Raw genomic sequence first — 56,547 nt, 5'->3', positions numbered from 1 at the left:
GGTGGCGCCCTGCCAGGTGGCCGTGACGGTGACCTTCGAGCGGCCCTCGCCGGCCGCCGCGACGGTCCAGGTGATCACCATGCTGGAGTTGGCGTCCTTCTCCACCAGCTGGTCCGGGCGCGGCGCCGAGACGGTGAACAGGCAGTCGCGGATCCGCTTCTCGGTGGCCTGCAGCTTCCAGTGCACCTGGGTGCCGGCGCCGGTGCCGCCGACCCGGACCTCGTACTCGCTGTACTGCGCGGGCAGCAGCTTGGGGCGGGTCACCTGGTAGTCGGCCAGGGCCTCGTACACCCGCTCGGGGGCCGCGTCGTAGACCCGCTCGGTGGTGGCCTGCACCTGTCCCATGGTCGTGCTCTCCTGTCACGGTCGTCCGGCGCCCGGTGGCCCGGCTCGCGGTCGCCCGGCGCCGGGTGGTCGTCGGGGTGGTACCGGCAAGCCAATCACAGCGGGCCGCCGGTGGCGGGCGGCGCCCTCCCCGGCGGAGCGGGCGTTAGGGTGGCGGGTGTGCTCGAACAGGTGACAGCAGTGCGATACGTCGACCCGCTGCGGGCCGGCGGTTCCGTTCCCGGCGTGGTGGAGACCGACGACCTGGGCACCTACGTGGTGAAGTTCACCGGGGCCGCCCAGGGGCGCAAGGCGCTGGTGGCGGAGGTGATCGTCGGCGAACTGGCGCGGCGGCTCGGCCTGCGGGTTCCCGAGCTGCGGCTGGTCGACTTCGACCCGGCGGTCGCCGACGGCGAGCCGGACCCCGAGGTCCAGGACATCCTGCGGGCCAGTCGCGGGATCAACCTCGGCATGGACCTGCTGCCCGGCTCCCGCGACTTCCGGCCCGGCATGATCGACGTCGACCCGGTCGAGGCCGGCCGGGTGATCTGGCTGGACGCGCTCACCGGGAACGTCGACCGGACGGTGCACAACCCCAACCTCATGGTCTGGCACGGCAGGCTCTGGCTGATCGACAACGGCGCCGCGCTGGTCTTCCACCACCGCTGGTCCGGCGCCGAGGCGTCCGTCGGCAAGCGCTACGACCTCAGCGCCCACGCCCTCGGCGGGTACCGGCCGGACGTCCGGCTGGCCGACGAGGAGCTCGGGCCGCTGGTCACGGTCGGGCTGCTGGAGGAGGTGGTGGCGCTGGTGCCGGACGCCTGGCTGGCCGACGAGCCGGGGTTCGGCTCGGTCGAGGAGCTGCGCCGGGCCTACGTGAACCAGCTGGCGGCGCGGGCGGTGCTCTCCGCCGAATGGCTGCCGGAGGGGTTCTCCACCCCCGAGCAGCTGCGCGAGGCGGAGCGGCGGCGGGCCGCGCGGAGCAGGGCGGGGCGGCCGGCCTGGCTGCAGGAGGTGCCGGACCTGCACGGCAAGCCGTCGGTGGAGACGGTCTGGGAGCACCACTTCGAGTGAGCCGGGCACCCCGGCCGGCTCGGGAACCGGCCCGTGGAACGACCTGCGGAACGGCCTGCGGGACGGCACGGGGAACGGCATGCGCGACGGGGGCGGGACTCGAAGTCCCGCCCCCGTCGCCGTGACTCAGGGTGTCAGCCGGTCAGCGATGGCTCACCGCCACCACTGGGCCGCCTTCTCGGCGTTGATGATGCCGGCGCCGTAGAAGCCGTTGTCGTCCGCGCCGCCCTCGCAGGTGGCGGTCCACTCGCCGGCGCCGCCCGGGTTGTACGGGGCCGACGGGCAGGCGTGCGACTCGGCCTGGTTGGTGAGCAGCTCGGTCAGCTCGTCCGCGCTGGCCCACGGGTGGGTGCTGGCGAGCAGGGCGAGCACGCCGGCGGCGTGCGGCGAGGCCATCGAGGTGCCCTGCATGTAGCCGTACTTGCCGCCCGGGATGGTGGACAGCACGCGGCCGTTCTTGTCCGGGGTGTTCGGGATCTGGTAGCGGCGGTCGCCACCGGGGGCGGCCACCGTGACCTTGCCCTTGCCGTAGCTGGAGTAGTACGCCTTGTCGCCGTTGACGCCCACCGAGGAGACCGCGACGACGCCGTCCAGCTCGGTCGGCAGGTTCAGGCAGTCCTGGGTGATCGGGCGCTCGACCGGGGTGGTGTCGTCCGGGCTGGCGACGTCCTTGGTCTTGTGGGCGAGGTCGATGTTCTCGTTGCCCGCCGCGGCGACGTTGAGGACGCCCTTGCGCTGCGAGAACTCGACGGCGCGGCGGACGGCGGTGGAGATCGCCGCCTGGTCGGCGTCGTTCTGGCAGTTGAACATCCACGGGTCGACGAAGTAGCTGTTGTTCGTGACCTTGAACTTGTGCTCACCGGCCCAGACGAAGCCGCAGATGGCGTACTCCGGGTAGATGAAGCCGCCGTCGTCGACGACCTTCACCGCGGCGAGCTTGACGTTCGGGGCGATGCCCTCGATGCCCTTGCCGTTCTTGGCGGCGGCGATGGTGCCGGCCACGTGGGTGCCGTGGTCGCCGTCGACGCCCGGCTGCCAGGCCTCCCAGGCGGTGTTCGGCTTGCCGCCGTCGATGCAGGAGACCGACTGCGAGGCGTCGACGTTGGCGGCGAGGTCCTCGTGGGTGCCGTCGATGCCGGAGTCCAGCACGCCGACGGTGACCTTGTTGCTGCCCAGGGACAGCTTGTGGGCCTTGTCCACGCCGATCTGGCGCATGTCCCACTGGTTGGCCCAGAGGGGCTCCTCGCCGGCGACGGCGGCGGCGGCCGGGGCGTCGACGACCTCGGCGACCCGGTCCTCGGAGGCGGTGATGCCCTTGGTGCGGCTGGCACCGACCGACTCGACGCCCTTGGCCTGCCGCAGCTTGGCGGCGAACCGGGTGTCGTCCGAGCGGGCGATCACCACGCCGATCTGCTCGTAGGAGTACACGACGGTGCCGCCGAGGGACGTGATCGCCTTCTCGACCTTCTGCACCTGGCCGTGGTTGGCCTTGGTGTTGACGACGTAGCTGAGCAGCGGACCGGTCGTCGACTGCGACCCGGAGGCGGCGACGGCGGTGCCGGCCGGCAGCGCGAGGGCGCCGGCGGTGGCGAGGACGAGGCCCACCGCCGCATACCGGGTCCGGCTGATCCGAGGAACACTCATAGGGGTTGGCCCTCCCGAGTCGTCATGCAGCAGCTGCGGTTGGCAGGTGCACTTGGAATGATCGGGACGTTAGTGAACAAGTGTTGCAATCCGCAAGAGGTAGTCATCCAATCGTCACAACCCCGCCACCGACGGAAGGTATGACTCCGCCTCTGCTGGGCAGGCCGGGCGATCCGACGACCACGAAGGCACACCGGCGTCGGGAGCCTCACCCTATTCAGCCGGGCCGACGGCGGAACAGGCGTGCGGGGCGGCCGGAAACGGCCAGTGGCGGATCATCGCCAAGCCGGAGCGGCGGACGGTCAGAGCGCGTACAGTCGGCGGGCGTTGTCGGCCGCCACCTGACGGGCCAGCCGGTCGGAGTCGGCTGCGGAGCACGCGCCGTCGGCGCGCCAGCCGTCCAGCAGGGCGCCCAGGCCGTGCCGGAACTGGGCCGCGCCGACCAGGTACAGCTCGGGCAGGCCGTAGGCGTCGGTGGAGAACAGCAGCTTGCCGAACGGCACCAGCTCCAGCATCTCCCCGAGCACCGCCGCCGCCCGGGGACCGACGTAGGAGGTGGTCAGGCCGAGGTCGGTGTACACCAGCGGGAAGGCCTGCGCCAGCCAGGCGGCCTGCCGGTGGTACGGGTAGCCGTGCAGCAGCACCAGCGGGACGCCGCTCGGCTCGGCGGCGCGCACGAAGCCGGCCAGCAGCGAGGGGTCGGCGAGGTGCAGGGTGACGTCGGGGTCGCCGAAGCCGGTGTGCAGTTGGAGCGGCAGCCGCAGCACGGCGCAGACCTCCAGGGCGGTCCACAGCAGTTCACGCAGCAGCACCGGGTCGGTGAGCCGGCCGCCCCCGGCGCGCTGCCGCTCGGCGGCGGCGGCCGTGACCTCGGCCGGGGAGGGGCGTTCGGCGGGCACCGCCAGGCCGCCGCGGTAGGCCAGCACCGACTTCACCGCGACGGCGCCGACGGCCGCCCCGGCCAGCGCCTCGCGGACGGCCCCGGCCCAGGCGCCGGGCGGGGCGGCGACGGTCTCGGCGATCGTCTCCAGCCGGACCACCTCGCGCACCCGGACGCCGGCCGCCTCGGCGAACTCGCCGAGCGGCAGCAGCGGACGGCCGGCGGCGGCGGTCAGCCCGGTGTCGACCAGACAGGTGTCCAGACCGGCGGCGGCCAGCAGCCGGCGGGTGGCCCGCACGGCGCCGAGCTCGCGCCGCCGGGCGAGGTACTCCTCGGCCGACGCGTGCGCCGGCAGCCCGAGCGCGGGCGGGCACCAGCGGCGGACGGCGAGGCCGAGTGCGCTGTCGAACGGCGAGGTGCCCGGGGCCGGCGGGCGGTCGGACTCGGTGAGCAGCCCCGCCAGCGCGTCGCCGGCGAGTTCGGCCGTCACCACGCTGTGGCAGTGGTGGTCGACCAGCGCGGGGACGTCCAGCACGCGTACAGGGCCTCTCTTTCGGATCACGCCGGACCAGCGGGCGTCGTTGATGGGCCCCTCCTGCCCGTGGGCGGGCGAGGAGGGAGCGTGCATCGGCGGCACGGAGGTGGGGGCACCTCCCGGCCGGAGGCTGGGGGCGGAGTCCATGCGGTGGGGGTACCTCCCGGCCGGAGGCTGGGGGCGTGCGTGCTCCGGTGGCGACCGCCCGGCGTGGTCCGAAACAGAGGCCCTAGTACCGCCAGCGGGTGGCGGCGGCCAGCTCCTCGGGGGGCGCGTCGGCGTACTGGTCGGCCTCGGCCTCCCGGACGGCGAGCACGGCCCCGTACAGGGCCTCGCCGAGCGCCTCGCGCAGCAGCGCGGACCGGCGGTAGGCGGCGATCGCCTCGCCCGGCCCCGAGGGCAGCCGGGGGACCGCGCCGGCCTCGGCCTGCGCCGGGTCGCCGGTGAACTCCGGCGGCAGCGCGAGCCGTTGGTCGAGGCCGGCGAGGCCGGCGGTGATCACCCCGCCGACCGCCAGATAGGGGTTGGCGGTGGCGTCGAAGCACTTGACCTCGGCGTTGGCGGCCGAGGCTCGCTCGCCGGCGGAGCCGGTGACCAGCCGCAGCGCGGCCTCCCGGTTCTCCAGGCCCCAGCACTGGTAGGCGCCGGCCCAGTGCGAGGGGACCAGCCGCAGGTAGCCGGCCGGGCTGGAGCAGCCGAGCACCAGCAGTTCGGGCAGCGCGCCGAGCACCCCGGCGAGGAAGCCCTCGGCCTCGGCGGTGAGGCCGTGCGGGCCGGGGCCGCCGTGGGCGAGGTTGCGGCCGTCCCGCCAGAGGCTGAGGTGGAGATGGCCGCCGTTGCCGACACCACCGGCCTCGACCGCCGGGGCGAAGGAGACCCGCAGGCCGTGCCGGGCGGAGACGGCGCGGATCGTCTGCCGCACCAGCACCGAGGTGTCGGCGGCCTCGACCGGGCCCTCGGGGGCGAGCGAGACCTCGAACTGGCCCGCCGCGTACTCGGGGTGGATCTGGAGCACGGTCAGGCCCTGCTCGCCGAGGGCGCGCAGCACGTCGCGCAGGTAGTCGGAGAGCTCGGTCAGCCGCTGCATGCCGTAGGCCGGGCCGGCCGTCGGGTAGCGGGGCTCCTCCTCGGGCGGGCCGGCCAGCGCGACCACCCACTCGATCTCGACACCGGCCTTCAGCGTCAGCCCCTGCGCGGCGGCGGCCGCGACCGCCCGGCGGGCGAAGAGCCGCTGGCAGCCCGGGTGCGGGGCACCGCCCTGGGTGTAGCGGTCCCCCGGCGCCCAGGCCCAGCCCGGCTGGGCGGCGAGCGGCACGATCCGTTCGACGTCGGGGTAGAGCCGCAGGTCCCCGGTGGGGCCGCCGATCAGCGGGCTGGTGACGATGGTGTCGTCGGCGAGGAAGACGTCGAAGCAGGGGGCCGTGCCGACGCCCCACTGGGCCGCGTGCACCAGGCCGCCGAGCGGCACCGCCTTGACCCGGGTGATCCCGGCGTTGTCCACCCAGGTGACGGCGACCGCCTCGACCCCGGCGGTCCGCAGCCGGTCGACCGCCAGCTGGGCGCGCTGCCCGCGCTCGGCCCGGTCGACCCGGGGCGGCACGGCGCCGCCCTCGGGCCCGGCGGCGGGCGCCTCGGCGGACGCCCGGTCGGCCCCCCTGCTGGATCCGGCCCCCCTGCTGGACTCGGCGGACGGATCGGGACGGCCCGCGGCGACGGTTCCGGTGCTCATGCCCTCATGCTCCCCCGGCCCGCGGGGGCGCGTAACTCCCCTATCGGGTGGTCCGAACGGACGTCCGTCCACCCCCGTCCCCCGTGCGGGTGATCGCCCGGCCGTGAGCGGCGGAGAATCAGCGCCCGACCCCCTTCCTACCGGCTGGTAGCTTCGCTACAGTGTCGGCACGCACCACCGTCGGGCTTCGGGAGCCGCACCGACGGGGGCGCCGTCCGCCGCGCGGGACTCGCGCGGAGCGGGCGGCGCGCGACGGTGCTCTCGTTCACCGGTGGGCGCCGCGGACCGCGGCCGCAGCCGGGACTTCCCTCCTCCGTGTTCAGAGCCGCTGCCCCACGTCGAGCGCCTGAGTACCACGGCACACCCGCTGCACCGCCGGAGCGGACCGGCGACGGCACGGTGGCCGCAACCGTCATCCCCCCGCACCCGCGCGCGGACCCTCCTCCGGGGGCGCGCCCTCCGGAGCGCGCGCGGGCCTTCCATGACAAGGAGTCAGGACAGATGGAGCGTCCCTTCCCCACGGTCGCCGTGGTCGGGCTCGGCACGATGGGCTCCGGCGTCGCGGTCGCGGTCGCCAGGAGCGGCCGGCGGGTGATCGGCATCGAGGCCGACGAGGCCTCGGCCGCCCGGGCGCTGGCCCGGATCGAGGAGGCCACCGCGCACGCGGTGGCCCGCGAGCGGCTCACCGCCGAGGAGCGGACCGGGCTGCTGGCCCGGATCACCGTCGGCCACGCGCTGGAGGCCGCCGCCGGGGCCGCCCTGGTGATCGAGGAGGTCCCCGAGCGGCTGGAGCTCAAGCGGGAGCTCTTCGCCGAGCTGGACCGGATCTGCCCGGCCGACACCGTGCTGGCCACCGGCACCACCGCGCTGTCGGTGACCCGGATCGCCGCCGCCACCGCCCGCCCGGACCGGGTGCTCGGCCTGCACTTCTTCAACCCCGTGCACACCATGAGGCTGGTCGAGGTGGTGCGCACCGTGCTCACCTCCCCCCAGGTGGCCGAGCAGGCCGCGGCCCTCGCCCGGGACCTCGGCAAGGAACCGGTGGCGGCCGGCGACCGGCCCGGCTTCGTGGTCAACGGCCTGCTCTTCGCCTACCTCAACCAGGCCGCCGCGATGTACGAGTCCCGGTACGCCACCCGGGAGGACATCGACGCCGCGATGCGGCTGGGCTGCGGCCTGCCGATGGGCCCGCTGGCGCTGCTCGACCTGATCGGCGTGGACACCGCCCGGACCGTCCTGGAGGCGATGTACGAGCAGTCGAAGGACCGGCTGCACGCGCCCGCGCCGATCCTCGGCCAGCTGGTCTCCGCCGGGCTGCTGGGCCGCAAGTCCGGCCGCGGCTTCTACGCCTACGAGGCGCCCGGCTCCTCGAAGGCCGTCGACGCCGCCGCCGGCCCGGCCCGGCCGAAGGTCCCCGGGCGGGAGGTGCGCAGCGTCGGCGTCTGCGGCTCGGGCACCATGGCCACCGGCATCGTCGAGGTGTTCGCCAAGGCCGGGTTCCCGGTGCTGCTGGCCGCCCGCAGCCAGGAGAAGGCGGAGCGGGCCAAGGCTCAGCTGGCGAAGTCGCTGGAGCGCTCGGTCGCCAAGGGCCGGCTGGCCGCCGAGCAGCGGGACGCCGCGCTGGCGCTGGTCACTCCGGTCGGACGGTACGAGGAGCTGGCCGGGGTGGACCTGGTGGTGGAGGCGGTCGCCGAGGACCTGGCGGTCAAGCGCGAACTGTTCGCCACCCTGGACGCGATCGTCGAGCCGGGCGCGGTGCTGGCCACCACCACCTCCTCGCTGCCGGTGATCAGCTGCGCCTCGGCGACCTCCCGGCCGCAGGACGTGATCGGCATGCACTTCTTCAACCCGGCGCCGGCGATGCGGCTGGTGGAGGTGGTCTCCACGGTGCTGACCGCCCCGGACGTCACCGCGACCGTGCTGGAGCTGTGCGCGAAGGTCCGCAAACACCCGGTGGAGTGCGGGGACCGCGCCGGGTTCATCGTCAACGCGCTGCTCTTCCCCTACCTGAACGACGCGGTGCGGATGCTCCAGGAGCACTACGCGACGGTGGACGACATCGACACCGCGATGAAGCTCGGCTGCGGGTACCCGATGGGCCCGTTCGAGCTGCTGGACGTGGTCGGCCTGGACGTCTCGCTGACCATCGAGCAGGTGCTGCACCAGGAGTTCCGGGAGCCAGGCCTGGCCGCGGCGCCGCTGCTGGAGCACCTGGTGGCGGCCGGCTGCCTGGGCCGCAAGACCGGCCGCGGCTTCCGCGACCACGCGCGCCGATGACCGCCCCGCCACCCTCCGGGCGGCAGCCCGGCCGGCCTCCGGTGCGCCCGGAGCGGGCCGGCTGGTGGCCGGGCGCGGCCCCGGCGCGCCGGCCCGGACCCGCGGCGGGCGCACCGGTCCCGCCGGTCCGCCGGGAAAGGCCCCCGGGCGCGGCGCCGGGGGCGTGTAGCGTTCCGGGCATGGATCGGGTTCAGTCAGTCTCCCCGCAGCAATCCGCCCCGGCGCGCGACGGCCGGCCGGCCGGGACCGGCCAGGACGGGGGCCCGGGCGGCCGCCGGGCGGCGGCGCAGCGCCAGCAGATGCGTCAGGATCTGGCCACCGCCGCCATGGAGCTGTTCGCCTCGCAGGGCTACGAGGAGACCACGGTCGACCAGATCGCGGCGGCGGCCGGGGTGGCCCGGCGGACCTTCTTCCGGTACTTCCGGTCCAAGGAGGAGGCGATCTTCCCGGACCACGACGACACCCTGGTCCGGGTGGCCGACCTGCTGGCCAGTGCCGAGCCGGAGGAGCACCCGCTGGACGTGGTCTGCCGGGGCATCAAGGAGGTGCTGCGGATGTACGCCTCCACGCCCGGGGTGTCGGTCGCGCGGTACCAGTTGATCCGTCAGGTGCCGGCGCTGCGCGAGCGGGAGATCGCCGTGGTGGCCCGCTACGAGCGGCTGTTCACCCGGTACCTGCTGGGCCGCTTCGACACCGCCGGGGAGATCCCCTCGGGCTGGCAGCGCGCCGGCGAGGACGACTCGATGCTGGCCGAGGTGTCGGCGGCGGCCGTGGTCGCGGCCCACAACCACGTGCTGCGGCGCTGGCTGCGGGCGGGCGGGCGGGGCGACGTCGAGGCGCAGCTGGACCACTCCTTCGAGGTGATCCGGCGGACCTTCTGGGCGTCCAGCTCGCCGGGCGCGCGGCGCCGCGGTGCCGTTGTGGCACCCGGTGCCAGTGCGACCGAGGCGGAGGCCGCGACGGCAAGCGCACTGAGTGCCAGCCCCGGAGGTGAGGTGCTCATCACAGTCGCCCGCACGGACGCCCCGCTGGAGGTCGTGGTGGACGCCGTGCGGGCCGCCCTGGAGGGCGCCAAGCAGGCCTGATAGCCGAAGTTTTCGCAGCTCACAGCAGTTTCCAGGGCCCGCGCCGGACCATCGGCGCGGGCCCTTCCGATGCCCTTCGAGGGACCCGCCGAGGGGGCCGCGGCCCGCCGGAATTGCTGGCACGCCGTGTCTTTACGAGTGGCACAGGGTGCCACTACCTTGTTACCCACCAGTCGCGGCGCCGCGGCTCCCCACCTCGGCGCGCCGTCGTACCGGCGCTCCCCCAACCCCGGGAGCGACCCACCGCAGTGCCAGGCCCACCAGCCACCCACCCACCACCCCGTTCAGCGAAGCCGGTGTCCGCTCCCGGCTCCCCCAGACGCCCTGTGCCCTCACACAGGTACGCCTTCGGAGGCAGCCATGAAGGAAATCCTCGACGCGATCCTCAGCCCCGACAGCACCTCGGCGGACTTCGCCGACGTGAAGCTGCCGGAGTCCTACCGGGCGGTGACGCTCCACAAGGACGAGGAGCAGATGTTCGCCGGCCTCGACAGCCGCGACAAGGACCCCCGCAAGTCCCTCCACCTCGACGAGGTCGCACTGCCCGAGCTGGGCCCGGGTGAGGCCCTGGTCGCCGTGATGGCGAGCGCCGTGAACTACAACACCGTGTGGAGCTCGATCTTCGAGCCGGTCTCCACCTTCGGCTCCCTGGAGCGCTACGGCCGGCTCTCCCCGCTCGCCAAGCGCCACGACCTGCCGTACCACGTCGTCGGCTCGGACCTCGCCGGCGTGGTGCTGCGCACCGGCGCCGGGGTCAACGCCTGGAAGCCGGGCGACGAGGTGGTCGCGCACTGCCTCTCCGTCGAGCTGGAGTCCTCCGACGGCCACAACGACACGATGATGGACCCGGAGCAGCGGATCTGGGGCTTCGAGACCAACTTCGGCGGCCTCGCCCAGCTGGCCCTGGTGAAGACCAATCAGCTGATGCCCAAGCCCGCCCACCTGACCTGGGAGGAGGCCGCCTCCCCCGGCCTGGTCAACTCCACCGCCTACCGCCAGCTGGTCTCGCAGAACGGCGCCGGCATGAAGCAGGGCGACAACGTGCTGATCTGGGGCGCCAGCGGCGGCCTCGGCTCCTACGCCACCCAGTACGCGCTGGCCGGCGGCGCCACCCCGATCTGCGTCGTCTCCAGCCCGCAGAAGGCCGACATCTGCCGGGCGATGGGCGCCGAGGCGATCATCGACCGCTCCGCCGAGGGCTACCGGTTCTGGAAGGACGAGCAGACCCAGGACCCGCGCGAGTGGAAGCGGCTCGGCGGGCGGATCCGCGAGCTGACCGGCGGCGAGGACGTCGACATCGTCTTCGAGCACCCCGGCCGGGAGACCTTCGGCGCGAGCGTCTACGTCACCCGCAAGGGCGGCACCATCGTCACCTGCGCCTCCACCTCCGGCTTCATGCACCAGTACGACAACCGGTACCTGTGGATGTCGCTCAAGCGGATCGTCGGCTCGCACTTCGCCAACTACCGCGAGGCCTGGGAGGCCAACCGGCTGGTCGCCAAGGGGAAGATCCACCCGACCGTCTCCAAGGTCTACCCGCTGGAGCAGACCGGCCAGGCCGCGCTGGACGTGCACCACAACAAGCACCAGGGCAAGGTCGGCGTGCTCTGCCTGGCCCCCGAGGAGGGCCTGGGCGTGCGCGACACCGAGCTGCGCGCCCGGCACGTCGACGCGATCAACCGCTTCCGGAACATCTGAGGGTGACCTGATGATCGATCAGAAGCGCGACCGCCCCTGGCTGATGCGCACCTACGCCGGGCACTCCACGGCGGCGGACTCCAACGCGCTGTACCGGCGGAACCTCGCCAAGGGCCAGACCGGCCTCTCGGTGGCGTTCGACCTGCCGACCCAGACCGGCTACGACTCCGACCACGTCCTCGCCCGCGGCGAGGTCGGCCGGGTCGGCGTCCCGGTCGGCCACGTCGGCGACATGCGGGCCCTGTTCGACGGCATCCCGCTCGAACGCACCAACACCTCGATGACCATCAACGCCACCGCGATGTGGCTGCTGGCGCTCTACCAGGTGGTCGCCGAGGAGCAGGGCGCCGACATCGCCGCGCTCACCGGCACCACCCAGAACGACATCGTCAAGGAGTACCTGTCGCGCGGGACGCACGTCTTCCCGCCCGGCCCCTCGGTGCGGCTGATCACCGACATGATCGCCTACACGGTCGGGAACATCCCCAAGTGGAACCCGATCAACATCTGCAGCTACCACCTCCAGGAGGCCGGGGCCACCCCGGTCCAGGAGATCGCCTACGCGATGTGCACGGCGATCGAGGTGCTGGACGCCGTCCGCGACTCCGGCCAGGTGCCGGCCGGGCGGATGGGCGAGGTGGTCGCCCGGATCTCCTTCTTCGTCAACGCCGGCGTGCGGTTCGTCGAGGAGATGTGCAAGATGCGGGCCTTCGGCCGGCTCTGGGAGAAGGTCACCCGTGAGCGGTACGGCATCGAGGACCCCAAGCAGCGCCGGTTCCGCTACGGCGTCCAGGTGAACTCGCTCGGCCTGACCGAGGCGCAGCCGGAGAACAACGTCCAGCGGATCGTGCTGGAGATGCTCGCCGTCACCCTCTCCAAGGACGCCCGCGCCCGCGCCGTCCAGCTGCCCGCCTGGAACGAGGCGCTCGGCCTGCCCCGTCCGTGGGACCAGCAGTGGTCGCTGCGGATCCAGCAGGTGCTCGCCTACGAGTCCGACCTGCTGGAGTACGGGGACCTCTTCAACGGCTCCGACGTCGTCGAGGCCAAGACCGCCGAGCTGCTGGCCGGCGCCGAGGCGGAGATCGCCAAGGTGCTGGGGATGGGCGGGGTGATCCCGGCCGTCGAGTCCGGCTACCTGAAGTCCAACCTGGTCGCCTCGCACGCGGCCCGCCGGGCCCGGATCGAGTCCGGCGAGGACCGGATCATCGGGGTGAACTGCTTCGACACCACCGAGGAGAGCCCGCTCACGGCCGACCTCGACACCGCGATCACGGTCGTCGACCCGGCCGCCGAGCAGTCCGTGCTGGCCGCACTGGAGGCCTGGCGCGGGCAACGCGACGAGGCCGCCGCGCTGCGCGCCCTGGAGGAGCTCAAGGCCGTCGCCGCCACCGACGCCAACCTGGTGCCGGCCACCCTGGCCTGCGCCCGGGCCGGGGTCACCACCGGCGAGTGGGCCTTCGCGCTGCGCGAGGTGTTCGGCGAGTACCGCGCGCCCACCGGCGTCGGCGGCGCCCCGGTCGCGGTCGCCGCCGAGCCCGGCGGCGAGCTGGCCGCGGTCCGCGAGGCGGTCGCCGCGACCGCCGCCGAGCTGGGCGCCGGCAAGCTGCGCCTGCTGGTCGGCAAGCCCGGGCTGGACGGCCACTCCAACGGGGCCGAGCAGATCGCCGTCCGGGCCCGCGACGCCGGGTTCGAGGTGGTCTACCAGGGCATCCGGCTCACCCCCGAGCAGATCGTCTCGGCCGCCGTCGCCGAGGACGTCCACTGCGTGGGCCTGTCGATCCTCTCCGGCGCCCACTCCGAGCTGGTCCCGGACGTGCTGCACCGGCTGCGCCGCGCCGGGGTGGAGGATGTCCCGGTGATCGTGGGTGGCATCATCCCGGCAGCGGACGGCGAGGCCCTCAGGGCCGCCGGCGTCGCCGCCGTCTTCACCCCGAAGGACTTCGGCATCACCACCATCATCGGCCGGATCGTGGACGAGATCCGGCTGGCCAACAGGCTCCAGCCCTGGACGCCCGCCCCGGCCACGACGACCAGCTGACCCCGGAAGGACCCTCTCCCACCATGACTGTCAACCGCCTGCGCCCGCGCCGCTCCTGCCTCGCCGTACCCGGCAGCAACCCGCGCTTCCTGGAGAAGGCCCAGGGCCTGCCCGCCGACCAGGTCTTCCTCGACCTGGAGGACGCCTGCGCCCCGCTGGTCAAGGAGAGCGCCCGGCACTCGATCGTCGACGCGCTGAACAACGGCGACTGGGGCGGCAAGACCCGCGTCGTCCGGGTCAACGACTGGACCACCCACTGGACCTACCGCGACGTGATCACCGTCGTCGAGGGCGCGGGCCCCAACCTCGACTGCATCATGCTGCCCAAGGTCCAGGACGCCGAGCAGGTCAAGGCGCTCGACCTGCTGCTCACCCAGATCGAGAAGACCATGGGCTTCGAGGTCGGCCGGATCGGCATCGAGGCGCAGATCGAGAACGCCAAGGGCCTCATCAACGTCGACGCCATCGCCCAGGCCTCGCCCCGGCTGGAGACCATCATCTTCGGCCCGGCCGACTTCATGGCCTCGATCAACATGAAGTCCCTGGTGGTCGGCGAGCAGCCGCCCGGCTACTCCGCCGACGCCTACCACTACATCCTGATGCGCATCCTGATGGCCGCCCGCGCCCACGACCTCCAGGCGATCGACGGTCCCTACCTGCAGATCCGCAACCAGGAGGGCTACCGCGAGGTGGCCGGCCGCGCCGCCGCGCTGGGCTTCGACGGCAAGTGGGTGCTGCACCCGGACCAGGTCGCCGCCGCCAACGAGATCTTCTCGCCCTCCCAGGCGGACTACGACCACGCCGAGCTGATCCTCGACGCCTACGACTGGTGCACCTCCGAGGCCGGCGGCTTCAAGGGCTCGGCGATGCTCGGCGACGAGATGATCGACGAGGCCAGCCGCAAGATGGCGCTGGTCGTCTCCGGCAAGGGCCGGGCCGCCGGTCTGCAGCGCACCTCCAAGTTCGAGCCCCCGCAGGCCTGACAGCCCCGACCCCGAGGATCACTGAGACATGCAGTTCGGACGCACCTACGAGGAGTTCGAGGTCGGCGCGGTGTACAAGCACTGGCCCGGCAAGACGGTCACCGAGTACGACGACCACCTCTTCTGCCTCCTCACCATGAACCACCACCCGCTCCACCTGGACACCAACTACGCCGAGCGGACGACCGACTTCGGCCGCAACGTGGTGGTGGGCAACTACGTCTACTCGCTGCTGCTCGGGATGTCCGTCCCGGACGTCTCCGGCAAGGCGATCGCCAACCTGGAGATCGAGTCGCTGCGGCACGTCGCGCCGACCTTCCACGGCGACACGATCTACGGCGAGACCACCGTGCTCGACAAGTGGCCGTCCAAGTCCAAGGACGACCGCGGCATCGTGTACGTCGAGACCAAGGGCTACAAGCAGGACGGCACGGTCGTCTGCGTCTTCCGCCGCAAGGTGATGGTGCCGACCGCGACGTACATCGAGGCGCGCGGCGGCGAGCAGCCCGGCCGCCCCGTCCCGCTCGACTGATCCCCCCCCCGCAGGAAAAAGCCCCGGACGGGCCGGCCGCCGTCATCGGCCGTGCCCCGGACCGGTTCACGGGGGCTCCGCGGAAGCCACGCCCGCGGAGCCCCCGCCCCCTCACTCCTCTTCTCTCTTTTCCCTCAGTCATGACAGGAGCCGCACGATGGGACGCCTCGCACAGACCGACGGCCTCACCGAGATCCAGCGGGACATCCTCGCCACCGTGCGCGAGTTCGTCGACAAGGAGATCATCCCGGTCGCGACCGAGCTGGAGCACAAGGACGAGTACCCGGCCGCGATCGTCGAGGGCATGAAGCAGCTCGGCCTCTTCGGCCTGACCATTCCCGAGGAGTACGGCGGCCTCGGCGAGTCGCTGCTCACCTACGCCCTGGTGGTGGAGGAGATCGCCCGCGGCTGGATGTCCGTCTCCGGCATCGTCAACACCCACTTCATCGTGGCGCACATGATCAACGCGCACGGCACCCGGGAGCAGAAGGAGCACTTCCTGCCGAGGATGGCGACCGGCGAGGTCCGCGGCGCCTTCTCGATGTCCGAGCCGGGCCTGGGCTCCGACGTCGCCGCGATCACCACCAAGGGCGTCAAGGACGGCGAGGACGGGGAGTTCTACGTCCTCAACGGCCAGAAGATGTGGCTGACCAACGGCGGCACCTCCACCCTGGTCGCGGTGCTGTGCCGGACCGACGAGGGCGGCTCCACCCCCTACAAGAACATGACCACCTTCCTGATCGAGAAGACGCCGGGCTTCGGACCGAACCCGACCGTCCCCGGCCTCACCGTGCCCGGCAAGATCGAGAAGATGGGCTACAAGGGCGTCGACACCACCGAGCTGGTCCTCCAGGACGTCCGCGTCCCGGCCGACCGGATCCTCGGCGGCGTCCCCGGCCGCGGTTTCTACCAGATGATGGACGGCGTCGAGGTCGGCCGGGTCAACGTGGCCGCGCGCGGCTGCGGCGTCGCCCGGCGCGCCTTCGAGCTGGGCATCGCCTACGCCCAGCAGCGCACCACCTTCGGCAAGAAGATCGCCGAGCACCAGGCGATCCAGTTCAAGCTCGCCGAGATGGCCACCAAGGTCGAGGCCGCCCACCAGATGATGGTCATGGCCGCCCGCAAGAAGGACGGCGGCGAGCGCAACGACCTGGAGGCCGGCATGGCCAAGTACCTCGCCTCCGAGTACTGCAAGGAGGTCGTCGAGGACGCCTTCCGGATCCACGGCGGCTACGGCTTCTCCAAGGAGTACGAGATCGAGCGGCTCTACCGGGAGGCCCCGATGCTGCTGATCGGTGAAGGTACTGCGGAGATCCAGAAGATGATCGTCGGGCGCCGGCTGCTGGAGGAGTACCGCATCGCGCAGTGACCGGCAGGTCACCGGAGCCGCCGGTCGACGGGCGTGCGGGCCCGTCCCGGCAGGATGCCGTGCCCCGGCCCGGTTGCCCGGTCCGCCCCGGGTCCGGCACGGCCCACCGGAGCGGCCGCAGGGCGTACAGCTGCTGTCACGCGCCCTGCGGCCGCTCCGGCATCCCCCGCCGTGCTCCGGAGGTGCCCCCGGCGGACAGCTCCGAACGGCCGTACGGGCACGGTTGAGACATGAGTCACCAGCTTCGCCCGGTCCCTTGGGAACCGGAGCGGGGCGAGCTACGGTCGTACAGAAGGGACGCTGCCGCGTCTCCGCCAGGTCACATGACGAGCAGGCGGGTTGCTCACCCACCGTCTGCTCCCGATAGCATCCACCGGGACAGCAGACGTCCCTCTATTACCCGATCCCGCGGTGGCCCCCGTCCAGCGGCCATGATCCCCCGCGACAAAGGTCTTCGATGCCCATCAGCCCGTCCCCTCACACCTCCGTCACGGACCGCGATGCCCTCGCAGCCACGACGGCCGGTCGGCGACCCCGCGTGACCATCGCGCGCGGAGCCACCCCCTGGTTCGTCCCCACCCTCGCCACGGCTGCCGTGACCACCGCCCTCACCCGGCGCAGTGGCAAGTGGGCCCTGGCGGCGGTACCCGCCTGTGCGCTCGGCGCCGGCATGCTGTGGTTCTTCCGCGACCCCGAGCGTGAGATCGGCACGGGCAGAGTGATCTCCCCCGCCGACGGCGTGGTCCAGAGCATCGACGCGTGGCCGGACGGCCGGACCCGCGTGGCGATCTTCATGAGCCCGCTGAACGTCCACGTCAACCGGGCCCCGCTGCCCGGCACCGTGACCTCCGTCGAGCACGTGCCCGGTGGCTTCGTGCCCGCGTTCAACAAGGACAGCGACCAGAACGAGCGGGTCGTCTGGCACTTCGACACCGAGCTCGGCGACATCGAGATGGTGCAGATCGCGGGCGCCGTGGCGCGCCGCATCGTGCCGTACGTGGACGCCGGTACCAAGGTCGAGCAGGGCGAGCGGATCGGTCTGATCCGGTTCGGGTCCCGGGTCGACACCTACCTGCCGGCCGGCGTCGAGGTCGGCGTCGAGGTCGGCCAGAAGACCACCGCCGGGGTGACGCGCCTTGACCGTGACTGATCCTGAGACGATCGTCGGCCTGGACGACGAGGAGACGGCCCTGCGCCGCCGCCGCTGGGCACGCGACCGCGAGCTGCGCACGCCGCGCTCGCCGCAGCACCTGTCGACCGCCGACTTCCTGACCCTGGGGAACGCCGTCTGCGGCTTCCTGGCGATCTACTCGATCACCACCGGGGTGCTCGTCCCGTACATCACCAACCCGGACGCCGCGCCCGACAAGCACAGCGCCGCCACCGCGGTGACGCTGCTGCTGATCGGCTCGATGTGCGACCTGTTCGACGGGCTGGTGGCGCGCAAGCTGCGCTCCTCCGCGCTCGGCGCCGAACTCGACAACCTGGCCGACCTGATCAGCTTCGGCATCGCGCCGGCCTACTTCGTCGCGGTCTGGGGCATGGTCTCGCCCGGCTCCGACAGCCGGCTGTCGGCGCTGATCGCGCTGACCGTGCTGCTCGCGGTGGTGCTGCGGCTCGCCCGCTTCTCCGCCGTCAAGATGCGACCCGGGGTGTTCCAGGGCATGCCCTGCCCGATGGGCGCCATGACGGTGATCGCCATCGTGCTGCTCGACCCGCCGTTCCTGCCCGGTCTGCTCGCCATCTTCGGCGCGGCGTACCTGATGGTCAGCCGGATCGAGTACCCGAAGCCGCAGGGCCTGCTGGCCACCGCGACGCTCTGCTGGATCGTGGTCTCGATCGGCTGCCTGGCGGCCTGGGCGACCGGTCTGCCGGGCGGCGACAACCTGATGCACATCGGCGCGTTCGCGCAGATCGCGCTCGCCGCGATGGCGCCGCTGCTGGTGATCCGCCGCAAGGTGGGCCAGAAGGTCGGCGACGTCCGGGCCCGCCGCGCGGAGTCGCGGATCGGCTGACGGTCCCCCTCGGGCATGCACAAGGGCCCGGTTCCCCTCGGGGAGCCGGGCCCTTGTGCGTGTCCGGGGCGCGGTCGGTCCGGGGCGCCGGGCGCTACGCGCCGCCGCGGTGGACGCTGAAGGCCGAGCGGCGGGCCGCGCGGGCCACCCCCGGGTCCGGGTGGACGCCGGAGACCGCGGTCAGCACCGAGGCCGCCCGCGGGTGCCCGGACTGCCGGGCCCGGGCGAACAGCCGCACCGGGTCGCCGGCCGAGGCGCCCTCGACGTGGCCGACGAGCAGTTCCGTTTCACCGTGGTCGAGCACGGCCGCGGCGGTGTCCACCCAGAGCCAGGCGGCGTCCTCCGCGCCCAGCACATCGGCCGGGGAGACCCCCTCGTCCGAGCGCTCGGCCAGCCAGAGCAGCGCGTAGGGGCGCAGCACCGGCTCGTCGGCGGCGGCCCGGACGGCCTGCTCCGCGGTCACGCCGGCCACCCGCAGCGCCTCGAAGGCCAGGCCGCGCACCAGGGCGTCCTCGCCCTGCGCGGCCTCCAGCAGCTCGGCCACCGCCCGGTCGGCCGGGCGGGCGGCCAGCCAGGCCCGGTACTCGGCGCGGGCCGGGCCGGGCGAGTAGTCGGCGCAGGCGCTCAGCAGTGCCAGCGCGCTCTGCTCGATGTGGCCGGCGGCGGTCTGCGCGACGGTGCAGATCTCCTCCAGCTTGGCCCGCACCGCCCAGTGCCCGAGCGGGGAGAGCTCGGCCGCGTTGTCCCGGCGGACCAGTGCGCCGACGGCCGCCAGGCCGTCCAGCATCCAGTCCAGGACGGCGGCGACGTCGGCCGGGGAGGCCGGGGTGTCGATCTGCGGCTCGCGGCAGGTGCCGCGCACGGCGGAGACGGCGGAGGCCGCGTGCGGGACGGGCGAGAGTCCGAAGGTGCCCTCGCCGCCGCCGACCCGGCGCTCGTCCAGGCCGCGCCGCAGCAGTTCCAGCAGCTCGGCGTCGGCCACCGGGCCGTCCACCAGGTGGAGGAAGGAGAGCAGCTGCGGCGCCTGGTCGACGGCCTGCCCGGCGAGCACCGCGAAGACGCCGCGCAGGGCGGCGGGCGGGACCGGGGCGAGCAGCGTCCAGGCGTCGAACAGCGCCGACCAGCCGCGGACCACCGCCTCGTCGTCGTGCTCCCAGGCGTGCAGGCGCCAGCCGGGGCCGGCGCCGCCGTCCCGGGCCTCGACCAGGCCGACCAGCAGGGCCTGGCCCCACGCCTTGGCGGCGGCGCCCACCGTCATGGCGAGCGCGCGGCCGGCGGCGCGGGCGTCGTCGGGGAGCAGTTCGCCGCGCTTGTCGACCTCGTCGAGATCGCCGGCCCAGCGGGCGATCCGGACGGCGTCGACCAGCATGCGGCGGGCCAGCGGAGCGAGTTCGGCGGGGGCGGGGAAGCCCTCCGGGACGGGGACCCGGCCACGGCCGGGTGCGGGGGCGGGGCCTCGTCGGCGGGGTACGCCCGGGGTCCCCGGCCTCGCGCCGGCGGGGCGGTGGGCCGTTCCGGGGAGACGGGTCACCGTCGCACCGGTACCGATCGTCGGCGGGAGCGGGGCATCACGGTCGCGCGGATTCCGAGACGTCACGTCGAGCAGTCTTCCCCTTGCACCGGCCTTCTGTCACATCCGGTTGTCCGCGGGGGGCGGACGGGGGGCGCGGGGGCTCGACAAGATCGGGCAACAGAGGCCAAACCGGCTGGCTTGATCTCTATGGCGGGTTCATGCCACAAGGAACCCGCGCGCCGCGGAATCCACCCCGTCAGGGGGGGCGGAAGCGCGTCAGCAGAACGGCGTGAGCCAGCGGCGGAGGGTCTCGGCGTAGCGGTCCGGGTCGGTGTTCCACAGCGCGGCGTGGTCACCGCCGGGGAAGGCCTGGAGGTTGACCACGTCCGGACGGCGGTGGGCGAGGCGCTCGGCCGCGGCGAACGGGGCCACCGGGTCGTCGGGGCCGTGCAGCACCAGGGTGGGCACCCGCAGGTCGGCACCCTCCGCCAGGCGGGCGAAGTCGGCCAGATCCACGCCGGTGCGGCCCTCGGCCGCGAGCGCGCCGAGTTCGGCGGCCGCGCCCCGGAAGCCCGCCCGGGCGGCGTCCCGGCGGGCGGTGGCCGGCCAGTCCAGCACCGGCGAGTCCAGGACGAGGCTGCTGATCGAGGGGGCGAGGTCCGAGCGGGCCGCGGTGTGCAGGACCATCGTGGCGCCGAGCGACCAGCCGTAGAGGACGACCCGGCCCGCGCCGGCGTCCAGGGCGGTGCGCACCGCCGCCTCGACGTCCCGCCACTCGGTCTCGCCGAAGTGGCCGAGGCCGTCCGGGGAGGCGGGCGCGCCGGCGTCGCCGCGATAGGTGACGGCGAGCACGGGCAGGCCCAGCCGTTGCAGCTCGGGCAGGACGGGCAGGGTCTGCGCGCGGTCGGCGCCGGGGCCGTGCACCAGGACCACCCAGGTGCCGCGCTTGCCGTCCAGCCGCCAGGCGGGCATCGCGCCGAGCTCGCCCTCGACGGCGGTCTCGGCGAACGGCAGGCCGAGCGCCTGCGCCGGGTCGCCGAGGTGGACCCGGGGGGTGAAGCGGACCTCGGTGCCGGGGGTGAGGGTGCCGCGGTCGGCGCGCACCAGGCGGCGGGTGACGCCCTGCCCGTCGCGACGCAGGACCTCCTCGACGACCGCGTGGCCGTCCTCGCCCCACTCGACGGCCCAGCGGCCGGGACGCTCGCTCACGGGGGTGCGGGTGAAGGTGACCTCGCCGGCACCGAGGCCGCGGACGAGCACCGGGCCGCTGCGGGCGCGGGCCTCCTCGGCCGGGCGGACCATCCGCTCGGACGCCCGGCGGCCGATCACCAGCACGGCGGCCCCGGTGCCGACGGCGGCGGCCGCCACGGTGGCCGCGATTCCCCAACGCATACTCGCTCCCCGGTGCTCGGTGGTCTGGCTCGGCGTCCGGCCCGGTGTCCGGACCCACCCCTCAGTCCACCCGTGCGGGCGGGGGGAAGCCAGTAGGACACGGCCGTACGGGTTGTTCCGGGAGGAAAATCACACCGGCACATCGGGGGTGTCCGAGGTGTGACCAACACCCGCCACGACCTCGGTTGACTCCCGGTTCGGGCCCGTGATGGGATCCTTCAGCCAATACGGAGGCATGCAGAGGAAGCCGGTGCGAGTCCGGCGCGGTCCCGCCACTGTCACCGGGGAGCACGACCGGAACACGCCACGGCGGGCCGTCAGAAGCCGCTGGAAGGCCCGGGGTGTGCGTTCGACCCGGAAGCCAGGAGACTCTCGCCCCCGGTTCGTCGATCCAGGGCGCGGACCCTGAGTGAGGACACGCACGCGATGCTGCGCCCTGCCGTGCGCCCGCTGTGCCGGGCCGCCGCGTTCGGCGCCGGCGCCGTCGCCGGCTTCCTGGCCGACGCCCGCTTCGGCGACCCGCGCCGCGGCCACCCGGTGGCCGGCTTCGGCTCCGCCGCCGGCCGGCTGGAACGCCGGCTCTGGCGCGACCACCGCGCCGCCGGCACCGCCTTCACCGCCCTCGCCGTCGGCACCGTCGCGGCCGGCGCGCTCGCCGCCGACCGGCTGCTGGCCCACCGTCCGCTCGGCCGGGCCGCCCTCGCCGCCGCCGCGACCTGGACGGTGCTCGGCGGCACCTCGCTGACCCGGGAGGCCCGCACCATCGGCCGTTCGCTGGCGGCCGGCGACCTGACGGCGGCCCGGGAACGGCTGCCGCACCTGTGCGGACGCGACCCGAGCGCGCTGGACGGGCCGCAGCTGGCCCGCGCGGTCGTCGAGTCGGTGGCCGAGAACACCGCCGACGCCGTGGTCAACGCCCTGGTCTGGGGCGGCCTCGCGGGCACACCGGGCCTGCTGGCGTTCCGCGCGGTGAACACCCTGGACGCGATGGTCGGTCACCGTTCGCCCCGCTACGCCCGGTTCGGCTGGGCCTCGGCCCGGCTGGACGACGTGGCGGGCTGGCCGGGCGCCCGGCTGACCGCGCTGCTGACGGTGGCCGCCGCCCCCGAGCCGCGCACCGCCTGGCGGGTCTGGCGGCGCGACGGCTCGGCGCACCCCAGCCCGAACGCCGGCCAGGCCGAGTCGGCCTTCGCGGGCGCGGTGGGCGTGCGCCTCGGCGGCACGCTGCGGTACGGCGAGCGGGTGGAGCACCGCCCCGTGCTGGGCGGGGAGCTGCGCCCCGTCGGGGTGGACGACATCGAGCGGGCCTGCGTGCTCTCCCGGCGGGTGGGCGCGCTGGCCCTGGGTACGACGGTCGCCGGGCACCTGCTGCTCCGGGCGGCCCTGGACGGGATGCGGAGGGGTAGGGCATGAGCAAGGCACTGCTGGTCGCCGGGACGACCTCGGACGCCGGCAAGAGCGTGGTCACCGCGGGCATCTGCCGCTGGCTGGCCCGGCAGGGCGTCGCGGTCGCGCCGTTCAAGGCGCAGAACATGTCGCTGAACTCCTTCGTCACCGCGGACGGCGCCGAGATCGGCCGCGCGCAGGCGATGCAGGCCCAGGCGGCCCGGGTCGAGCCGGAGGCGGCGATGAACCCGGTGCTGCTCAAGCCCGGCGCCGACGGCCGCAGCCAGGTGGTGCTGCTGGGCCGTCCGGTCGCCGAGGTCGGCGCGCTGGACTACCGCGAGCGCAAGCCGGTGCTGCTGGAACGCGCCCTGGAGTGCCTGGCGGACCTGCGCGCCCGCTTCGACGTGGTGGTCTGCGAGGGCGCGGGATCGCCCGCCGAGATCAACCTGCGCGACCGCGACATCGCCAACATGGGCCTGGCCACCGCCGCCGGGCTGCCGGTCGTGGTGGTCGGCGACATCGACCGCGGCGGTGTGTTCGCGGCGATGTACGGGACGCTGGCGCTGCTGTCGGCGGAGGACCAGCGGCACGTGGCGGGCTGGTTCGTCAACAAGTTCCGCGGCGACGCGCGGCTGCTCGCCCCCGGGCTGGAGATGCTGCGCGAGCTGACCGGCCGTCCGGTGCTCGGCACCCTGCCGATGCTGCCGGACCTGTGGCTGGACGCCGAGGACTCGCTCGACCTGTCCACCGTCGTCGACCGGACCGCCGCGCGCGGCCCGTTCGGCGCGGACGTGCTGCGGGTGGCCGTGCTGCGCTTCCCCCGGCTGTCCAACTTCACCGACCTGGACGCGCTCGCCCAGGAGCCCGGCGTACTGGTCCGCTGGGCCACCCGGCCGGAGGAGCTGGCCGACGCCGACCTCGTCGTGCTGCCCGGCACCCGGGCCACCGTCGCCGACCTCCGCTGGCTGCGCGAGCGCGGCCTCGAACCGGTGCTCAAGGCGCGGGCGGCGGCCGGGCGGCCGGTGCTCGGCGTCTGCGGCGGCTACCAGATGCTGGCGCACTCGATCGTGGACGAGGTCGAGTCGAAGGCGGGCGCGGTGGACGGCCTCGGGCTGCTGCCGACGCGGGTGCGGTTCGGCCCGGAGAAGGTGCTCGGACGGCCGGTCGGCGAGGCGTACGGGGAGCGGGTCGAGGGCTACGAGATCCACCACGGCGTCGTCGCGGTGGACGGCGGCGAGCCGTTCGTCTCCGATGACCACGGACACGGCCTGGACGGCTGCCGGGTGGGCCAGGTGTGGGGAACCACCTGGCACGGCGTGCTGGAGAACGACGGCTTCCGGCGGGCGCTGCTGCGCGAGGTCGCGCAGGCCGCCGGCCGGGCCTTCGTGCCCGCGCCGGACACCTCCTTCGCCGCCGCGCGGGAGGCCCGGCTGGACCGGCTGGGCGAGCTGATCGAGGAGCACGCGGACACCGACGCGTTGTGGAAGCTGATCGAGGGCGGGGTGCCGGCGGCCGGATCGCTGCCGTTCCTCGCGCCCGGAGCCCCTGGGGAGACTGCATGAGTGACGTCCGTTACCCGTTCACCGCGATCGTCGGCATGGCCGACCTGCGGCTCGGCCTGCTGCTGAACGCCGTCTCCCCGGCGGTCGGCGGGGTGCTGGTGCGCGGTGAGAAGGGCACCGCCAAGTCGACCATGGTGCGCGCGCTGGCCGGGCTGCTGCCGTCCATCGCGACCGTCGACGGCTGCCGCTTCGCCTGCGACCCGGCGGCGCCGGACCCGCAGTGCCCGGACGGCGCGCACGCCGGCGCCCCGGTCTCCGAGCGCCCCGCCCGGCTGGTCGAGCTGCCGGTCGGCGTCTCCGAGGACCGGATCGTCGGCTCGCTGGACCTGGAGCGGGCGCTCGCCGAGGGCGTCAAGGCCTACGAGCCGGGCCTGCTCGCCCGGGCGCACCGCGGCGTGCTCTACATCGACGAGGTGAACCTGCTCCAGGACCACGTGGTGGACCTGCTGCTGGACGCCGCCGCGATGGGCCGCTCCTACGTCGAGCGCGAGGGCGTCTCGGTGCGGCACGCGGCGCGCTTCCTGCTGGTCGGCACGATGAACCCGGAGGAGGGCGAGCTGCGGCCGCAGCTGCTCGACCGGTTCGGCCTGACGGTGGAGATCGCCGCGACCCGCGATCCGGCGGAGCGCGCCGAGGTGGTGCGCCGCCGGCTCGGCTACGACGCCGACCCGGCCGCCTTCGCCGCCCGGTTCGCCGAGGACGAGCGCGCGCTGGCGGACCGGATCACCGCCGCGCGCGAGCTGCTGGCGCGGGTGGAGCTGACCGACACGGCGCTGCGCCAGATCACCGCCGTCTGCGCGGCGTTCGAGGTGGACGGGCTGCGCGCGGACATCGTGATGGCGCGCACCGCCGTCGCGCTGGCCGCCTGGGCCGGGCGCACCGAGGTGCTGGCCGAGGACGTCCGCAAGGCCGCCCAGCTGGCGCTGCCGCACCGCCGCCGGCGCAACCCCTTCGACGCGCCCGGACTGGACGAGGAGCAGCTGGACCGGGTGCTGGAGGAGCACGCCGAGCCGGAGCCCGAGGCGCAGCCCGAGCCCGCGACCGCCGAGGGGGCGCAGGAGGACCCGGAGGGCGGCCCGGACGGTCCGGACGACCCGGACGGCCCGGGCGGCGACGGCCCGCAGGACGGCGGCCCCGACGGCGGTGGCGGCGGCGCGCCGGAGCCAGCCGGTCCGGACGGCCCGCCCGTCGAGGCGGCCGACCCGGTGGCCGCGGAGGACACCGCCCCGCAGCCCGTCCCGGCCCAGCACCCCGCCCCGGCCCGGGAGTCGGCGCCGGTCGCGGCCGGCGACCCGTACCGCACCCGGCTGTTCGCGGTGGACGGCACCGGGCGCGGCGCCCAGGGCCGCCGCTCCCCCGCCGAGACCGACGGCGGCCACACCGTCCGGGCCCGCCGCCCGCGCGGCCGGCTCGCCCGGCTGCACCTGAGCGCCACGCTGCGCGCCGCCGCCCCGCACCAGGTGGCGCGCGGGCGCTCCTCGCGCGCGCTGGTGCTGCACAAGGACGACTTCCGCGAGCAGGTGCGCCAGGGCCGGGAGTCCAACCTGGTGCTGTTCGTGGTGGACGCCTCCGGCTCGATGGCGGCCCGGCAGCGGATGACCGCCGTCAAGGGCGCGGTGCTGTCGCTGCTGATGGACGCCTACCAGCGCCGCGACAAGATCGGCATGATCACCTTCCGGGGTGCCTCGGCCGAGCTGGCGCTGCCGCCCACCTCCTCGGTGGAGGTCGGCGCGGCCCGGCTGGAGTCGCTGCCCACCGGCGGGCGCACCCCGCTGGCGGCCGGCCTGCTGCGGGCCCACGAGGTGCTGCGGGTCGAGCGGCTGCGCGACCCGGACCGCCGCCCGCTGCTGGTCGTGGTGACCGACGGCCGGGCCACCGGCGGCGGCCGGGACGCCGTCGCGCAGTCCCACCGGGCGGCCGGGCTGCTGGCGGCGCAGGGCGTGGCGAGCGTGGTGCTGGACTGCGAGTCCGGCCCGGTCCGGCTCGGCCTGGCCGGCGCCCTGGCGGCCCGGCTGCGCGCCACCTCCGTGACCCTGGACGAGCTGCGCGCCGACGGCGTCGCCTCGCTCGTCCGCGAGAACCGTCCGACCACCACCGCAGCGCGAAAGGCGGCCTGAGCCGACATGCCCAAGGGTGTCCCCGAGAGTGTCCCCGACGACGGCCTGACGACCCGTCAGCGCCGTACCCTGCCGATCACCGCCGTGCACACCGGCCCCGGCAAGGGCAAGTCCACCGCCGCGTTCGGCATGGCGCTGCGCGCCTGGAACCAGGGCTGGCCGGTCGGGGTGTTCCAGTTCGTGAAGTCCGCCAAGTGGAAGGTCGGCGAGGAGAACGCGCTGCGGGTGCTCGGCGCCTCCGGCGAGGGCGGCACCGTCGACTGGCACAAGATGGGCTCCGGCTGGTCCTGGATCCAGCGTTCCGACGCGATGGCGCTGGACAGCGAGGCGGCGGCCAAGGAGGGCTGGGAGCAGGTCAAGCGCGACCTGGCCGCCGAGACCTACCGCTTCTACGTGCTGGACGAGTTCACCTATCCGATGCACTGGGGCTGGGTCGACCCGGAGGAGGTGGTGGCCGTGCTGAAGGACCGTCCGGGCAGCCAGCACGTCGTCATCACCGGCCGGTACGCGCCGCAGGCCCTGACCGAGTTCGCCGACCTGGTCACCGAGATGACCAAGGTCAAGCACCCGATGGACGCCGGCCGCAAGGGCCAGCGCGGCATCGAGTGGTAGCCGGGAAGAGTCGAGCCACGTGAACGTCCCCCGTCTCGTCGTCGCGGCGCCCTCCTCGGGCGCCGGCAAGACCACCGTCGCCACCGGCCTGATCGCCGCGCTCGCCGCGCGCGGGCTGGCCGTCTCGCCGCACAAGGTCGGCCCGGACTACATCGACCCCGGCTACCACGGGCTGGCCGCCGGGCGACCGGGCCGCAACCTGGACGCGTTCATGTGCGGGCCGGAGCGGATCGCCCCGCTCTTCCTGCACGGCGCGGCCGGGGCGGACGTGGCGGTGGTCGAGGGCGTGATGGGCCTGTTCGACGGCGCCTCCGGGCGCGGCGAGCTGGCGTCCACCGCGCACGTGGCCAAGCTGCTGCGGGCGCCGGTGGTGCTGGTGGTGGACGCCTCCTCGCAGTCCCGGTCGGTGGCGGCGCTGGTGCACGGCTTCGCCTCCTGGGACCCGGAGGTGCGGCTGGCCGGGGTGATCCTCAACCGGGTCGCCTCCGACCGGCACGAGCTGCTGCTGCGGGAGGCCCTGGAGGAGGGGTCGGGGGTGCCGGTGCTGGGCGCGGTGCGGCGCTCGGCGGCGGTCGCCACGCCCTCCCGGCACCTGGGGCTGATCCCGGCCGTGGAGCGCTCGGCGGAGGCGCTGCGGGCGGTGGCCGACATGGGCGAGCTGGTCGCCGCCTCGGTGGACCTGGACGCGGTGCTGGCGCTGGCCCGGACGGCGCCGCCGCTGGCCGGGGCCGAGCCGTGGGACCCGGCGGTGGAGGTGGGCGCGTCCGGTGCGTCACCGAGCGGCGCGCCGCGGATCGCGGTGGCCGGCGGTGCGGCGTTCTCCTTCTCGTACGCCGAGAACGCCGAGCTGCTGACCGCCGCCGGCGCCGAGGTGGTGCCGTTCGACCCGCTGCACGCCGACGCCCTGCCGGAGGGCACGGCGGGCCTGGTGATCGGCGGCGGGTTCCCCGAGCTGTACGTCCGGGAACTCAGCGCGAACGGTCAACTGCGGTCCGCGATCGCCGCGTTCGCGGCCTCCGGCGGCCCGGTCGCGGCCGAGTGCGCCGGACTGCTGTACCTCGGGCGCGCGTTGGACGGCCTGCCGATGTGCGGGGTGCTGGACACCTCGGCCCGGATGACCGAGCGGCTGACCCTCGGCTACCGCGAGGCGATCGCGCTGCACGACTCGCCACTGGCCCCGGCCGGCGCCAGGCTGCGCGGGCACGAGTTCCACCGGACGGTCTGCGAGCCGGGGTCCGGTGAACGACCCGCCTGGGGCTGGCGGTTGCCGGCCGGCCCGCACACCGAGGGATTCGCGGGCGCGGCCGGCGCGGAGAACGTTCACGCTTCGTATCTGCATCTGCACTGGGCGGGATACCCGCAGCTCGCCGCCTCCTTCGCGGCGGCGGCCGCGGCGTACCGGGCGGGCTGAGGCACCCTCGGCGGAAACCGGCGGGGTCCTGGGTCTGGCGCCGGGGCCGCACCGGGCGTCAAAATGGAACATACACCTCATATCGCCCCGTTCGCCGTCGATACCGGTACCGGACGAGCCCGACAGCATCTGGAGCGGCGTCACCACGGACGCCGCCGGCACACCGGGGGCGGACCGGACGGAGGTGAGCGTGACCGTCGAGTGACCCGGCCGCTCCTGGGCCGCCCCTTTAGGGTGGTCGGATGACCGATTGTCAGGTGATCGTCCTCAACGGGGGCTCCAGCTCGGGGAAGTCCAGCATCGCCCGCCGACTGCAGGAGGTGCTGCCGGATCCCTGGCTGACCCTCGGGGTGGACACGCTGATCGCCGCCCTGCCCGCCGCGCTGCGCGGCTCCGGCGGTGGCTCCGCCGCAGCCGCGCCCGGCGCGGATGGTGAGGCCGGACCGGGCAGTGGCGGCGGTCCCGGCGATCCCGACGGGCCCGACGGGCCGCCCGGCATCGGCGGCCTGGAGGACGGCGACGGCACGGTGAGCGTCGGACCGGCGTTCGCCGCCCTGGACGCCGCGTGGACGCTGGGCGTCGCGGCGATGGCCCGGGCCGGCGCGCGGATCGTCGTCGACGAGGTGTTCCTCGGCACCACCGCCTCCCAACGGCGCTGGCGCGAGGCACTGGACGGTCTGGACGTGCTCTGGGTCGGCGTGCGCTGCGCCCCCGAGGTGGCCGCCGCCCGCGAACGGGCCCGCGGCGACCGCGTCGCCGGCATGGCCGCGGCCCAGGCCGAGGCGGTGCACCGGGGCGTGCGCTACGACCTGGAGGTGGACACCGCCCTACAGGACGCGGCGGCCTGCGCCCGGCTCATCGCCGAGCGGGTGCTCGGAGACGCCCGCGCCCACTGAGCGCCCGCGCGCGTCAGGCAGCGCCCTCCCCCAGGCCGAACCGCACACCGGTCAACTCCTCCGACAGCTCCCAGAGCCGGCGGGCGGCCTCGGCGTCCTCGGCCGAGGGCGCGAGCCGGACCCGGGTCGGCGCGCCGCGCAACTCGCCGCGGCCGTCCGGCCCGATGAACTCCCCGCCGCGCACGGACGGATCGGTCGCGGCGTACAGCTGGGGCAGCGCGCCCTCCTCCGGGCGCTGGGCGAGCGGCCGCAGCAGCCGCCCGAAGAGCAGCCGGGTGAGGCCGGTCGGCCCACTGGTCTGCAGATTGGTGGCGGTGTAGCCGGGATGCGCGAGCACGCTGCGCACCGGACTGCCCGACGCGGCCAGCCGGCGGTGGAGTTCACGGCCGAAGAGCGCGTTGGCGAGCTTCGACTGGTCGTAGAACCCCATCGGCGTGTAGCCGTGCGCCCCGGTGAGGTCGTCGAAGCGGATCCGCCCCTTGCGGTGGTTGAGCGAGCTGACGGTCACCACGCGCGGGTCGCGGCCGGCGGCGAGGGCGTCCAGCAGCAGGCCGGTGAGGGCGAAGTGGCCGAGGTGGTTGACGGCGAACTGCAGCTCGTGGCCCTGCGGGCTGAGCGCCCGGGGCGGGGCGAACACGCCCGCGTTGTTGACCAGGACGTCCAGCCGGGGGCGGTCGGCGCGCAGCCGCTCGGCGAAGGTCCGGACGCTGTCGAGGTCGGCCAGGTCGAGACGGCGGACGTCGAGGCGGTCCGGCACACCGGGGTCGGGCAGCGAGGCGGCGATCCGGGCGGCGGCCGCACGCCCCCGCTCCTCGTCGCGGACCGCGAGGACCACCCGCCCGCCCCGCTCGGCCAGCGTCCGGGCGGTGGCCAGTCCCAGCCCGCTGCTCGCTCCGGTGACGACGAACACCCGCCCGCGCCGGCCCGCACCGCCGCCTGTTGGCTCCAAAGGCTTCATGTGGCAGATGCTGCCGTTCGTGTCACTTGGTGTCAAGGCGCTACTGGATGACACTCGCGTCATGGCGTTACCATCGTCGGGTGACCTCCCGACCCGCCGTCAGCCTGGCCGAGCGCAAGCGTCAACTCGTCGTGGACGAGCTGACCGAAGCCGCCTTCGGGCTGCTCACCACCCAGGGGTTCGACGCCGTCACCGTGGACGAGATCGCGGCCGGCGCCGGCGTCTCCAAGCGGACGTTCTTCCGCTACTTCGCGTCCAAGGAGGACGTGATCGTCCGGTTCCTGGCCGAACTGGGCGCCGGCATCCGCGCCGAACTGGCCGCCCGCCCCGCCGCCGAGCCACCCTCGGCCGCCCTGCGGCACGCCGTCTCGGTGCCGCTGGCCGCCTGCGGCGAGCACGGCGACCGCGCGCTGCGCGCCGTCCAGCTGATCCTGCGCACCCCGGCGCTGCACGCCCGCTTCCTGGAGCGGCAGGCCGGGTGGCACGAGGAACTGACCGCCGAGCTGGCCCACCGGCTGGACCGCGACCCCGCCGCCGACCTCTACCCCCGGCTCGCCGCCGGGATGGCGCTCACCGCCTTCGGCGCCGTCCTGGAGCGGTGGAGCGACAGCGACGGCGCCGCCGACCCGGCCGAGCTCACCGCCAGGGCCTTCGCCGTCCTCGCCCCGGCCCTGGACGCGCCCGCGGGTTAGCCGTCGGGTCCCTGGCTGTCGCGCCCTGGCCTCCGGGCCCTGGCCGTCGGCCCTAGCCGTCGAGCAGCGCCGCGAGGTAACGGGCGACCTCGGCACCGAGTTCGGCCGGATCGGGGACGTGGCCGGCGCCACTGCCGGCGGTGACGTTGAAGAGCACGCCGTCCGCCCAGCGCACCAGCCGGCGGGCGTCCGCCTCGGGCGCGCGGGAGCCGCACTCGGTCAGCAGGGTGACCGCGAGGCCGAGGAGGCCCGCCCCCAGGCGGTTGTAGACGACGCGCAGTTCGGGGCGCCGGGTGGCTTCGAGCGCCAGCTCGAAGCGGGCCACGGTGAGCGCGCGGCCGACGGTGAGCGCCTGGTGGACGGCGTCGGCGGCGAGCTGGGCGAGCAGTTCCCGGGCATGCTCCACCGTGGGCGGCCGCAGCTCCATCGCGTACGCCGGTGACTCCAGCTCCGCGATCCGGGTGATCGCCAGCTCCAGCAGGGCCGCGCGGGTGCGGGCGAGATTGGAGGTGGAGCCGGTGGGCAGGCCGGCCGCCTCGTCGACGGCGCGGTGGGTGAGCCCGCGCAGGCCGCGCTCGGCGATCAGCGCGACGGCGGTGTCGGCGATCAGGGTCTGGCGCTGAGGTCCGGCGGGCGCGGCGCTGCTGGTCATGGGTCCGATCATCGCCCTTCCCGGGGCCGGCGCCCAACTCACACTACAGCTGTAGTACGGTCGATCCATGCGATCGGAACTACAGGTGTAGTTCCGCGTCCGAGAGGAGTCCCCATGGACCACCGCGATCTGGACCACCGCGCCCCGGAGCACCGCGGCCTGCCGGAACCGGCACCGCACGCCGTCGTCATCGGCGGCGGGATCGGCGGCCTCACCGCCGCGCTCGCGCTCCACCGCCAGGGCGTCCCGGTCACCGTCCACGAACGCGCCGCCTCGCTGGAGCCCGTCGGCGCCGGCCTCGTGCTCGCCCCGAACGCCCTGCGCGCCCTCGACCTGCTCGGCGTCGGCGACCGGCTGCGCGCCCTCGCCGCCCCGCACCCCGCCATCGGCATCCGCCACCCCTCCGGCCGCTGGCTCGCACGCACCGGCACCGAGGCCGTCGAGGCCCACTTCGGCGAGAAGCTGGTCGCCGTCGCCCGCGCCGACGTCATCGACGCCCTGGTCGACGCGCTGCCCGCCGGCACCGTCCGCACCGGCTCGCGGGCCGAACTCGTCGAACCCGGCGACGACCGCACCCCCGCCCTCGTCCGCACCGCCGACGGCGAGCGGCCCGCCGAACTGGTCGTCGCCGCCGACGGCATCCGCTCCGCCACCCGCGGCCTGCTCTTCCCGCACCACCCCGGCCCGCGCTACTCCGGCTTCACCACCTGGCGCTCGGTGATCGCCCGCCCGCCCCGCCCGCCGTTCGCCGCCGGCGAGGTCTGGGGCCGCGGCCGGCTCGCCGGCGTCGTCCCGCTCGCCGACGGCCGGGTGTACGTCTACGGCGCCGCCCTCGCCCCGGCCGGCGCCCGCGCCGCCGACGGCGACGAACGCGCCGAACTCCTGCGCCGTTACGGCAACTGGTGCGCGCCCGTCCCCGAGCTGTTCGCCTCCACCGACCCGGCGAGGGTGCTGCGCCACGACGTCTGGGAGATCGCCGACCCGCTGCCCGCCTACCACCGCGGCCGGGTCGCCCTGCTCGGCGACGCCGCCCACGCGATGTGCCCCTTCCAGGGCCAGGGCGCCTGCCAGGCCATCGAGGACGCGGTCGTGCTGGCCGCCGGTGTCCGGCCCGGAGAGGACCCGGCCGCCGCCCTGCCCGGCTACACCGCCGCCCGGCGCCCCCGCGCCACCGCGATCGTCAACGGCTCCCGCGCCGTCGGCGCCCTGGTCGCCCGCCGCTCCCCCCTCACCGCCCTCGCCCGCGACCTCGCCCTCACCTCGGCCGGCCTGCTCCCCGACCGCGTCCTCCTCAACCGCGCCGCCCCCGTCTACGACTGGCACCCGCCGGTGCTCGACGGCCCCCGGGCCGCCTGACCGGGGCGGACGGTGGACGGCATGCCGCGGGGGCGGCCCCGGCGAGTGCCGGAACCGCCCCCCTGGATACCGCCGTCAGGCTCGGTCGCCGCTCACTTGCCGGCCGAGGTGCCCTTGGTGGTGCCCTTGGTGCTGGGCGCCGGCTTCACCGGCGACTGGCCCTTGGCACCCTTGGTGCCCGGCGCGACGATCTGCACGGTGGCGCCCTGAACGCAGGTCGTCGTCCCCCGGAACGGCAGGGTCGGCCTCTCGTTGACGTAGACGCACCGCCCGATGTCGGTCGGCCCGAGCGGGGTGCCGGCGTCGTACGACACCCGGACCCGGACGGTGGTGGTCGAGTTGGCGCGGATGCTGGAGTCGCGCCCCTGCAGGTACACGCCCGCGCCCTCGTCGGCGCTGTTGTAGACCTTCTTCAGGGTGGTCCAGGTGCCGTTCGGCTGGCGGACCTGGACGGTGGCGTGCGAGTCGACGCCCAGGGTGTTGGCGACGTTGATGTAGTTCGACGGCGTGGGGTTCTTGAGGACGGCGTCGAATTCGATGGGCGCGCCGCCCGCGACCGCGGTGGCCGGGACACGGCCGAGCGAGGGCGAGATGTTCTGGACCTTGATCCTCTTGGTCACCTGGGCCAGCCCCACCCACGAACCGGGGGCCACCACGGCGGACCGGAGGTCCAACTGCTGGACCCAGCCGTTGCTCGCACCGTTGTGCGGCTCGCCCATCGGAGCGCCGATCCGCAGCTGAACCGTCACGCTGCCGTGCGCCGGAATCTTCGCGTCCACGGGCAGATAGGCCGAGTAGCTCACCTTGCCGTCGTGGACGCCGCTGTCCAGCTCAATGGACTTCCACTTACCGGTCTTCCGGTCGCGGTACTCCATGGCGATGGCATGCGGCGGCGTGCCCAGGTCGCTGGTGGTGCTGAGGGCGAGTCCGAACTGTTCCGCCTTGGAACCGGTGTTGGTGATGACCTCGGTGAACTCGACCGGCTGCCCGGCGCCCCCGATCGCGGCCGGGGCGTTGACCTTGAGCTTCGCCGACCGCACCGAGTCCGCCGCGGAGGCGGTGGGCGCCGACAGCAGGACGGTCCCGCCCGCCAGCGCGGTCGCGAGGACGGTGGCGGCTGCGGCACGCACGGCCGTGCGGCGCGCGCGGCCCTGGCGGCCGAAAACAGTGGTACGCATGGGAAGTTCCCCCCAGTTTCCGCTGCCGGCCCCTGCCGGCAGCAAACGGTGATTTCGCAATGGACGTACTTCACTCCGGGGCGGCTCCGGCGGCGCCGGAGCCCCCCCGGCCGCTGCTGTCAGGCGCGGCGGCGGCGGGCGACCCAGTAGGCGGTGCCGCCGCCGACAGCGAGCAGGGCAACGCCGGCCGCCGCGTACGACGGGGTCTGCTCGGACGAGCCGGTCGAGGCCAGCTCGACCGTGGCCGGGGCCGGGGCCACCGGCGCGGGGGTGCCCGCGGCGGCCAGGACGGGGGCCGGGGCCGGGGCCGGGGCCGCCACGGTCGCCTCAGCGGTCGCGGCGGGGGCGGTGGGCACGGTGGGCGCGGCGGCCGGGGCGGGCGCGGCCGGCGCAGCGGCCTGCCCGGCCGGCGCGTCCTTGCGCGTGGACGCGCCCTTCACGGCGGGGACGGCCTGCACGGCGGGCGCGCCCTTGCCGGTGGACGCCCCCTTCACGGGCGCCTCCTTCACGGGCGCCTCCTTCACGAGCGGCTGCTCCTTGGGCGCCGACGCATCCGGCGCGACGATCTTCACGGTCGCCCGCTGGGCGCACATCGTCGTCCCCGAGAACGGTCGCTCCGGGTTCTCGTTGACGAAGACGCACGGGTTCACCGTCACCGGCCCGAGCGGAGTCGCCGCGTCGAACGACATCCGAACCCGCAGGGTGGTCGTCGAGTTGGCGCCGATGGAGGAGTCGCGACCCTCCAGGTAGACCCCGAGGCCGTCGTCGACACCGCCGCCCTGGACCGGCTTCAGCGCGGTCCAGGCACCGTTCCCCTTGCGGACCTGGACGGTGGCGTGCGGGTCGATGCCCAGGACGTTGGCGACGTTGACGTAGTTCGAGGCCGTGGGGTTCTTCAGGACGGCGTCGAACTCGATGGGCGCGCCGCCCGCGACCGCGGTGGCCGGGACGCGGGACAGCCCGGTCGTGAGGCCGTCGACCTTGATCGTGTCGGTCACCTGGTCCGCCGGCGCCCCGTGGGCACCGATGGCCACGGACGACTCCAGGGCCAGCGACTGGATCCCCCCGTTGCTGGCGCCGTGGTGCGGCCGGCCCATCGGCAGCCCGATCCGCAACTGCACCTTCGCGCTGCGGTGCGCCGGGATCTCCAGGGTGTAGGGCAACGCGCCGTGGAAGGCGGACCCCTCGACATCGGTCAGCGGAAGGGACTTCCAGGCGCCGTCGGCCGGGTCGCGGTAGTCGATGGCGATGCCGTCCGTCAGCGGCAGGCCGGCGCCGGTGATGGCGTTCAGGAAGAGGTGGAACCCGGAATCCATGGAGCTGGTGTTGGTGACGGTCTCGGTGAACTCGACCGGCTGGCCGGCGAGTCCGATCACGGCCGGGGCGTCGGCCTTGACCTTCACCGTCGGCACGTCCGGCACCGCGTCCGCCGCGAGGGCGGCGGGTGCCGCGAGCAGGACGGTCCCGCCCGCGAGGACGGTCGCGAGGACGGTGGCGGCGGCGCGGCGCGTGCGGTTCCGACGGCCGTAAGCAGTAGTGCGCATAAGAACTTCCCCCCCATTCTGCTGCAGGCAGGAGCCCTCAGCAGACGGTCAATCGAATGAATTTCCCACGGGCGGGCGGACATCGTCCCGACCCACCCGGGAGTGACGGTGCGCCGGACCGTGAACCCCTCCTCGGCCCCTGCGCTCAAGGCTTGTTCGCACCTTGTGGTCTGTCAGACATCACGCGGGGCGGAACGGTTGCACACCGACGGAAAGAATTTTTCCCGGGCCTCGAAGGAGCCCCGAACCGCCCGGAACAACCCTGCCGAACCGGGTGATTCGCCCTCGAACTCCGCCCGGAGGGAAGGGTCAGAGCGCGGACGCCGGGTCGTCCGCGCCCTCGTCGGCGCGGTGACCTGCTGGTTGTCCCAGTCGATGGTGAAGGCCTCCTGACTGGAGGCCTTGCTCCCGGCTGCGACTTGGACGGTGCTGTCGGCCCGGATCGGACCGTGCAGGTCGATGCCAGGTTCGCGCCGGGCGGTCACGATCTGGGCGGCGGTGGGGTAGCCGGCGTCGACCCACTGCTCGCCCGGCAGGCAGTCCCGTTCGGCGAGGCGGGCATGGATCACAGCGGCCATCGCGCTGTCCCGGACGGTGGCCAGGTGGTGGCGGCGTTCGTGTGAGGTTCGGGACATCCGGCTCGCAGGTCTCGGCGACGCGAACCTTGCTACCGCCCCAGAGGATGTCGCGCTTCACGCTGCGGGGCTGCAGGCGACAACACGGCCGGGAACAGTCGCATGCCGCCGGCGCCGATCCGCTGTGCCACCTGGTCCCGTTTCGCGCGGGACTTCGGGAACCAGAACTCCTCGGCCCGGGTCGCGTAGTGCCGGAACCAGCCCGGGCCGGCGACCTCGACCAACCGGCTCGGTTCGCGGGCCACCGACAGCACGTGGGGGGAGTCGGTCTGGGCTCGGCCCATCGTCTTCAGCATGCGCTTGGCCCGGACCGCGTCCAGGATGCCGTCCAGCAGCCGCCGCCCGGCGTCCGCCTCGACCAGCCGGTCCCGGAACTCCGAGAGCACCCAGAAGTCCAACCCAGGATCGCCGAGTTCCAGCCCAATCGCGTACTCGAAGTCGATCCGTGCCCTCACCGCCGCCGTAGCCTGCCGGTCCGTCAGTCTATCGACGAACTGCAGCGCCGGGACCGGCGCCGGCTGGCCCGGCGCCCAGGCCGGCCTGCCCCACTCACCGGGAGCAGGTCGGCGAACCGCTCGTCCGTGATCAGGACTCCCAGCTCGTCCCGGATCCGGATTGCCAGGCTGCCATTCGGGAACGCCGCTCACGCCACCCGCACCGTCTCCACCGGGACCTCGCCCGGCCCACCCGCATGCATCATCACCGCACACCCCACAACAACCAACGCCGGTCTCCGAGACAAGCCTCGGAGACCGGCGTCACTCACAAGTCACCAACAGCGTCCACACAACTGCCAGAGCCCATTTCACACGAAACCGTCAGGATGTGTACTCGCGCAAAAGGTTAATCATGTTCCGAATCTTCTCTATGGCGTCCTCTGGCAGCGGGTCCGGGTTGAAGTGCAGTAGGTCGTTCCGGATCTTCCGGATCTGATCCAGCCGCTCGCCGAAAACCTTCCGGTCCAACGGCCAGCTCAACTGATTCCATGCGTCCGGATTGCCCAGCACTTGCTGGTAGTGGCCCATCGACAAGCTGTCGAAAGACACGATGGCTCCCTGCCCGCTTCGGGCGCAGAGCTCCTGAACGTAGGACAGCTCGAAGTTGGTGGCAATGATCCGGCGCAGGCGCTGGTCCAACTCCCCGACGAGGAAGAAGGGGCTCGCCAGCGAACCGTACGCCATGGCGACATCGCTGGCCGTCACGATACCGACTATCGCCTGCTTCTGGTCGCGAACAAGCACGAACTGGAACTTGACCAGCTCCGGCAAGACGTCGATCAGGTCATGATCGTAGGAGACCGCACGCGCCGGAATGATCGCGTCGGAGAAGGTCGCTTCCGGATTGGCATACCGGGCACGGGCGATCGACTCCCAGGTCACCGCACCGCGCAGGTTTCGCCCGCTGATCACCGGAAGCTGCGAGTAGTCATTGATGGCCATCTTGGTGATGGCCTCCTGGTACGTGGCATCCGGAAGCACGCTCACGATCCCCGGGGCAGCCGGCAGGAGGTTTCCCACGGTCAGACCCGCCTCGGGCTCGTCGTCGTCATCGTCATCGAGTGGAACACTCACAGGCACCGGCCCGGCTGCCGGAGGGCTCAGCAGGACTTCCGGGTCTACCGTGTCATCTTCTTCATGGGCCGCGCTGACCAGGTGCACCACGGAGTCAAAGTGCACCTTGTCAAAGCTCGGCGCAGTGACGAGGCCGTGGTTGGCCAGCTCCGCGTCAATCTGACCAGTGACCAGGTAGCCGCGCCGAAGTGCGTTCCACCAACCGACAAGCTCCCTGACGGTGACCGACATGGGCCGCCCGTTGTCCGCGTTCTCACGCGCCTGCTTCAGCCGCTCGTGGCGTTCGGCCGGTGTGAAAAGCTCACTGCTGTCCTCCACTCCGCCAAGCGGCCCCGCTGCTTGTTTGGCCATCTCGTCGAGAAAGTCCTGGCGCACAGCGTCCAGCGTCCGACCGTCGTCGAGCACCCAAGCGGTCCAGCCGTCGAACGATCCTCGTCCGACGGCCGCGATCGCCGCCGTGGAGGGAGACCTGAACAGCTGACCATCCGAAAGCCGCACCTTCCCTTCCTCCACGACGGTGGCGTGGTGTGTCTCGTCCTTACGGGGCCGCTCAAATGTGAGCTTTGCCCCTACCTCGATGTATCCAGCCGCGACCAGATCACCGACCGTGACTCGCCGGCCTTCGACGAGATACGACTCCCGCCCCATCTGCCCACCCCTGTTTCCCCTGCCCGCGTCACGCCTTCGCGCTCGCCTGTGTTCCCGGCCACACGGTTCGGAACCGCGTGGCCGCTGCACCTCTTGGTGCTGTATGACGCCACCCATGATGGCGTAACCGATCCGCGCCGATCCAGGAAATTCCGCAGCTCGTCCCAACGGGCCGCGACTGTCGGGGAGTGCCCGGCTCCCCTCCCGGATGCTGGAAGGGCTGGCCAGCGGCCAAGGAGCGAAATCTGATACCTCCGGGCTGCCTTGATCCACCTTGTCGGCGAGTGCACAACGAACCCCTGACATGTGGCACAACCCTTCAGCAACCCCAGAAATACTATTATCTAATTTCTCGCGAAATCCCTCACTCATCACGATGGGCACTCCCGCGGGGTAGCCGGCCCCTCCTACATCGTGCTTCACTATCAGGTGAAGTAGCGACCCGGAGATTTCTATGATCGCAGCGATGGTGACCGCCTGCGCCGGCATCCTGATTGCCGTCATTGCCTACTGGCTGAACCATCAAGGAGAGATTCACAGATCCCTAAGGAAGGCGCAAATCGACTGGGTGAGCAGTCAACTAAAGGACCTCTATGGGCCACTTCTCATCCTCGCCGAAACCAACGAAAAAGCATGGCAAGAATATCACAGGCAATACATTCTTCCCAACAGTGGAGGCGCGACCGAGATTCCATTGCAGGAAATTGAAGCGACACTATGGCACATCTGGGTGGGAGCGGTGTTCGCCCCTACGGCCAGGAGGATGCGCGACATCATCACCGCCCGTGGAGATCTGATCATTGGGGGAGAAATGCCGCCTGTGATCCTGGACTTTTGCGCCCATGCGGTGAGCTACGACGCACTGCTGGCTGGCTGGGACAGCGCCAGCGCGAGAAAATCGACTCTGATTCGCCATCCCGGAAGCGCATTTCTATCCTACGTCCGGGAGTCTTACGGTTCACTCAAAGAAGAGCAGGCGCTCCTACTCAAGGCGGCACATGTAACCGGTCGAACCTGATTCAGGAAAGAGGGGCTGCGATCAAGATATTTCTGAGCTGGTCCGGCGACCGCTCCAAAAGGGCAGCGGAGACGCTTTGGTCCTGGCTTCCGGATGTCCTCCAGTATATCAACCCATGGATTTCGAGCCTAGACATTTCTGCGGGGAGCAGAGGAGTTCGAGAGATTACAGACGAGCTTTCTGAAACAAATTTCGGGATCATCTGCACAACCCCAGAGAATCAGACTTCTACCTGGGTCAACTTCGAGGCCGGAGCCCTTTCCAAACAGGTCGAAGGTGGCTATGTCGTGCCGTTTCTTATCGGCATGAAAGTCACCGATCTGATCAGCCCTCTAAGTCAGTTCCAAGCCGTCGCCGGGGACAGCAAGTCCGACGTTCAGAAGCTTCTCTTCGACATCAATGACGCCTCGGGTGAACTGGCGATTCCACGCGAAAGGCTGGAACGCGCATTCCGGAGAAGCTGGGTAGAGTTCGAGGAAAATATTAGGGACATCAATGCACTTCCGTCGAGGGATGCTATCTCCAGCACGGTGGAGCGATCAGAGGCTGACATGACGGAGGAGATCCTTCTCATTGCTCGACAGCTCGATCACCGCATGGCAGAGATCGAGAGATGCGCGCTCCGGGCGGACGGGGCTCCGAGGAGGCCATCTCGAGAAATTCGCCGGATCAGCGAAGAGAAGTTCATCGCGACCTCGTTCACAAAGATCGGCTGGGAGGCCGTTCTCTCCTCCTGGGAGGGCAAGAACGTCGTTATCGTCGCGCAGAGTTCAGGTGATTCCCGGCGAACCATTTCGCGCGACTTTGTTGAACGAATCGCTAAATCCTTGGGCCGGGAGGTGGTCGTGCTCGGAGAGTCGGGAAAGGTAATTGCTCGCAGCAGCCTCCCCTGACGCCTCAAGCACGTTCCCAAGAGCTGTCCCGTAACCGCTGGCCGGTTGCCGAGCAACAGGCCCGGCGGTGACCAGTCGGCCTCGCCGATATCCGCGCGACTCCAGCCTGGCGACTGTGGCAGCCTGCGGACATGCCAGAGCTGCGAGAACATGCAGGCCGTCACTATGCCGTCCAGTTCCACTACGCCTTGCCCGACGACGCCTGGTGTGTGGAGCTGAGCGAGGCCGTGCCCGCGCCGGCCGCGTGGACCGAGATCCCCAACGCCGCGACCCACCTCCCCGGGGCCTCCTTCCTCGTGGCGGTGATTCCCGACGAGGATCCGGATCTGGAGCCGACCGTCCACATCCACAGCCACGACGAGCACGTCATCCCTTACGAGGTCATGCGCTGGTTCATGGAGCAGGTGGCCGAGCAGGTGGAGCGTTGCCGGGCCGCACTGACGCAGGAGGACCCCGAAGCAGTGGGATGATCTTGCGGTGACTGGTGTGATCACGTCGTCGGAGGCCTCCTGGACAGCCCCGTTCACCGGGCTGAGCCCGCGCGACTTCCGCAAGCTGGTGACTGCCCTGCGTCGCGAGGGCACTGACACGCGCCGCCCCGGCCGGCCGTGGGGTCTGCCCTTGGAGGACCAGGTCCTGCTGGTCGCGGCCTACTGGCCAACGAATCTGACGCTCCCGCAGCTCGGGCCGCTGTTCGAGGTGTCCAAGTCGGCGGCCGACCGCATCGGCCCGCCGCTCGCACTCAAGCCGCGGCAACGCTTCCGCAAGGGCACCGTGCTGAACGTCGACGGCACCCTGGTCCCCACCCGCGACCACACCATCGCCGAGCAGTCGAAGAACTACAGGTACTCCACCAACCATCAGGTGGTCATCGACGCTCGCACCCGCCTGGTCGTCGCTGTCGGCAAGACCCTGCCTGGCAACCGGAACGACTGCAAAGCCTGGGAGGAATCCGGCGCCAAGGACACGGTCGGCCGGATCACGACGATCGCTGACGGCGGCTACCCGGGCACCGGCCTGGTCATCCCGCACCGCCGACGACGCAGCGGCGAGCTCACCGAGTGGCAGGCGGAGCGCAACCGTGAGCACAAGCAGGTCCGCGCCCGCGTCGAGCACGTCTTCGCTCGGATGAAGACCTGGAAGATCCTCCGCGGCTGACGCCTCAAGGGCGAAGGCGTTCAGCACGCCATGCTCGGCAACGCCCGCCTGCACAACCTCCTCCAGGCTGCGTGAGGCGGGTGACCGCCAAACATCGGCCCGCACCCGAGACGCCGGAGATCAATTACGGGACAGGTCTTAGGGGTTGCAGAGAATCAAGATGTTGCTTCATGGTCTTGGGCTCGTTGATGTGGTATGCGCATCTCCGAGTCGATCCGTGACCAACTCGCCTTGAAGTTCCAGATGTTGTTCCCGCACCTGGATGAGCGGCAACGGCGTCGGTTGATGGGCGCCGAAGCCCGGGTGCTGGGCCATGGTGGTGTCCGGGCCGTCGCACGGGCGGCTCAGGCCAGCGAGACCACGGTCCGCAGGGGCGTGGACGAGCTGGACGCCGGAGAAGAGCCGCTCAGCCGGGTGCGTCGTCCCGGCGGCGGACGCAAGAAGGCTGCCGACTTGGACCCCGAGCTGCGACCGGCCCTGTTGGCCCTGGTCGAGCCGGACGAGCGTGGGGACCCGATGTCGCCGCTTCGCTGGACGACGAAGTCGACCAGGAGGCTCGCCAAGGAACTCACCCTGCAGGGGCACAGGGTCGGTGCCGACACCGTTGGCGACCTGCTGCGGGAGGAGGGATTCAGCCTGCAGGCCAACGCCAAGACCATTGAGGGCTCCCAGCATCCGGATCGCGACGCCCAGTTCCGCTACATCAACGAACACGCCATGAAGTACATCGAAGCCGGCGACCCGGTGATCAGCGTGGACACCAAGAAGAAGGAGCTTGTTGGCGACTTCAAGAACCAGGGCCGCTCGTGGCGGCCCGCGGGGGACCCGGTGCGGGTGAGCGTCCACGACTTCGCCGATCCGCAGCTTGGCAAGGCGATTCCCTACGGGATCTACGACCTGGCGGCGAATACCGGCTGGGTCAACGTGGGCACCGACCATGACACCGCCGCGTTCGCGGTGGAATCCATCCGTCACTGGTGGCACGGCCGGGGACGGGTCTCCTACCCGCAGGCGACCCGCCTGCTGATCATCGCCGACGCCGGCGGTTCCAACGGCTACCGCACCCGGGCGTGGAAGCTCGAACTCGCCCGACTTGCCGCCGAGACGGGCCTGACCATCACGGTCTGCCACCTACCGCCCGGGGCATCGAAGTGGAACAAGATCGAGCACCGGCTCTTCTCCCACATCAGCATGAACTGGCGCGGCCGCCCGCTCACCAGCCACGAAGTCGTCATCGAGTCCATCGCCGCGACCACCACCCGCACCGGACTGCACGTCACGGCCCGACTCGACACCACCACCTACCCGACCGGAGTCGCCATCGGTGACGCGGAGATGGCGGCCATGCCGCTGACCCGGCACGCCTTCCACGGCGACTGGAAATACGCGCTCCACCCACAGCCGTCCTCAGCTGTCCCGGCACCACGAGCGCCGGAGGCGCCCGAGTGGGACCCGGCCCTGCTATCCGATCCCTCACTGACCGGAATGTCCCGGCAGCAGCTGGATGACCTGACCCGGACCCTGGCGCCCCACGGGGACACCCGGCGCGGCCGCCCCCCGCGGCTTGCTTTCCCCGACCAGGTCCTGGCCACCGTGATTCACCTGCGGGTCAACCTGGCCGCCGAACCACTCGCCGTGCTGTTCGGCAGCAGCCGGACCGCCATGCACCGCACCCTCCTGAAGATCAGGAGGGCGCTTGAGACACAGGGCATCACCATCCGTACGGCCACCACCCCGCCCGCCGCTCTCAACGCCCTCCAGGCCCGGGTCGGCAACGACAACCCCAACACCAAGTTCAGGACGACGTGTTAATGATCTGCAAGCCCTTAGCGCTCGAACGGAACCTCAAATGGCATCGGCATCTTTTCCTTCTTCCTCAAACGTCGAAGAACCAATTCACGGACCTTTTCCGGCTCAACCCAGGCATTCCAGGCCTTGATGTAGATTGCCACCTGGTCGCGCATGTCCAACCTCCGCTTGGAGCCCCGTTTCTGCTTGTCGCTTGGCACCTCTCGCAAAGCGAGCCGTGCATCGCCAGAGTCCAAACTTGCACCCGACTTGAGGCCGGAGACCCACTCCTCAATATCCGCGGCAGGAGCCACCTCGGTGGTCACGAAATACCCGACGGCTGCCGCTGTCTGGCTCGCGAACAGATGCTTGGAAAGCTCCCGGCCAGCAGTCACCGCCTCCACATACCTATCCTTCTCCGCATTATATGCAGCCAGGATCCGGTCGTTCGACACGCGAGCCCGGCCGCCGGTCCAGGGTTCATTCGGCATCGCCTTGAAGAGAATCACGTGACGAATGGTGGAGGAAAGCAGGGTCAGATACTTCTCGCCGGTCGACGAGAGCGTATCCGCTGCACTCCGGCGCTTCCCGGTGTCGAGCACAGGGAAAACATCTCTCGACAACCCGTCGACAACAAACATCTCCGCAGGCGAATTGGCCTCAATAATTGCATGGAGGCGATGCTGGCCGTCAAGCAGTTCACCGGCCTTGTCGAAGGCGATTCCCTGATGAGTCAACCTCCATTCACCGCGGATGATGGCCTCTGCCAAAGTTCTTACCTGCCCTTTGTCCAAGGGTCGATTGACCGACGCCCGGGACAAAAACTCCTCGGCAATTTCAGGGGTCACCTTGACGATCCGCGAGACGGGGGCAGCCCGGGACTCAACCGGCTCGCCAGGATCCTCAGGGTCCGCAATAGTGATAGTCACCTCCCGATCCTAAGAGCACCAGTGCATGAGCGACCTACCTCTGTTTGTAACTGATCATATTTGACCTATAAAGCACTATCTCAATGCCTTTGATGTTGCTGCTTACCCTCAGGCACACCCGGCTCCAAGTACGCTCCCGGTGCCGCCAAGGCCCTCGTCGGCGTCCGCGTCGGCCGGCGGGAGGAGGAGGGTGGCGAGGGCGCCGCCGTCGGGGTGGTTGGTGAAGGTGAGGGCGGCGCCGATGACGCGGGTGTGGCCCTGGGCGATGGTGAGGCCGAGGCCGTGGCCCTTGCCGCGTTCGCGGACGCTGGTGCGGAAGCGCTGGGGCCCGTCGCGCAGGAGTTCGTCGGGGAAGCCGGGGCCGTGGTCGCGGACGGTGATGCGATGGCCGTCGACGCGCAGGTGGATGGTGCCGCCGCCGTGGCGGTCGGCGTTCAGGAGGAGGTTGCCGAGGATGCGGTCGAGCCGGCGCAGATCAGTGCGCACCGACGCGTCGGCCGCCACCTCGACCGTCACGTCCAGGCCGGTCAGCGCGACCGTACGGCGCACCGCGCGTTCCAGCGGCACCGCCGAGAGGTCGGGCAGTTCGGCGTCGGCGTCCAGCCGGGAGACCTCCAGCAGGTCCTCGACCAGCCCGCGCAGCGCCTGCACCCGGTTCTGCACCAGTTGGGTGGGCCGACCCGGGGGCAGCAGTTCGGCGGCGGTGACCAGCCCGGTCAGCGGGGTGCGCAGCTCGTGGGCGACGTCGGCGGTGAACCGCTGCTCGTCCTCCAGGCGCCGGTGCAGCTCCCGCGACATGAGGTCGACGGCCGCCGCGAGGTCGGCGACCTCGTCCCGGCCGTCGACGAGTTCACCGATCCGGGTGTCGGTGCGCCCGGCGGCGATGCCCCGGGCCGCCGTCGCCGCCGTCCGCAGCCGCCGGCTGATCCGGTCCGCGACCAGCACCCCGACCAGCACGGTGGTGAAGACGGAGGCGGTGACGGTGATCAGGATGATCCGGTCCAGGTCGGCGATCGACTGCCGGTCCTGGGTGAAGTCGAGCCGGACGGAGAGCACGCCGTCGCGGGTGGCGCCCGCCGCCCACATCGACTCGCCCTCCGGGCCCTGCGCGAGCAGCGACCCGCGCCGCCCCTCGGCCGCGAGGGTGCGCAGCCTGGTCGGCAGCACCGGGTCGTCCAGCGCGGCGTGCCGGCCGCCGCCCGTGACGTCCTCGCCGCGGCCGTAGGCGCCGAGCGCAGCGTCCAGCGCGGTGAGCGCGGATCCGCGTGCCTGGTCGACGTGCTGACGGACCATCGCCTGGTGGACGAGCAACCCGACCGCCACCGCGACCAGGACGGAGATGGCGGCGACGGCGGTGGCGATCTGGCGGCGCAGCGTCATTCGGAACGCCTCAGCTTGTAGCCGAAGCCGCGGACGGTATCGATCCGTCCGCCGCCGATCTTGGCGCGCAGCCGCTGCACGTGGACGTCGACCACGCGGGTGTCGGCGCCCCACTCGTAGTCCCAGACCCGCTCCAGCAGGACGGCGCGCTCCAGCACGATGCCGGGCGCGGCGGTGAACTCCAGCAGCAGACGCAGTTCGGTGGGGGTGAGCGGGACGAGCCGGCCGTGCACCCGGACCTCCATGGAGTCGGTGTCCACCTCCAGGCCGTCGAAGCTGCGGACCGGCGTGCGGGGTTCGGCGACGGCGGGTTCCGGCGCGGGCGGCTCCGGTGCGGGAGCCGGCGAGGGGGAAGGCGCGGGCGCGGCCGGGACGACGCGGATGCGGCGCAGCACGGTGCGGATCCGGGCGACCAGCACCGCGCTCTCGAACGGCTTGACCACGTAGTCGTCCGCGCCCGCCTCCAGGCCGGACACCACGTCGACCGGATCGGTGCGCGCCGACATCATCAGGATCGGCAGCTGGCTCTCCTCGCGGATCCGCCGGCAGAGGCCGACCCCGTCCAGCAGCGGCAGCATCACGTCGAGCAGCACCAGGTCGGGCCGCACGGCGTGGAACATCTCCAGCCCCTCCAGCCCGTCGGCGGCCGTGGAGACCGGGAAGCCGTAGCGTTCCAGGGCCATCCGGGTGGCCTCCCGGATCACCTCGTCGTCCTCGACGATGAGGATGCGGGGGTGGCTGGGCGCCGTGGGGTTCATGGCGTGGTCTCCGGGCGAGCGGGCGGCTGTGCGGTGGGCGGCTGCGCGGTGGGCGCGACCGTGGGCACGATCGGACGGGGCTGGCCGGGCTGCGGCACCTTGGGCACGGGCGTGGGCATGGCCGTCGGGGCACCCGCGCCCGATCCCGGGTCGGAGCCGTCGGGCCGGCGGACGACGGGCAGGCTCGGCATGGGTGCGGGCGAGGCGCCTCCGCCCGGGCGGAGGCTGCTCGGCCGCTCCCCGGGGCCGATGGCCGGCGTCGGCTCGGGCTCGGGGGTCGGCCCGGTGCCCTCGACCTTCTGGTCGGTCAGGACCAGCCGCGCGCCGTCCCAGCCGTAGCGACGGATGGTCCGGGACCGGATGGTGGTGGGCTCGTAGAGCCAGAGCTCGGTGCCGAGCGTCTCAGCGCCGAACCGTTTCAGCAGCTGCACCCGCAGGACGGGCAGCAGCCGGTCGGCGGCCGCGGTGTAGACGTGCAGCACGTCCGTGTCGGCGAGCCCGACGACGACCAGCAGTTCGGGCCGTCCGTCGCCGGTCAGGTCGCGGTACTCGGCGTTGCGGACCTCGCAGCCGGTGCAGGGCTCCAGGGCCCGCCGCTCGTCCTGGCTCACGCCGGGGTCCTTGGTCAGCAGCGTGCGGACGTCCACCGCGGTGACGTCCTGGCCGGGGACGGTCACGTCCGGGACCGGCTGCGGGGCCGGCTCCGGGGTGCGGCCCGCCGCGAGATCCGGCGGCGGGGCGGTGGCCTGGCCCGGCCAGAGCGGGATCCGGGCGGGCGGGCGGGCGACGGCGTCGGCCGCGCCGTGGTCGCGCAGCTCGCCGGGGGCGGCGCAGCCGACCGCCAGGGCGAGCGGCGCGGCGGCGAGCAGGGCGAGGAGGAGGGCGGGTGAACGACGGACGGCGGTGCTCATCCTCCGGTGGCCCTCCTGGTCCTGGTCTGCGGTGATGTCGGTTCGTGTCCGGTCGGCGGATCGCCCGGACGGCACCCGCCGGTTTCCCGGCGGGTGCCGTCCGGGCAGCGTAGCCGGAGCCCGATCAGCCGGCGGAGGTGGCCGGGTCGGCCGGACCGGCCAGGTCCGCCAGGACGATGATGTTGTCCGTCCAGTGACCGTCGGACCCGATCCGGCCCCCACAGGTGATCAGGCGCAGCTCGGGCGCCGTCGTGTTGCCGTACACCAGGTCGGTGGGGAACGCGTCCTTGGCGGCCTGGACCAGCTCGCGGACCCGGAAGTCCACCGTGCTGCCGTCCTCGCGCCGCACCTGGATCCGGTCCCCCGCCCGCAGCTTCGGCAGTCCCCGGAAGACCGCCGGGCCGTGCGCGGTGTCGTAGTGCCCGATCAGGACGGCGGGCCCGGTCTCGCCCGGGGTCGGACCGTTGCGGTACCAGCCGACCTCACCGGCACGCTCGGCGGACGGCACCTCGACGGTGCCGTCGGTGTTCAGGCCGAGGCCGGTCACCGGGGCGTCGACGCCGGCCGCCGGGACGAGCAGACGGGTCGGCGGCGAGGCCGCGAACGGGCGCGGGGCGGTAGTCCCGGTCCCCTTGTCGGTGGCGGCCGGAGCGGCGGTCCCGGTCCCCGTCGACGGTGTGTCCCCCGCGCCCTGCCGGGCCGAGGTCTCCACCCGGACCACCGGGGGCTCCCGGTGGTCCGAGAGCGCGACGGTCGCGCCGAGCGCCAGGCAGAGCAGCCCGGCCACCCCGAAGACGCTCCGGTTCAGCCCGCCCGGCCGCGGCCCGCCGTGCCGGGCGCGCCCCCCACGACGACGCCCGCCACGGTGGCCGTCGTCAGCCGCGCGCACCGGAGCGGCGGCGCAGCACGGCGAAGCCGAGCGCCCCGGCGCCGACGGCGGCGACCGCGCCGCCGCCGACCAGCTTCAGGCCGGAGGAGTCACCGGCGGTGGACCCGTCACCGGCCTGGGCGGCGCCCTTCGGCACCTCACGGACCTGCGGCTGCCCGGAGGCCGGGGCGGGGGCGGGCACGGGCGCGCCGTTGGCGTCGCGGGTGAGCGACGGCAGCGGAGCGACCGGGCGCGTGGCGTCCTTCGGCACCGGGGAGACCGTCGGCACCGCGGAGACGAACGGCGACGGAACGGCGGTCGGCGGCGCCGGGGCGACGGTCGGCGGCGCCGGGGCCGGCTGGGCGGTGCCGCCGCCGGTGCTGCCCGCCGCGGCCGGGGCCTTGGCGGACGGGGTGGCGGTCGGGGTGGCGGCACCGGCGCCGCCGTCGGCCCAGGCCTGCCCGCCCGTGACGACGGTCAGCAGCGCGGCGCCGGTCAGGGCGCAGACGGCCGACATCCGCAGAACGGCGCGGTTCCTGGTGGTACGCGTGGCCATGCGAACTCTCCATTCATCCTCGGTGACGCGGGTCCCGGCCAGGTGTGGCCGGTGCGTCGAGAGCGACGGTAGAAAGCCCGTGTCGCGGTCCCCGGCCGGTCGTGTCACAGCGGCTCATCGGCTGCGTAACGACTTTTCGGGTCGGCGCTCAGCGGCGGGTGAGCCGGTCGATCCGCTCGCCGTAGCGGTCGAGCGGGCCGGGCTTCTCCGGCGCGAACGGCGTCCCGCCGCGCAGCCCGCGGTAGCCGATGACCAGCGCCTCGCCGAGGAAGCCGACACCGATGGAGAGGTTGAGCGGGCGGGCGTCCTCGTGCATGCCGAGCTCGCGGGCGAGCAGTCCGTAGAGCACCGAGGCCAGGAGGGCGACGGCGATCACGAGGAAGGTCCTCCCGGTGTAGCGCTGGTGGAGGACGCCGTTCCTGGTGGACAGCGCGACCGTCCCGCCGCGCAACGCGCCGAGGCCCAGGCCGATCAGGCAGCCGCCGACCACCCAGCCGACGTCCGCGCCGTTCAGGTCCTCGGCCTCCAGCAGCGACCAGACGCCGAGGGCGGTGAGCACCACCGGCGGGCCGAACAGATCGCGGACGTTGACCGGTTCGCCGATCAACCGCTTGACGACGACGGCCACCGCGGCCGCGGCGATGACCGTCACGAGCAGCCAGGTGTTCACGGCCCGCACCCCCCTTGCGTTCCCGGGCCGTCTGCCGCCCCGGAGGTCCTGCGGCTCAATTTAGCTCGACCGTGCTATAACAACAACATGCCCAAGGTCATCAGCCCCGAAGCCCGCCGCCAGGACGTGGCGCGCGCCGTCCTGCGCATCGTCGGCCGGGACGGACTGGAACACGCCTCGCTGCGCAACATCGCCGACGAGGCGGGCCTGGCGATCGGCTCGGTGCGCCACTACTTCGACGGTCAGGCCGAGGTGGTGATCTTCGCGATGGAGGAGCTGTGCCGGCGCATCGGCGAGCGCGTGCGCGGCCACGCCGAGCGACTGCTCGACCCGGCCGCCGCGGCCGACCCGACCGACCCGGCCGCCCCGCTCGACCGGCGCGCCGCCGTCGAGGCCCTGCTGGCCGAGCTGCTCCCGCTGGACGATCCCCGCCGTGAGGAGGCGGTGCTCTGGCTGGCCTTCACCACCGCCGCCCGCACCCGCCCCGAACTGCGGCCCGGCGCGGCCCTGCTGCACGAGTCGACCCGCCGCCTCGTCGCCCGCGTCCTGGACGAGGCCCGCCGCTCCGGTGGAGTCCCCGCCGGCCTCGACCTCCCCCTGGAGACCGAACGGCTCGCCGCCCTCCTGGACGGCCTCGCCCTCGGCATGGTCCTCCACCCGGACGGCGTCGCCCCCGACACCGCCCTGCTGATCCTCCGCCGCCACCTCCACGACCTGGCCGAACGGCGAAGTGACGACGCGCGATGAAGGGCTCGCTCCACAGGGCCGGATTTGCCGTCGCTCTGTACGGACACCCGTAGCACGGTCGGGGCCATGGGCGCCGCCTTCAGTCATTCACACGAGACCGCGGGGCGCCGAGTCAAAGATCGGTCGTTCATGCCGGCCTCGCCGAGCATGCGGTAGCGGTCGGCCCAGCACTTGGCCGTGGTCGGCGAGACCTGGAAGCGCTCGGCGGCCCGCCGCAGCGGCCAGCCTTCCTCGACCACGCAGCGGGCCAGGCGCAGGCGTCCGGTCTCGGTCAGCGGTGCGTTACGGTGTGGCATGAGGGCCTTTCTGGCTGTAGGTGCAGATGTCGCAATCCACACCTGGCCAGAAGGCCCTCACTCATCTCAAGATCACTACGCCGTGAGCCCTGTCACCAACCTCCGTGGTCAGTACACCTAGCGCCCGTTCTCCCGTGCCGGGCCGGGATCACGGCGGTACCCCGCCCGAGTCGGGTCCTAGGTCGCAGGGTCCACGGCGGGCCGAACCGCAGCCGGAGGCAGGGGCGCCGCCGGGTCCGTACCGTGGCGGTATGAGCGTCGACCTCGACAAGTACTTCGCGCGGGTCGGGTGGAACGGCGGGCGGGCGCCCACCCTGGCCACGCTGCGGGCGCTGCAGCACGCGCACGTGCTGGCCGTCCCGTTCGAGAACATCGACGTGGTGATGGGCACCGTGCCGTCGCTGGACGTCGCCGATCTGGAGGCCAAGATCGTCGCAGGCTCGCGCGGCGGCTACTGCTTCGAGCAGAACACGCTGTTCGCCGCCGTGCTGGAGCAGTTGGGCTACGGCGTCGACCGGCACACCGGCCGGGTACGGGTGAACGCGCGGCCCGGGGAGATACGGCCGCGCACCCACCTGGTGCTGGTCGTCCGGGTGCCCGGGGCGGGCGGGGCGGACGGCACGGACGGGGCGGACGGGGCGGACTACCTCGTGGACGTCGGCTTCGGGTCGGCGGACGGTCTGCTGGAGCCGCTGCCGATGATCCCCGGCCCGGCCCGGGAGGGCCGGGGCCGTCGGCACCGGCTGGTGCTGGAGGGGGCGGACGCCCCCGTGCCGGTCTGGGTGCTGGAGGCCCGGCACGGCGACGAGTGGCGGCAGCTGGTGTCGTTCACCCTCGACCCGGCGCCGGCGCCCGACATCAACATCGCCAACTGGTACGTCGCCACCCACCCGCGCTCGCCGTTCCGCCGCCTCTTCGCGCAGCGGACGCTCGACGACGGACACCTGTCGCTGGACGGCACCAGGCTCACCCGCACCGCGGACGACGGCACCGTGACGGTGGAGGAGCTCGACGGCGCGGAGGGGATCCGGGCGGTCCTGGAGTCCGAGTTCGGCATCACCCCTCCCCCCGGCCTCCACCCCGGCCGTCAGCCCGCCGATCCCCCCGCCGCCCCGGGCGCGGTCAGACCGGCGGTCAGGAACGCCACCACGGTGGAGAGTTCGGGGAACGACGGCTCGGCGGTGGAATCCACCTCGGCGGCGAGCGGGCGCCCGTAGGCCTCCAGGAGGGTGGTGAACGCGAGCCGCCAGCGGTCGGTGATCTCGCGGACGGTCAGGTCGGGCAGGGCCCGGCCGAGGACGACCTCGAACGGGGCGGTGCCCGCCCAGGGCGAGCCGCTGAGCGGCCGGTCGGCGGTGAGCATGGCCTGCGCGAGCAGGCGGCAGAGCATCCGGCCGCGCTCGGTCCGCACCAGCTCGTCGAACGGTGCGGCGACGGCCGCCACGAGGGTCCGCACCTGCGCGGGCCCCGTCGCCCCGGGGTTCACGGTGGCCGCCTCCAGCCGCCCCTGCCAGAGCGGCATCAGCTCGCGCCCGAGCAGCGCCGCGACCAGGCCCTCGCGGGAGCCGAAGTGGTAGTGCACCGCGCCCGGATTGAGGCCGGCCTCCGCGTTGATCGCGCGGACCGAGACCTGGCCCACACCGCGCCGGAGGAAGAGCCGCTCGGCGGCGGCGAGCAGCCGGTCCCGGGTCGATCCGGCGTCCGGGGCCGGGGCGGTGTCCGGGATCGGGTTCTGGTCCTGAGCTGTTCCATCCGGCATGCCGCCATTGCACCACAGGAACCCGAGTTACTATCCAATCAGTGATTGAATCCTGATTGGCAAGCGCCCTGAAGGGCGCGCCGCCAGTCCCGTGCGCCCCCACGCGCACAGTGATCGAGAGGCTCGCACCATGGGTACCTACGCCGTCACCGGCTCCGCTTCGGGAATGGGCGCCGCCAGCGCCGCCGTCCTCCGGGAGGCCGGCCACACCGTCATCGGCGTCGACCTCCGTGACGCCGACATCACCGCCGACCTCGGCACCGTCGAGGGCCGCCGCGCCGCCGTCCAGGGGATCCTGGACGCCTCCAACGGGGTCCTGGACGGCGTGGCCGCGGTGGCCGGCGTCGGCCCCGCGATGAAGGACCCCGCCGCCGTGGCCTCGATCAACTACTTCGGCCCGGTCGACCTGCTGGAGGGGCTGCGCCCGGCGCTCGCCCGCTCCTCGGCGGGGCGCGCCGTGGTGATCGGCTCCAACTCCTCGACCACCGTCCCGATGATCGACGAGAAGCTCGTCGAGCTGCTGCTCTCGGGCGACGAGGACGCGGCCCGCGAGCGCGCCCGCGCGGCCCTGGCGGCGCTCCCCGCCGAGGCGGCGCAGGCGGCGCAGGGTGCGCCGAGCATCTCCGCCTACGCGACCTCCAAGTTCGCCCTGGCCCGCTGGGTGCGCCGGACGGCCGTCACCCCGGCGTGGGCGCGCGAGGGCGTGCTGCTCAACGTCATCGCGCCCGGCGCGGTGATCACCCCGCTGATGCTCGGGTCCACCGGCGCGGGCGAGGAGCCGGACGCCAACGACTTCCCCACCCCCATGCCGCTGGGCCTCTTCGGCCGGCCCGAGGACATCGCCTTCTGGGTGCACCAGTTCCTGCGGCCCGAGGCCCGCTTCACCACCGGGGCCACCCTGTTCGTGGACGGCGGCACCGACGCGGCGGTCCGCCCCGACGCCCAGCCCACCGCGCTGACCTTCTGAGACGGCTCTGGCGGCGGCCGCGCCGGGAGCGGTCCCGGCCCGGCCGCCGTTCGCCGTCACCGGCCGTGGCGCGTGCCGGCGGACAGGCTCCGCCCCGGGTCCAGCGCGCTCAGGCCGAACATCAGCGCCCCCAACGGCACGTGCAATGGCGGCTCGTGGGCTCTGGCTGACGATACGTCAGACGGGAAACGTCCTGAGCCGAGGGGGCGTTGATCCAATCACGGGGGACGGGCGATTCGGACCTTTGGAGGTCGGTATGGCTCGGCAGGGGGCGCTTCGGCGCGGCTTCGGCGCGGTGGCGGTGGCCGCCGCGGTGACGGCGGGAACGGTGACATCGGCCGCGGCGGCCGGCACGACCGGCACGACCGGCACGACCGGCACCCACAACGGCGGCCCGCACGCCGCGACGCGGGCGGCGATGGCGGAGCTCGTCCGGGCCGAGGGCCTGCCCGGGACGATATCCGGGGTCCGCGAGGGCCGCGACAGCTGGTCGGCGGCGGTCGGGGCCGCCGACACCGCGACCGGGCAGCCCCGGTCGCCCCGGGAAAGGTTCCGGATCGGCAGTCTGACGAAGACCTTCACCGCCACCGTGGTGCTCCAGCTCCGGGCCGAAGGGCGGCTCTCCCTGGACGACACGGTCGAGAAGTGGCTGCCGGGCGTGGTGCAGGGCAACGGGAACGACGGGGCGAGGATCACGGTCCGGCAGCTCCTGGGGCACACCAGCGGACTGTTCTCCTACGACGAGGATCCGACGATGATCCAGCGGCTGGCAAGTCCCGACTTCCTGGTCCACCGCTTCGACACCTACCGGCCCGAGGACCTGGTCCGGACGGCGGTCTCGCACCCCCCGGTGTTCGCACCGGGAACGTCCCGCTCGTACTCCAACACCAACTTCGTCCTGGCCGGGATGATCATCGCCAAGGTGACCGGCCGCCCGTACGGCGAGGAGATCGAGAAGCGGATCATCCGGCCGCTGGGCCTCTCCGCGACGACCCTGCCCGGCACCGCCGCCGGTCTGCCGCAGCCGCACGCGCTCGGCTACTCCACGCTGTTCGGCGGCTCGCCGACGCCGCTGGAGGCCACCGAACTCAACCCGTCGTGGGGCGGATCGGCCGGGGAGATGATCTCCACGACCGCCGACCTGACCCGCTTCTACTCCGTCCTGATGCGCGGGCAGTTGCTGCCGCAGGCCGAGCTGGACGAGATGGTTCCCGCCGCCGGCGGTCCCGGGCTGGGCATCGGCAGCGTGAAGCTCAGCTGCGGGATCACCGTCTGGGGCCACAGCGGCACCATCCACGGCTCCTCGACCATCGCGCTCACGACGCGCGACGGGCGCCACGCGGCGGCGTTCAACACCAACGCCGACTGGGTCGAGGGCGAACGCGCCCTCGGGGAGGCCGAGTTCTGCCACTGAGCGGCGCCGCGGCCCGAACGCCGCCCCGGCCCCTCGCGCTCGTCCGCGCGAGGGGCCGCACTCCTGCCCCGGCGCGGGAGTTCGGCGGGTGCGACTTCACGCTCCCGGCGCATGCGGCGGCGTAGGGGCGTGCGCCAGGGGGCGTGCGGGAGGGTGCAACGCGCCGGTGGAGGGAACTCCGGCCGACGCCGTCCGAATGCGGCGAATCCGCTGGTCGCGCGGGGCCCCGAAGACGTACGGGAGTTCGATCAACCCCCGCTCGCCCACCGCTTCCGAGCGAACGGAAGCTTGCGGCCGGAAAGCCTTGCCCCGGCGCGCGCCGGTGCGCCACGATGGCGACGCGGCCGGTTCCGCAGGACCGGTCGTCGGCCTGAACCTCCGGCATATGCCAACGGGGGGCGGCCCCGTGTTGCCCGGGCAGGCGTCCAACCGCCGCCTGACTCCCCGGACGGATCCGTCTCCCTCCGTGCGGCGTGCCCCTCCTGGCCCGCAGCCCGCATCCACCGATGCCGCTGTGCGGTCGGACGTTCCGCACCAATCCTTCCCTCCAGCCTGCTCGGGCATGCGCGCAAACGGAGCGCACCCGTGGGCACACACCGCTATCGGGGCCCCTGCCCCGGCCTCCCCCTCAGCGAAAGAGGATTCTGTCATGCGCATGCTCAACGCGCGGCGCCTCGCCGCCGCGACCGGAGTCGCCATCGCCCTCATCACCGCCGTCCCCGCCGGCGCCACCCCGGGGGCGCTGGACACCACCTTCGGCACCGGCGGCAAGGTGACCACCGACTTCGGCAGCACGCCCTCGCTGCCCGACATCGCCAACGCCCTGGCGATCCAGCCCTCCGACGGGAAGATCGTCACCGCCGGCCGCCACGGAATCAACGTCCCGGCCGCCGGCGGCAACGCCCAGTTCGCCCTGGCCCGATACAACACCGACGGCAGCCTGGACACCACCTTCGGCACCACCAGCACCGTCCCCGGCACCGTCGCCTTCTCGTTCCTCGCCGCGCCCAACACCAACTTCGCCCGGGCCGTGGCGATCCAGCCCTCCGACGGGAAGATCGTCGTCGCGGGGCTGGCCGGCCCGAACGAGCAGACCGCCAACGTCGCGGTCGCGCGCCTGAACACCGACGGCAGCCTGGACACCTCCTTCGGCACCGGCGGCAAGGTCCTGCTCAACGTCTCCGGCGGACTCGGCGACGGCATCCGCAGCCTGGTCATCCAGCCCGACGGAAAGATCGTCGGCGCCGGCGCGGCGGGACCCAATGCCCTGCTGGTGCGCCTGAACCCCAACGGCACCCTGGACTCCACCTTCGGCGGCGGGCTCGGCCTCACGACGCTGCAGCTCGGCACCACCAGCCACTTCTTCGGCCTGGCCCAGCGCAACGACGGCAAGCTCGTCGCCGGCGGGTTCTCCGTCAACACGGTGACCAGCGCGGACAACTTCCTCGCCGCCAGGTTCAACCCCGACGGCAGCCTGGACACCACCTTCGGCACCAGCGGCTCCACCAACGTCTCCTTCGGAGTGCTGTCCGACCTCGCGTTCAGCCTCGCCCTGACCAACGGGGGCAACAACGGCAAGATCGTCCTCGGCGGACTGGCGCAGTCGCCCGACCCGTTCAACATCATCGGCGCGGGCGCCTTCGGCCTGACCGAACTGAACGCCGACGGCAGCCTCAACACCTCGTTCGGCACCCTCGGCAAGACCACCACCAAGATCACCCTCCTCGGCGACGAGGCCCGCTCGATCGCCATCGGCCCCTCCGGCAGGATCTACGCCGCCGGCGAGAGCGGCGAGGTCTCGCCCTTCCCGCTGGACCCCAACACCGGGGTGCAGACGGTGGTCCGCTACACCTCCAACGGCCTCCTCGACACCAGCTGGGGAGCGTCCGGCATCGTCACCACGCCGTTCGGCACCGGCGGCGCCTCCGCCCGCGGCACCGCCATCGACTCCAGCAACCGCCTGGTCACCGCCGGCACCGCCACCGTGACCAAGCCCGACCTCACCCCCGGCTTCGACTTCACCGCCGCGCGCTACCAGACCAACTGACCCAGCGGCGCACGATGCGAAAGGCGGCGGCCCGAACCCCTTGGGGTTGGGGCCGCCCCCCCCACCCGCGAGCCCCGGAAAA

General features: G+C 72.9%; 46 protein-coding genes, 3 pseudogenes and 1 riboswitch (1 of these 50 only partly in view). Of the genes and pseudogenes, 28 read left to right on the top strand and 21 right to left on the bottom strand.

Features of this window, described 5'->3' with window-relative positions:
* Positions 1-345, bottom strand: the 5' portion of a protein-coding gene (locus tag ACFU9E_RS29475; protein WP_355373574.1) for an SRPBCC family protein. The gene continues 96 nt to the left of window position 1, outside the view; only the first 345 of its 441 coding nucleotides appear in the window; it begins with the start codon at positions 343-345; the stop codon falls past the left edge of the window.
* A gap of 159 nt (positions 346-504) precedes the next feature.
* Between ACFU9E_RS29475 and ACFU9E_RS29470 the strand changes: the two genes are divergently transcribed.
* Complete coding sequence (locus ACFU9E_RS29470; RefSeq protein WP_380683606.1) at positions 505-1,398, top strand: HipA family kinase; 894 nt, start codon at positions 505-507, stop codon at positions 1,396-1,398.
* A gap of 153 nt (positions 1,399-1,551) precedes the next feature.
* Here ACFU9E_RS29470 and ACFU9E_RS29465 read toward each other — a convergent pair whose 3' ends face one another.
* The 3 genes from ACFU9E_RS29465 to ACFU9E_RS29455 all read right to left on the bottom strand — a co-directional run bounded on the left by ACFU9E_RS29465 (position 1,552) and on the right by ACFU9E_RS29455 (position 6,186).
* Positions 1,552-3,042, bottom strand: coding sequence for a S8 family serine peptidase (locus ACFU9E_RS29465; protein ID WP_380687341.1), 1,491 nt, complete (start codon positions 3,040-3,042; stop codon positions 1,552-1,554).
* 302 nt (positions 3,043-3,344) lie between these two features.
* Complete coding sequence (locus tag ACFU9E_RS29460; RefSeq protein WP_380687343.1) at positions 3,345-4,457, bottom strand: amidohydrolase family protein; 1,113 nt, start codon at positions 4,455-4,457, stop codon at positions 3,345-3,347.
* Positions 4,458-4,686: 229 nt separating this feature from the next.
* Positions 4,687-6,186, bottom strand: a complete 1,500-nt coding sequence (locus ACFU9E_RS29455) for a glutamine synthetase (RefSeq protein ID WP_380687345.1) — start codon at positions 6,184-6,186, stop codon at positions 4,687-4,689.
* A 501-nt stretch (positions 6,187-6,687) separates the two neighbouring features.
* Between ACFU9E_RS29455 and ACFU9E_RS29450 the strand changes: the two genes are divergently transcribed.
* The 9 genes from ACFU9E_RS29450 (at position 6,688) to ACFU9E_RS29410 (ending at position 18,183) form a co-directional block, all read left to right on the top strand.
* Positions 6,688-8,463: a 3-hydroxyacyl-CoA dehydrogenase family protein gene (locus tag ACFU9E_RS29450; RefSeq protein ID WP_380687347.1), complete on the top strand. Its 1,776-nt coding sequence runs from the start codon at positions 6,688-6,690 to the stop codon at positions 8,461-8,463.
* 179 nt (positions 8,464-8,642) lie between these two features.
* Positions 8,643-9,548: a TetR family transcriptional regulator gene (locus tag ACFU9E_RS29445; RefSeq protein ID WP_380690420.1), complete on the top strand. Its 906-nt coding sequence runs from the start codon at positions 8,643-8,645 to the stop codon at positions 9,546-9,548.
* 360 nt (positions 9,549-9,908) lie between these two features.
* On the top strand, positions 9,909-11,246 hold the full coding sequence (gene ccrA, locus ACFU9E_RS29440; protein WP_380687600.1) for a crotonyl-CoA carboxylase/reductase: 1,338 nt from the start codon (positions 9,909-9,911) through the stop codon (positions 11,244-11,246).
* A 10-nt stretch (positions 11,247-11,256) separates the two neighbouring features.
* Entirely contained in the window at positions 11,257-13,284 is a 2,028-nt protein-coding gene (locus ACFU9E_RS29435; RefSeq protein WP_380687598.1) for a protein meaA, read from the top strand.
* A gap of 23 nt (positions 13,285-13,307) precedes the next feature.
* Positions 13,308-14,267, top strand: coding sequence for an HpcH/HpaI aldolase/citrate lyase family protein (locus ACFU9E_RS29430; RefSeq protein WP_380687596.1), 960 nt, complete (start codon positions 13,308-13,310; stop codon positions 14,265-14,267).
* 28 nt (positions 14,268-14,295) lie between these two features.
* On the top strand, positions 14,296-14,799 hold the full coding sequence (locus ACFU9E_RS29425; RefSeq protein WP_380687594.1) for a MaoC family dehydratase: 504 nt from the start codon (positions 14,296-14,298) through the stop codon (positions 14,797-14,799).
* Positions 14,800-14,956: 157 nt separating this feature from the next.
* A complete protein-coding gene (locus ACFU9E_RS29420; protein ID WP_380687592.1) occupies positions 14,957-16,168 on the top strand; it encodes an acyl-CoA dehydrogenase family protein in 1,212 nt (403 codons plus the stop codon).
* A 457-nt stretch (positions 16,169-16,625) separates the two neighbouring features.
* On the top strand, positions 16,626-17,318 hold the full coding sequence (locus ACFU9E_RS29415; protein ID WP_030398303.1) for a phosphatidylserine decarboxylase: 693 nt from the start codon (positions 16,626-16,628) through the stop codon (positions 17,316-17,318).
* Positions 17,305-18,183 carry a CDP-alcohol phosphatidyltransferase family protein gene (locus ACFU9E_RS29410; RefSeq protein WP_380690165.1) on the top strand — a complete coding sequence of 293 codons (879 nt, stop codon included), beginning with the start codon at positions 17,305-17,307 and terminating at the stop codon, positions 18,181-18,183. Before ACFU9E_RS29415 ends, ACFU9E_RS29410 begins: the two co-directional genes overlap by 14 nt.
* A gap of 94 nt (positions 18,184-18,277) precedes the next feature.
* On the opposite strand, the gene ACFU9E_RS29405 is transcribed toward ACFU9E_RS29410, so the two are convergent.
* Together ACFU9E_RS29405 and ACFU9E_RS29400 are read right to left on the bottom strand one after the other, a co-directional pair.
* Positions 18,278-19,552: a hypothetical protein gene (locus tag ACFU9E_RS29405; protein WP_380683767.1), complete on the bottom strand. Its 1,275-nt coding sequence runs from the start codon at positions 19,550-19,552 to the stop codon at positions 18,278-18,280.
* Positions 19,553-19,972: 420 nt separating this feature from the next.
* Positions 19,973-21,088 carry an alpha/beta hydrolase family protein gene (locus ACFU9E_RS29400; protein WP_380683766.1) on the bottom strand — a complete coding sequence of 372 codons (1,116 nt, stop codon included), beginning with the start codon at positions 21,086-21,088 and terminating at the stop codon, positions 19,973-19,975.
* Between the two features lie 180 nt (positions 21,089-21,268).
* Positions 21,269-21,481, top strand: a riboswitch (cobalamin riboswitch).
* 33 nt (positions 21,482-21,514) lie between these two features.
* Between ACFU9E_RS29400 and ACFU9E_RS29395 the strand changes: the two genes are divergently transcribed.
* The 6 genes from ACFU9E_RS29395 to ACFU9E_RS29370 all read left to right on the top strand — a co-directional run bounded on the left by ACFU9E_RS29395 (position 21,515) and on the right by ACFU9E_RS29370 (position 29,072).
* The gene (locus ACFU9E_RS29395; protein WP_380683765.1) at positions 21,515-22,501 is read left to right on the top strand and encodes a cobalamin biosynthesis protein; all 987 of its coding nucleotides are present in this window, start codon (positions 21,515-21,517) and stop codon (positions 22,499-22,501) included.
* Entirely contained in the window at positions 22,498-24,036 is a 1,539-nt protein-coding gene (locus tag ACFU9E_RS29390) for a cobyric acid synthase (protein WP_380683763.1), read from the top strand. The genes ACFU9E_RS29395 and ACFU9E_RS29390 overlap by 4 nt, the downstream gene beginning before the upstream one ends.
* The gene (locus ACFU9E_RS29385) at positions 24,033-26,153 is read left to right on the top strand and encodes a putative cobaltochelatase (RefSeq protein WP_380683762.1); all 2,121 of its coding nucleotides are present in this window, start codon (positions 24,033-24,035) and stop codon (positions 26,151-26,153) included. The genes ACFU9E_RS29390 and ACFU9E_RS29385 overlap by 4 nt, the downstream gene beginning before the upstream one ends.
* A 6-nt stretch (positions 26,154-26,159) precedes the next feature.
* Positions 26,160-26,765 carry a cob(I)yrinic acid a,c-diamide adenosyltransferase gene (cobO, locus tag ACFU9E_RS29380; protein ID WP_380683761.1) on the top strand — a complete coding sequence of 202 codons (606 nt, stop codon included), beginning with the start codon at positions 26,160-26,162 and terminating at the stop codon, positions 26,763-26,765.
* Between the two features lie 19 nt (positions 26,766-26,784).
* On the top strand, positions 26,785-28,176 hold the full coding sequence (locus tag ACFU9E_RS29375; RefSeq protein ID WP_380683760.1) for a cobyrinate a,c-diamide synthase: 1,392 nt from the start codon (positions 26,785-26,787) through the stop codon (positions 28,174-28,176).
* A 257-nt stretch (positions 28,177-28,433) separates the two neighbouring features.
* Entirely contained in the window at positions 28,434-29,072 is a 639-nt protein-coding gene (locus tag ACFU9E_RS29370; RefSeq protein ID WP_380683769.1) for a chloramphenicol phosphotransferase, read from the top strand.
* A gap of 13 nt (positions 29,073-29,085) precedes the next feature.
* Here the strand turns inward: ACFU9E_RS29370 and ACFU9E_RS29365 are convergent, their stop codons facing one another.
* Positions 29,086-30,030, bottom strand: coding sequence for an oxidoreductase (locus ACFU9E_RS29365; RefSeq protein ID WP_380683759.1), 945 nt, complete (start codon positions 30,028-30,030; stop codon positions 29,086-29,088).
* 47 nt (positions 30,031-30,077) lie between these two features.
* On the opposite strand from ACFU9E_RS29365, the gene ACFU9E_RS29360 reads away from it, so the two are divergent.
* Positions 30,078-30,722, top strand: a complete 645-nt coding sequence (locus ACFU9E_RS29360) for a TetR family transcriptional regulator (protein ID WP_380683758.1) — start codon at positions 30,078-30,080, stop codon at positions 30,720-30,722.
* 52 nt (positions 30,723-30,774) lie between these two features.
* Here ACFU9E_RS29360 and ACFU9E_RS29355 read toward each other — a convergent pair whose 3' ends face one another.
* Positions 30,775-31,374 (bottom strand): TetR/AcrR family transcriptional regulator, encoded by a 600-nt coding sequence (locus tag ACFU9E_RS29355; RefSeq protein ID WP_380683757.1) that lies wholly within the window; start codon positions 31,372-31,374, stop codon positions 30,775-30,777.
* 114 nt (positions 31,375-31,488) lie between these two features.
* Between ACFU9E_RS29355 and ACFU9E_RS29350 the strand changes: the two genes are divergently transcribed.
* Positions 31,489-32,730 (top strand): FAD-dependent monooxygenase, encoded by a 1,242-nt coding sequence (locus ACFU9E_RS29350; RefSeq protein WP_380683756.1) that lies wholly within the window; start codon positions 31,489-31,491, stop codon positions 32,728-32,730.
* A gap of 92 nt (positions 32,731-32,822) precedes the next feature.
* On the opposite strand, the gene ACFU9E_RS29345 is transcribed toward ACFU9E_RS29350, so the two are convergent.
* From ACFU9E_RS29345 to ACFU9E_RS29330, 4 genes and pseudogenes are all read right to left on the bottom strand, one after another.
* On the bottom strand, positions 32,823-33,908 hold the full coding sequence (locus tag ACFU9E_RS29345) for a hypothetical protein (RefSeq protein ID WP_380683755.1): 1,086 nt from the start codon (positions 33,906-33,908) through the stop codon (positions 32,823-32,825).
* A gap of 119 nt (positions 33,909-34,027) precedes the next feature.
* Positions 34,028-35,452: an LAETG motif-containing sortase-dependent surface protein gene (locus ACFU9E_RS29340; protein ID WP_380684376.1), complete on the bottom strand. Its 1,425-nt coding sequence runs from the start codon at positions 35,450-35,452 to the stop codon at positions 34,028-34,030.
* Positions 35,453-35,865: 413 nt separating this feature from the next.
* Positions 35,866-36,787 (bottom strand): annotated as a pseudogene (locus tag ACFU9E_RS29335) (transposase); the annotation flags it as partial.
* 118 nt (positions 36,788-36,905) lie between these two features.
* A complete protein-coding gene (locus ACFU9E_RS29330; protein WP_380684377.1) occupies positions 36,906-38,306 on the bottom strand; it encodes a CBS domain-containing protein in 1,401 nt (466 codons plus the stop codon).
* Between the two features lie 454 nt (positions 38,307-38,760).
* Here ACFU9E_RS29330 and ACFU9E_RS29325 point away from each other — a divergent pair, with 454 nt between their 5' ends.
* The 5 genes and pseudogenes from ACFU9E_RS29325 to ACFU9E_RS29305 all read left to right on the top strand — a co-directional run bounded on the left by ACFU9E_RS29325 (position 38,761) and on the right by ACFU9E_RS29305 (position 43,187).
* On the top strand, positions 38,761-39,324 hold the full coding sequence (locus ACFU9E_RS29325) for a hypothetical protein (protein WP_380684378.1): 564 nt from the start codon (positions 38,761-38,763) through the stop codon (positions 39,322-39,324).
* Complete coding sequence (locus ACFU9E_RS29320) at positions 39,234-40,217, top strand: TIR domain-containing protein (protein WP_380715490.1); 984 nt, start codon at positions 39,234-39,236, stop codon at positions 40,215-40,217. Before ACFU9E_RS29325 ends, ACFU9E_RS29320 begins: the two co-directional genes overlap by 91 nt.
* Before the next feature lie 131 nt (positions 40,218-40,348).
* A complete protein-coding gene (locus ACFU9E_RS29315; protein WP_380684379.1) occupies positions 40,349-40,687 on the top strand; it encodes a hypothetical protein in 339 nt (112 codons plus the stop codon).
* A 7-nt stretch (positions 40,688-40,694) separates the two neighbouring features.
* Positions 40,695-41,450 (top strand): annotated as a pseudogene (locus tag ACFU9E_RS29310) (transposase).
* Between the two features lie 120 nt (positions 41,451-41,570).
* Positions 41,571-43,187: an ISAzo13 family transposase gene (locus ACFU9E_RS29305; protein ID WP_380684380.1), complete on the top strand. Its 1,617-nt coding sequence runs from the start codon at positions 41,571-41,573 to the stop codon at positions 43,185-43,187.
* 14 nt (positions 43,188-43,201) lie between these two features.
* On the opposite strand, the gene ACFU9E_RS29300 is transcribed toward ACFU9E_RS29305, so the two are convergent.
* From ACFU9E_RS29300 to ACFU9E_RS29270, 7 genes are all read right to left on the bottom strand, one after another.
* The gene (locus tag ACFU9E_RS29300; RefSeq protein WP_380684381.1) at positions 43,202-44,092 is read right to left on the bottom strand and encodes a hypothetical protein; all 891 of its coding nucleotides are present in this window, start codon (positions 44,090-44,092) and stop codon (positions 43,202-43,204) included.
* Between the two features lie 108 nt (positions 44,093-44,200).
* On the bottom strand, positions 44,201-45,472 hold the full coding sequence (locus tag ACFU9E_RS29295) for a sensor histidine kinase (protein WP_380684382.1): 1,272 nt from the start codon (positions 45,470-45,472) through the stop codon (positions 44,201-44,203).
* Positions 45,469-46,230: a two-component system response regulator CseB gene (gene cseB, locus ACFU9E_RS29290; protein WP_380684383.1), complete on the bottom strand. Its 762-nt coding sequence runs from the start codon at positions 46,228-46,230 to the stop codon at positions 45,469-45,471. The genes ACFU9E_RS29295 and cseB overlap by 4 nt, the downstream gene beginning before the upstream one ends.
* The gene (locus ACFU9E_RS29285) at positions 46,227-47,141 is read right to left on the bottom strand and encodes a hypothetical protein (RefSeq protein WP_380715483.1); all 915 of its coding nucleotides are present in this window, start codon (positions 47,139-47,141) and stop codon (positions 46,227-46,229) included. Before ACFU9E_RS29285 ends, cseB begins: the two co-directional genes overlap by 4 nt.
* A gap of 124 nt (positions 47,142-47,265) precedes the next feature.
* Positions 47,266-47,928, bottom strand: coding sequence for a class F sortase (locus tag ACFU9E_RS29280; RefSeq protein WP_380715481.1), 663 nt, complete (start codon positions 47,926-47,928; stop codon positions 47,266-47,268).
* Positions 47,929-48,016: 88 nt separating this feature from the next.
* Positions 48,017-48,565, bottom strand: coding sequence for a hypothetical protein (locus ACFU9E_RS29275; protein WP_380687189.1), 549 nt, complete (start codon positions 48,563-48,565; stop codon positions 48,017-48,019).
* Between the two features lie 148 nt (positions 48,566-48,713).
* Positions 48,714-49,235, bottom strand: a complete 522-nt coding sequence (locus ACFU9E_RS29270) for a DUF1453 domain-containing protein (RefSeq protein ID WP_380687192.1) — start codon at positions 49,233-49,235, stop codon at positions 48,714-48,716.
* A gap of 87 nt (positions 49,236-49,322) precedes the next feature.
* Here ACFU9E_RS29270 and ACFU9E_RS29265 point away from each other — a divergent pair, with 87 nt between their 5' ends.
* Positions 49,323-49,982 (top strand): TetR/AcrR family transcriptional regulator, encoded by a 660-nt coding sequence (locus tag ACFU9E_RS29265; RefSeq protein ID WP_380687194.1) that lies wholly within the window; start codon positions 49,323-49,325, stop codon positions 49,980-49,982.
* Between the two features lie 83 nt (positions 49,983-50,065).
* Here ACFU9E_RS29265 and ACFU9E_RS29260 read toward each other — a convergent pair whose 3' ends face one another.
* Entirely contained in the window at positions 50,066-50,278 is a 213-nt protein-coding gene (locus ACFU9E_RS29260; RefSeq protein WP_380687196.1) for a helix-turn-helix domain-containing protein, read from the bottom strand.
* Between the two features lie 251 nt (positions 50,279-50,529).
* On the opposite strand from ACFU9E_RS29260, the pseudogene ACFU9E_RS29255 reads away from it, so the two are divergent.
* Positions 50,530-51,327: pseudogene (locus tag ACFU9E_RS29255) on the top strand (arylamine N-acetyltransferase); the annotation flags it as partial.
* Between the two features lie 38 nt (positions 51,328-51,365).
* Here the strand turns inward: ACFU9E_RS29255 and ACFU9E_RS29250 are convergent.
* Positions 51,366-52,037, bottom strand: coding sequence for a TetR/AcrR family transcriptional regulator (locus tag ACFU9E_RS29250; RefSeq protein ID WP_380687198.1), 672 nt, complete (start codon positions 52,035-52,037; stop codon positions 51,366-51,368).
* Between the two features lie 130 nt (positions 52,038-52,167).
* On the opposite strand from ACFU9E_RS29250, the gene ACFU9E_RS29245 reads away from it, so the two are divergent.
* From ACFU9E_RS29245 to ACFU9E_RS29235, 3 genes are all read left to right on the top strand, one after another.
* Positions 52,168-53,004, top strand: coding sequence for an SDR family oxidoreductase (locus ACFU9E_RS29245; RefSeq protein WP_380687200.1), 837 nt, complete (start codon positions 52,168-52,170; stop codon positions 53,002-53,004).
* Positions 53,005-53,260: 256 nt separating this feature from the next.
* Entirely contained in the window at positions 53,261-54,418 is a 1,158-nt protein-coding gene (locus tag ACFU9E_RS29240) for a serine hydrolase domain-containing protein (protein WP_380687202.1), read from the top strand.
* A 649-nt stretch (positions 54,419-55,067) separates the two neighbouring features.
* Positions 55,068-56,465: a delta-60 repeat domain-containing protein gene (locus ACFU9E_RS29235; RefSeq protein ID WP_380690107.1), complete on the top strand. Its 1,398-nt coding sequence runs from the start codon at positions 55,068-55,070 to the stop codon at positions 56,463-56,465.
* Positions 56,466-56,547 lie beyond the last annotated feature (82 nt).

This window comes from Kitasatospora sp. NPDC057595, assembly GCF_042800875.1.
Lineage (GTDB): Bacteria > Actinomycetota > Actinomycetes > Streptomycetales > Streptomycetaceae > Kitasatospora.
Note: the sequence above shows the minus strand (reverse complement) of the source record. Positions and strands in the feature narration are given on the sequence as shown.

Excerpts from the sequence above, each read along its gene's own strand:
- ACFU9E_RS29465 (WP_380687341.1), bottom strand. The coding sequence starts at position 3,042 with ATGAGTGTTCCTCGGATCAGCCGGACCCGGTATGCGGCGGTGGGCCTC.
- ACFU9E_RS29455 (WP_380687345.1), bottom strand. The coding sequence starts at position 6,186 with ATGAGCACCGGAACCGTCGCCGCGGGCCGTCCCGATCCGTCCGCCGAG.
- ACFU9E_RS29450 (WP_380687347.1), top strand. The coding sequence starts at position 6,688 with ATGGAGCGTCCCTTCCCCACGGTCGCCGTGGTCGGGCTCGGCACGATG.
- ACFU9E_RS29445 (WP_380690420.1), top strand. The coding sequence starts at position 8,643 with ATGGATCGGGTTCAGTCAGTCTCCCCGCAGCAATCCGCCCCGGCGCGC.
- ccrA (WP_380687600.1), top strand. The coding sequence starts at position 9,909 with ATGAAGGAAATCCTCGACGCGATCCTCAGCCCCGACAGCACCTCGGCG.
- ACFU9E_RS29435 (WP_380687598.1), top strand. The coding sequence starts at position 11,257 with ATGATCGATCAGAAGCGCGACCGCCCCTGGCTGATGCGCACCTACGCC.
- ACFU9E_RS29430 (WP_380687596.1), top strand. The coding sequence starts at position 13,308 with ATGACTGTCAACCGCCTGCGCCCGCGCCGCTCCTGCCTCGCCGTACCC.
- ACFU9E_RS29425 (WP_380687594.1), top strand. The coding sequence starts at position 14,296 with ATGCAGTTCGGACGCACCTACGAGGAGTTCGAGGTCGGCGCGGTGTAC.
- ACFU9E_RS29420 (WP_380687592.1), top strand. The coding sequence starts at position 14,957 with ATGGGACGCCTCGCACAGACCGACGGCCTCACCGAGATCCAGCGGGAC.
- ACFU9E_RS29415 (WP_030398303.1), top strand. The coding sequence starts at position 16,626 with ATGCCCATCAGCCCGTCCCCTCACACCTCCGTCACGGACCGCGATGCC.
- ACFU9E_RS29405 (WP_380683767.1), bottom strand. The coding sequence starts at position 19,552 with ATGCTGGTCGACGCCGTCCGGATCGCCCGCTGGGCCGGCGATCTCGAC.
- ACFU9E_RS29400 (WP_380683766.1), bottom strand. The coding sequence starts at position 21,088 with ATGCGTTGGGGAATCGCGGCCACCGTGGCGGCCGCCGCCGTCGGCACC.
- ACFU9E_RS29395 (WP_380683765.1), top strand. The coding sequence starts at position 21,515 with ATGCTGCGCCCTGCCGTGCGCCCGCTGTGCCGGGCCGCCGCGTTCGGC.
- ACFU9E_RS29390 (WP_380683763.1), top strand. The coding sequence starts at position 22,498 with ATGAGCAAGGCACTGCTGGTCGCCGGGACGACCTCGGACGCCGGCAAG.
- ACFU9E_RS29385 (WP_380683762.1), top strand. The coding sequence starts at position 24,033 with ATGAGTGACGTCCGTTACCCGTTCACCGCGATCGTCGGCATGGCCGAC.
- cobO (WP_380683761.1), top strand. The coding sequence starts at position 26,160 with ATGCCCAAGGGTGTCCCCGAGAGTGTCCCCGACGACGGCCTGACGACC.
- ACFU9E_RS29365 (WP_380683759.1), bottom strand. The coding sequence starts at position 30,030 with ATGAAGCCTTTGGAGCCAACAGGCGGCGGTGCGGGCCGGCGCGGGCGG.
- ACFU9E_RS29360 (WP_380683758.1), top strand. The coding sequence starts at position 30,078 with ATGACACTCGCGTCATGGCGTTACCATCGTCGGGTGACCTCCCGACCC.
- ACFU9E_RS29355 (WP_380683757.1), bottom strand. The coding sequence starts at position 31,374 with ATGACCAGCAGCGCCGCGCCCGCCGGACCTCAGCGCCAGACCCTGATC.
- ACFU9E_RS29350 (WP_380683756.1), top strand. The coding sequence starts at position 31,489 with ATGGACCACCGCGATCTGGACCACCGCGCCCCGGAGCACCGCGGCCTG.
- ACFU9E_RS29345 (WP_380683755.1), bottom strand. The coding sequence starts at position 33,908 with ATGCGTACCACTGTTTTCGGCCGCCAGGGCCGCGCGCGCCGCACGGCC.
- ACFU9E_RS29340 (WP_380684376.1), bottom strand. The coding sequence starts at position 35,452 with ATGCGCACTACTGCTTACGGCCGTCGGAACCGCACGCGCCGCGCCGCC.
- ACFU9E_RS29330 (WP_380684377.1), bottom strand. The coding sequence starts at position 38,306 with ATGGGGCGGGAGTCGTATCTCGTCGAAGGCCGGCGAGTCACGGTCGGT.
- ACFU9E_RS29325 (WP_380684378.1), top strand. The coding sequence starts at position 38,761 with ATGATCGCAGCGATGGTGACCGCCTGCGCCGGCATCCTGATTGCCGTC.
- ACFU9E_RS29315 (WP_380684379.1), top strand. The coding sequence starts at position 40,349 with ATGCCAGAGCTGCGAGAACATGCAGGCCGTCACTATGCCGTCCAGTTC.
- ACFU9E_RS29305 (WP_380684380.1), top strand. The coding sequence starts at position 41,571 with ATGCGCATCTCCGAGTCGATCCGTGACCAACTCGCCTTGAAGTTCCAG.
- ACFU9E_RS29295 (WP_380684382.1), bottom strand. The coding sequence starts at position 45,472 with ATGACGCTGCGCCGCCAGATCGCCACCGCCGTCGCCGCCATCTCCGTC.
- cseB (WP_380684383.1), bottom strand. The coding sequence starts at position 46,230 with ATGAACCCCACGGCGCCCAGCCACCCCCGCATCCTCATCGTCGAGGAC.
- ACFU9E_RS29285 (WP_380715483.1), bottom strand. The coding sequence starts at position 47,141 with ATGAGCACCGCCGTCCGTCGTTCACCCGCCCTCCTCCTCGCCCTGCTC.
- ACFU9E_RS29275 (WP_380687189.1), bottom strand. The coding sequence starts at position 48,565 with ATGGCCACGCGTACCACCAGGAACCGCGCCGTTCTGCGGATGTCGGCC.
- ACFU9E_RS29265 (WP_380687194.1), top strand. The coding sequence starts at position 49,323 with ATGCCCAAGGTCATCAGCCCCGAAGCCCGCCGCCAGGACGTGGCGCGC.
- ACFU9E_RS29260 (WP_380687196.1), bottom strand. The coding sequence starts at position 50,278 with ATGCCACACCGTAACGCACCGCTGACCGAGACCGGACGCCTGCGCCTG.
- ACFU9E_RS29250 (WP_380687198.1), bottom strand. The coding sequence starts at position 52,037 with ATGCCGGATGGAACAGCTCAGGACCAGAACCCGATCCCGGACACCGCC.
- ACFU9E_RS29245 (WP_380687200.1), top strand. The coding sequence starts at position 52,168 with ATGGGTACCTACGCCGTCACCGGCTCCGCTTCGGGAATGGGCGCCGCC.
- ACFU9E_RS29240 (WP_380687202.1), top strand. The coding sequence starts at position 53,261 with ATGGCTCGGCAGGGGGCGCTTCGGCGCGGCTTCGGCGCGGTGGCGGTG.
- ACFU9E_RS29235 (WP_380690107.1), top strand. The coding sequence starts at position 55,068 with ATGCGCATGCTCAACGCGCGGCGCCTCGCCGCCGCGACCGGAGTCGCC.